This window comes from Limnothrix sp. FACHB-881, from assembly GCF_014698135.1.
GTDB lineage: Bacteria > Cyanobacteriota > Cyanobacteriia > CACIAM-69d > CACIAM-69d > CACIAM-69d.
Map to the genome: position 1 here is coordinate 1 of NZ_JACJSN010000027.1, position 48,014 is coordinate 48,014.

Below are 48,014 nucleotides of genomic sequence, written 5' to 3' on the forward strand. Positions count from 1 at the left end.
GCAGCGCCGACGCAAATCAGGATTGGCATCGGAGTAGGGGCGACTACGAGCCATGGCTCAAGCATCTCTAGGATCGATGGCTACAGCTTAACTTCCTTAAGTTGAAGCCAGTGGTCCCGACCCTGCGCCGACACCCACACCCACACCCACACCCACACCCACACCCACACCCACACCCACACCGACTCCTACACCAACACCGAGTCCCCGCCCAACAATTGATCCCTTTCCCGAGATCATCGTTGAGCCTGATGAGCCAGAGGTGGTCGCGCCGACTCCCACGCCGAGTCCTGATCCCACGCCGATCGTCACCCCAAGTCCCAACCCAACGCCAACAACTACTCCGAGTCCTAGCCCAACGCCGACTTCGACTCCGAGTCCCGATCCAACGCCTGTACGACCGATCGAACCAGATCCAACGATCACACCGCCCAAAACGGAGCCAGCCTCGAAAACACCGACACTTGGTCAAGCGGAACTCAACAAGCTATTAATCGATCTTGGAAAATCGGGCGTTGAAATTGATGACTTGCTGGATCAATATTTGGGTGATGATCGCATCTTGAAAGCGGTGGAATTCTTTGAAGGTGGTAAGCTCAAAGTCGAAGTCGAACTGCCGCCCGATCGCACCCTGGTTGATATTGTTGAAAATATTCGCACCCACGCGAATGACATCATTCAAGATGTCCGCAACGATCTCCAAAGCGTGACCACCAGCGGTTCAGATCTGGTGTCGCTACCTCGGTTTTTTGAGAGTTTGGCGAATGCCCAGGTGGAGGAAAAAATCGGCATTCCCGTGCGCGATATTCAGGTGTTTTATTACGCCATTCGCGAAACCTATAAGGAAACCTATGGCGAAGTGGGTAGCGCTTTCACGGCGAATGAACTGGTGGACTGGCTGGGGTCGGTGCAACAAACTGCGAACGGGGTGGATACGGCGAATTTGGGTGATCCGTCCACGGCGCTGATGTCATTTATTAACAATGTGCGCGATCGCATGGGTGAGTTACCGATCGCGATCGATGTGGTGGTGAAGGTGGGTGAAGTGGTAGCCCTGGCCGCCGTGCCACCAGCAGCGGTATTGGAAGTGGAAACGCCTGCCAATAGATCTCCCTCGCTCGAACCGGAACAGCCCAACACCCCAATCGCCCTGACCCCTCCCTCCACGGAAGCGACTACCACGCGAGTGATTGAACCGGAACCCGCAGCCCCCGCACCGGCCCCTGAGGTGCAAACGGCGGATCCCGAACCAATTCCCACAGCCGCCACGCCACCCAGTCAGGTCACTCCCGCCCTTGAGCCGCCTCGGATGCCACCGGTTGAAATGCCGCCGCTGGACTTTTTCCGGACTGATGCCTTGTTTACCCAGCAATTTGGGGATCTATCGCCCTTGGCAGCCGACTCAGACACAATCACCCTGGAAGCCCTGCAATCGGCCCTAAACCGAGCAGCCGACAAAACCGGGATTCAAACCGGGCTGGTCTATGTGCAGTTTGTGGCAGAGGGGGCGAGCGATCCGCTGAATCCTGATACCCACGTGCTGTCTGTGGTTTTGGCTACCGGGCGATCACAACCCATCCGTCAAATGGTTCCTGGCATCACACGCGCGCAAGTGGTAGCAACAGCCAACGAGCTACGGGCCCGAATTACCAACCCCCTAGAACGGCACACCACCAGCTATCGTCCAGTGGCACAACAGCTCTATCGATGGCTAATCGCACCCATGGAGTCAGCTTTTGAGCAAGAGCAGGTGAAAAACTTGGTATTCGTCATGGATTGGGGGCTGAAATCACTGCCGGTGGGGGCTTTGCATGATGGCAACCAGTTCTTGGTGCAGCGTTACAGTGTGGGGCAAATCCCCAGCATGGCGTTAATTTTTGCCTATGCGGACAGTCCCATTGCAGATCTGCGCAATCATCAAGCTCAGATTTTAGCCATGGGGGCTTCGGAATTTAAGGAACATCCGCCGCTTCCCTTTGTGCCTACGGAGCTAAATACGGTTGCCAGCGATCAGGGCAAAATATTGCTGAATGATGCCTTCACCCTGGAAAATTTGCACCGACAGCGGGCGACCAATCCCGCCAACGTGGTGCATATTGCCACCCATGCGGAATTCCAGGGCACGGGTCGCCGTTCCTATGTGCAACTGTGGGGCAATGAGCAATTACAAACCAGTCAATTACGCGATTTACGGCTCGATTCTCCGCCCGTGGAGTTGTTGGTGTTGAGTGCCTGTCGGACGGCCGTGGGCGATCGGGAGTCGGAGCTAGGATTTGCAGGGCTGTCGGTGAATGCGGGGGTCAAAACGGCAATCGCTAGTTTATGGTACGTCAGCGATGCGGGAACCCTGGCCCTGATGCAGCGCCTTTACGATCACCTCAATCATGCTCCCACCAAAGCCGAAGCCCTACGCCAAGCTCAGTTGGATTTAATTGAGGGCCGCGCGCGGTTGACGAATTCCCAGTTGGTGACCCCGGCGGCCGCTTTGACTCTGCCTAAGCCGCCCACACTTGATCGCCTGCAACCTGATGGCAGCTTGGCACATCCTTACTTTTGGTCAGGTTTCACGGCCATTGGCACGCCCTGGTAACTCCTGCGATCCATAACGTTGCCCATCGCTATTTCTGGCCCCCTGCAATCACTAGAACCTTGCCCTCTCGAAACTTACTGATTCAGCGACGAGCTAATTACAGCCTTTACCTAGAACGATTGGTACTCCAGATCGCAGATGCCACGGAGCAATTATGAGGTGGGCAGTGCCCGCCCTAAGGGCTAAGCGAAGTAAAGACTGTAACAACGGATTCAAATGAGGACTTCGGCATCTTTTGCGGGTCTTGCAAGATCAGGGGAGGATGGATGATTGACCGAACTGCTGAGACTCGCTATGAGATGCTGAGTCCGGTGGCCAGGAATCGGCACAGGAGCGAGAGGAGGAGTGATGATCAACACGGCAAGGGGCGATCGGGTGGACATGGCTCCCGTCACGATCGCCATCATTGGTGCGGGCGTTTGGGGAGCGGCCTTGGCCCGGCTGGCGCGGCAAAATCCCCAGGCGATCGTGCGGCTGTGGTCGCGGCGAAGTCCCGAGAGTCTGGCGGAGGCGATCGGGGGAGCCAACTTTGTCCTGTCGGCGGTGTCGATGAAGGGGGTAAGCGACTCGATCGCCCGGTTAGCAGCCACGGAGATGCCCCCCTCCACGGTGTTGATCACCGCCACCAAGGGGCTGGATGCCCAAAGCCACCAAACACCTTCCCAAATGTGGCATTCGGCTTTTCCCCAGAACCCGATCGTGGTGCTGTCGGGGCCCAATCTTTCCCAGGAAATTGAACATGGGTTGCCGGCCGCGACGGTGGTGGCCAGCTATGACCAAGGGGCGGCCGAAGCAGCCCAGCGGCTTTTTGCCTCTAATGTGTTGCGGGTTTATGCCAACCTCGACCCGATCGGGACGGAATTGGGCGGAACCCTCAAGAACGTAATGGCGATCGCGGCGGGCGTTTGCGACGGTCTGCAATTGGGAACCAACGCCAAGGCGGCCCTCCTGACCCGGGCCCTGCCGGAAATGATTCGGATTGGCACGCATTTGGGGGCCCAAGCGGAAACATTCTTTGGGCTGGCGGGCTTGGGCGACTTGCTGGCCACCTGCAACAGTGCGCTCTCGCGTAATTACCAGGTGGGCTATGGGCTGGCCCAAGGGAAACCCCTCGATCGCGTCCTGGCGGAAATTCACAGCACCGTGGAGGGAATCAACACCGTGGAGGTGTTGGTGGCCATTGCCCGCGAGCAACAAATTCCCGTCCCGATCGCCCGTCAAGTCCATCGCCTGCTGCATGGCCAAATCACGCCACAGCAGGCCGTGCGCGCCTTGATCGATCGCGACCTCAAGCAAGAATTTGAAGACGAGCTACTCTGAGCCAGCGGCCCGTGAATCTCCAACTCAGCCCCAGTTCAGCCTCAGTTCAGCCCCAGCCCAGTCCAAGTCCCACAAGCCAGCCGATCGCCCCGCCAAGCACTCGCCAAATTGCCCGTAAAATAAGGATTGGCTCATGGCTTCCAGGGCCGGCGTTTCCCAACTCAACGCCCCTTGCCCAGGCGATCGCCTTTCCCTCGCCGGTTGAAATCACCGTTGAAATTCCCATGCAAGACTTTTTGAATAACGTTTTACGCTATCCCCGCTTTCTAATTAGCTTCAGCCTGGGCGTGGTGCTCACGCTGCTCTCGCCCTTTACGGGATTAATGAAAGATCGGCGATCGGCCATTGCCGTGGGCTGCTTATTTGCCTCTGCCTTGGGATTTGTGTTCTTCACGCTGCGGGCCATGTTGGGCTTGGCGGAAGTTCAATAAAATTCAGCGGCAAAATTTAACAGCCAGCGTTTTCGCGGCATTTCGACTGCATTTTTGGAGAATTGAGCAATGGCTACAAACCGGCGAGTCGCGCGGGTGGCGGAAATGATTCGGCGCGAAGTCAGCCAGATGCTGATGAATGATATCAAGGACGATCGGGTGGGACTGGGGATGGTCAGCGTCACCGATGTGGATGTGTCCGGCGATTTGCAACATGCCAAGATTTTTGTCAGTGTCTATGGCACGACGGAAGCTCGCGAAGCTGCCATGGCCGGTTTGCGATCGGCTACTGGCTATGTGCGCAGTGAGTTGGGGCAGCGGGTGCGGCTGCGACGAACCCCGGAAGTGATTTTTATCGAAGATAGTTCGATCGAGCGGGGCAGCCGCGTTCTCAGTCTTTTGGAACAGCTTGAACAACACCGCAAAGAACATCCCCTGGACTTGGAGACGGATCACCAAAATGGGGTCGATGCAGCCTTAGTTGATGATGAACTAGATGACGATCTAGATGATGAATTCGATGACGAGCTAGACGACGAATTTGAAGACGAATTCGACGATGATGAGCTGGACGACGAAGACGAACTTGATCATGAATTAAATGCAGGATCGGAGGCTGGCTAATTGCCATGAGTTACCTAGAAACTGCTGCTGATTTTTATCGGGCCGCCGCCGTCACCCCAGAAGCGGGCCTGTGTTGTGTTCAAGGTAGCACGGTGCAATTTCCAGGGCTGCGAATTCCCGCCCGCATGTCCAACATGAATTATGGTTGCGGCACAACCGTGCAGCCCACGGAACTCACTGGACAACCCACCGTGCTCTACGTGGGTGTGGGTGGCGGTTTGGAAGCTTTGCAATTTGCCTATTTTTCACGGCAACCGGGCGCGGTGATTGCGGTGGAGCCGGTGGCAGAAATGCGATCGGCGGCGATCGAGAACTTACAGCAAGCCGCTCAGTTAAACGACTGGTTTGATTTGAGCTTCGTGCAAATCGTGGCCGGTGATGCCTTTGAATTGCCGATCGCCCCTGAGTCGGTGGATGTGATGGCCCAAAACTGCTTGTTCAATATTTTTGAACCGGCAGATCTCGATCGGGCCCTGGCGGAAGCGCACCGCGTTCTGAAGCCCGGCGGCCGGTTGATGATGAGCGACCCGATCGCCCAACGCCCCATCCCCGAACACCTGCGCCAGGATGAACGGCTGCGGGCCATGTGCCTTTCCGGGGCCCTCACCTACGAAGCCTATGTCGATCGAATTGTGGCCGCCGGATTTGGCCAAGTGGAGGTTCGGGCCCGCCGTCCCTATCGCCTTCTCGATCGCGCCACTTATCAAATTGAGAGTGATCTGCTGCTCGAAAGCCTCGATAGCGTTGCCTTTAAAGTCCCCATTCCTGAGGATGGCCCCTGCATTTTCACGGGCAAAACAGCCATTTACACCGGCCCCCAAGATCACTACAACGACGGCCAAGGTCATCAACTCGATCGGGGCGTACCGGCGGGTGTTTGCGACAAAACCGCTGCCCACTTGGGAGCCAAAGAACCCGATCAAATCACCATCACCCCCTCCACTTGGCATTATCGCGGTGATGGTTGCTGTTAGGAATTGGCGCTGGCGCGGGGTCAAGCCGCTTCAGCACTGTTCCGGCTCAAATCCGGCTCAAACGGCCTCGGCACGCAGGGCGATCGGCAACTCAATGCAGAATTCAGCCCCCGCTCCCTGGGCTGACTCAACGGTTAATTGCCCGTGGTGATGATTCACAATAATTTGATAGCTACTGGCCAAATTTAAGCCCACCCCTTGCCCGATCGGCTTTGTGGTGAAGAAGGGGTCAAATAATTGGCGCTGAACTTCTGGGGAAATTCCCACCCCGTTGTCCCGAATTCGCACTTGAATGGTGGTGGGGCTGGTGTGTTCGGTGCAAATCCAAATCGTTGGATCTTCTTGAAGTTGCTGTTTTTGCACCGCAGAACTCAACGCCTCGATCGCATTATTCAGAATATTTAAAAAAACCTGATTCACCTGGCCCGCATGGCACTTGACTGGCGGCAGGTCTCCATAGGTTTTAATCACGCGAATTTTTAAATCGGCTAAGGGTTGGTTCAGCAACAGCAAAGTGCTGTCCAACCCATCGTGCAGGCTCACTGACTTAATTTCAGCTTCTCCTAATCGCGAAAAAATGCGCAAAGCCAAAATAATCGACTGAATGCGATCGACTCCATTTTGCATCGCATCCACTAGTGATTGAAAGTCACGGGCAATGAAATCTAAATCAACCTCCTTCAGAATCCTTTGCACCGACTCCGGCGGATTAGGACAAGCCGCTTGATACTGATTCAGCAACTCAAATAGCGTGGCCAAATACTCCCTTGCAGGCGACAAATTACCCGCAATGAAACTCAGGGGATTATTAATTTCATGGGCCATTCCCGCAGCCAACTGACCAATGCTAGCCATTTTTTCCTGCTGCAACAGTCGCAAATGGGTTTGGCGTAATTCTTCCAAAACCCTTTGTAGGGTTAAGTTTTGGGCAAGGAGGCTCTCTTGGGCCCGCTTCAGAGCAAGCTGATTTTCAATGCGGGCAATGACTTCTTCTAATTGAAAAGGTTTGGTGATGTAGTCAGCGCCGCCCATTTGAAAGGCTTGCACTTTATCCTGGGCACTATCCAGGGCACTCAAGAAAATAATTGGAATCTTTTTAAGCTGCTCATTTTCCTTGAGGACTCGACAAACTTCATAGCCATTCATGCCCGGCATGTTGATATCCAACAGAATCAGGCTAGGCGGATCGGCATGGATTGATTGCAAAGCCATCGGGCCATTTAGGGCCTTGCGAACCAAGTAACCCTGTTCTACTAAGAGGGACGATAGGAACTGAATGTTGGCGATCGTGTCGTCAACAATTAGAATGTCTTCTTTTGTGTCCGATTGGATAGACATCGCGGGTGCAACCGTGGCATTCATCGGCAAAACTCAGGAAATAAATATCAACCCTGACGAGACCAGGATTTAATGGGATAGTTGCTCAAAAAATTCTCCATTTCGGCAACGGTGAGGGGTTTAGCCACCCAATAGCCTTGAATGAAATCACATTTAAATTCTTGTAATTTTTGGAGTTGAGTGATTGTTTCAACGCCTTCCGCCACAATCTGTTTTTGCATGGTTTGGGCAATGTGGATAATGGCGGCCACGAGTTCGCCCCGTTCGTGGGACTCATCCAGGGGCGTGATGAAGGAGCGATCGATCTTGAGAATGTCCACGGGCAGTTTCTGTAAATAACTCAGGGATGAGTAGCCCGTTCCAAAATCATCGACACAAATTTGAATTTGTCGATCGCGCAAATTATTCAAAACGGCAATGTTTTGAGGGGTGTGACCCATAAATACCCCTTCGGTAATTTCGAGCTTGAGACAGGAGAGATCTGCGGCCAAATCTTGAACAATTTGATTGAATTTTTCCAAAAAATCCTGTTGGTTAATTTGGCGAACGGAAAGATTCACGCTCACAAATAAAGGGCGATCGCCCGGGCGATCGCGATTCCACTGTTGGATCTGTTTCAGCGCTTCGGTTAACACAAAGTCCCCGATCGCCACAATTAATCCTGTCTCTTCTGCGACGGGAATAAACATCGAAGGGGGCACATAACCATGAACGGGATGGGGCCAGCGCACCAGGGCTTCGCAACCGACCAACTCCCCCGTGGCCACGCAAACAATGGGTTGATAGGCCACTTGCAGCGCCTGGTTTTGGAGGGCATGGCGCAGCTCGGTTTCCATCTCCAGGGTCTGGAGGGCGTAGCGATGCATGGCCTTGTTGAACTGTTGGTATTGACCCCGGCCCATGGTTTTGGCTTGGTACATGGCCGCATCGGCATCCCGCAGCAAGTGTTCCGGATGGCTGTAGTTGTCGGAGTCTACGGCAATGCCAATGCTGGCGTTGGTGAAAATTTCATAGCCCTGGAGCTTAAACGATCGCTGCAAGGCTTCCATGACCCGATCGGCATAGGTTTGGGCCAAGGCGAGGGGATCGGGCCCCTGTAGCAGCAGGGTGAATTCATCGCCTCCGAATCGCGCCATGAGGTGGGGCGGCTCCAGCAGGGCCTGAAGCCGTTGAGCCAGGCTAATTAGCAGTTGATCGCCCACAAAGTGCCCCAAGGAATCGTTCACCACTTTGAAGCGATCGCAGTCAACAAACAGCACTGCTACCCGGTCAGCTTGGGCTTGGCGAGCGGCTTGAAACCGTTCCGCCAACTCCCGCGTAAAAGCAGTCCGGTTGGGCAACCCCGTGAGGTCATCCCGCAGCACCAGATCCATCAATTGTTCCTGTAGCCGTTGGCGCTCTTGAATTTCCGTATGCAGGGCCGCATTCGCCTGCTCCAGGGCCCAAGTGCGCTCCCGCACACGCCGTTCCAAGTCCAAGTTCAGCTCGGCCATCCGCTGCTGAGCCGATCTCGCCTGCAAGTGGGTGCGCACCCGGGCCAGCACTTCCTGGCCGTGGAAGGGCTTGGTGATGTAGTCTGAGCCGCCCGTTTCAAAGGCCCGCACCTTGTCGAAGGCATCACTGAGTCCACTGAGAAAAATGACGGGAATGTCGGCCGTGCTGGGATCCGCCTTCAAGGCCTGGCAAACGCTGTAGCCGTCCATGTCCGGCATCATGATATCGAGCAGGATCAAATCTGGCGGGTCGGCGGCCACGGCCCGCAAGGCCATAGAACCGTTGATCGCCTTGCGGATTTGATAGTGCTCACTGGCTAAGAGGGCTGCCAAGAGCTTCAGGTTTTCGGGGGTATCATCCACAATCAAGATATCGGCCGGCTGGAGATCCACCTGTTGAAAACTAGCTGGCTCGATATGGGTGTCAGCGTTAATGTCAGCATTAATGTCAGCCATTGCCGAGGTCGCAGCCCGATCGGGAGCGATCACCGCAGCGGCCGCGGGTCGATCGAGCGGTTGGTCGGCGTGGGGCCAGCCGCTCGATCGATCCAGGCCAGGCTCCTGGAATTCACTCACGCCCCTGGGCAAGTGCCCCGCAAGAGGTGTGTGAGTGGCGGCAGGCGAGTCCGGTGGTGGCTGGTCAGATTGGGAAGCGAAGTGCGACATGGCAGGCAACAACTCAGGCGGCATGTTGAGACAAACGGACTGATCTAGGGGGCGGATTGCGCTTCATCCAGTAATTCCAACACCCGATCGAACCGCAAACCGTCAATCCATTGGCTGAAGACTTGCCGCAAAGCGTTGGCACTGTCCGGCAGCGCCTCCAAAAGCTGCAAGGCTTGGCTATCACTGCCTCGGGTGACGGCCGATCGGAATTGTTGTTGCCAAGGATCAGGCAAGCTCGCCAGTTGGGCTAGCAAGGTATGGGGATCCGCATCGATCGGGGCGGTGTTGGGTTCTGGTTCCGCAGGCGCTTGGTAGAGGTATTGCACTCCTAATTTTTGACCCAGCAACTCCAGCAGATCGGTGAAGTTAAAAGGCTTACAAATCAAATCATCACAGCCGGCCGCCAAAATTGCCGCTCGATCTTGATCAAAAGCGCTGGCCGTTAAAGCAATGATCAGAGTTTGGTGGCCGCCGGGCTGGGATTTGATCAGGCGGCTAGCCGCGTAACCATCCAAACCAGGCATTTTCATATCCATAAAGATGGCCTGGGGGTGGTGCTGTTGCCACAGTTCGACAGCCATTTGACCATTGATGGCGGTGATGGTCTGAAAGCCCACTTGATTCAGCAAGTCCGTGAGCAGGGCGCGGCTGTCCGCATGGTCATCGGCCACTAAAATCACATAGGCCGGTTGCCCCGGAGCCAGCCGCAGGATGGGTTGCTGGGAAGCGGAGTCGATCGTGCCGCTGATTTCTGCCCGCTGGGCTTGGATCGTGACCGTGAAGGTGGCTCCCGTTTGCGGTTGACTATAAACCGAGATGTCGCCGCCCAACAAACGGGCAAATTCCCGAGAAATGGACAGGCCCAACCCGGTTCCCTGACCCGATCGCTGGCCAACGGCTGTTTGCTCAAAGGGCCGAAACAGTTGGGCAATTTCTTCGGTAGATAGGCCCGGCCCCGTGTCGCTGATGTTGAACTCCAGGCCAATGGCGGCGGGGTCGGTCTCGCGGGTGGGCGGGGTCTCGGCGATCAGTGACGATTGCTCCCCGATCGGGGTGGTTGACAGTTCCCGCGCCGTCAAAATCACCCGCCCCCGATCGGTAAATTTCAACGCATTGCCCAACAGATTCAGCAAAATTTGCCGCAATCGGTTCTGATCTGTGATCACAAATTGCGGCAGGGTGGCCGATCGCTCAAAAAGCAACACCAACCCCTTGCTTTCCGCCTTCACGGTCAACAGGTCTTGCAAGGTGTCTAGCAACCGGTGCAGATCAAACCGTTCCAGTTGCAGCGTCATTTGGGCCGCTTCGATTTTGGACATATCCAAAATGCTATTGATCAGGCCCAGGAGATGCTCGCCGCTGCGGTTCACAATATTGGTCTGCTGGCGGTGGGTTAGGGAAAGGGACGGATCGCGCGCCATCAGTTGGGTAAAGCCCAAAATCGCATTCAAGGGGGTGCGGAGTTCGTGGCTCATTTGGGCTAAAAAGTGACTTTTGGCCCGGTTGGCTCGATCGGCCTCTTCCTTGGCGGCCAACAGTTCGGTCGTTTGCTGTTGGGTTTTGGCGAGCAGTTCGGCCTGTTGCACGGCCACGCCAAATTGCTCAGCAATCCGCACCACGCTGGCCACTTCCACCTCCGTCCAACTGCGCGGCTGGCCATTTTGGTAGCAAGCCAACAGGCCCCACAACTGTTCCCGACAGAAAATCGGCACGATGATATAGGCCCTGGCTTCCAAGGCCTCTAACAATCGGAGATAGCAATCATCAAAACCGTAGGCATAAATATCACTGACGCAGCGACAACTGCGGGTGGTTTGGTAGCTGCCCCCTTGGGTGTCTTGGAGGTAGGTGTCTTGAATCAACAGGTTTTGGCTATCGATCGTTTTGATAATGCATTCCGGGCGATCGACCGCAATTCGCTCAATGGTGGTGTTGTTATAAACCGGTGTCCAACCGGGAACCACGGCCTCCGAAACCACTCGCCCGCTCCAGTTCGGCTCAAAGCGGTAGACCAACACACGATCGCACTCAATAATTTGCTGAAGTTCGCTGGTGGTGGTGTCCAGGATGGTTTGCAGCTCCAGGGTGCGCCGCATTCGCTGAATCACGCGAGCGATGGTGGTTTCGCGGCGGGCAGTTTTTTGGAGGGCTAACTCGGCCAGCCGGCGATCGGTAATGTCCGTTAGGGAACAAACCACCCGCTCCACCTGCTGATCTTCATTCAGAATTGGATCCGCATTTACTAACAACCAGCGCCGCTGTTCACCTTCGTTCAAGCTCAGGATGGTGTTGGCCAAGCGCCATTGGGGATTGGTGGTGCGATCGGTTGTCCAAGATTGCCCCGTCGATCGATTGGTGGCCCCACCGCTGCCGGTTTCTCCCCCATCCCAACCCAAGCTGGCGCTGAAGCTGGAACTGAAGCCGGTGAAATTGGCTTTCAGCAGGTTGCCCACGCCTCGGTTCACCATCGGGCGATCGGGCACGGTGGCATCCGGCTCCCCCAACGCCAAAATCTGCTGAAGCGGCATCAGATCTTGGCCAAGGGTGAAATCATTTGGATTGAGGGTGGGCAACCCCGCATGGAAAATTTGCCCCTGAAGGGCCTCCACAGAAGTGCCCAACAGCTTGGCCGCCATGGGATTGCAAGACAAAATGCGCCCACCCGCGTCCACCAGCAACACCCCCGTGGGCAGGCGATCAATCAGCAGTCGAAACCGCATCTCACTTTCGCTGAGGGTTTGCTCCCGCACTCGCTGTCGATCGAGCATCCGCTCAAACGTTGAAATGGCCAGAGCAATCACCAAAATGACGATCGCCCCCAAGGCCACATCCACCGCCAACCCCGCTGAAGTGATGCTGGGCAAGTTGGAGGGCTGACTGAGACTTCCGCTCCCGATCGGGAAATCCGGGGTCTGTTCCGAAACCCCAAAAACCGAGTGATTTACCATCCAAAACTGCGTGCTGGTCATGGCGGTGTAGTGCATCCCCCCAATTCCGCAGCCCATAATGATGGCGCTGCTGAGGGACTGCCAGGTAAAGGGAAGGCCACTGCCAGCCGCTTCCACGCCCGATCGCCCCAACCGCAGCGACAGCCAGGCCGCCCCATAGGCAGACACCAGGGCAATCACCACAGAAGCACCAACCCCCAGCCAGGAATAGTGAACCTCGCCAGGCAACTGCATCGCTGCCATGCCGGTATAGTGCATCGCCACGATCGCCAGCCCCATGCACAGCCCCCCCACCAACAGAGAAAAACGCACTGTGCTGCGGCTCATGACATACAGGCCAATCCCCGAGGCGATCAGGGCCCAAAACAAGGACAGCAACGTGGTGTTGAGGTCGTAGTGAACGGCCATGGGCAACTGAAAGGCCAACATGCCCACAAAGTGCATGGACCAGATGCCCACCCCCATGGCCAGGCTGCCACTGACCAACCACAGCGTCTGTTGGCGCACGGTTTGGGCCAGGCGCAACCGGCCCGCCACATCGAGGGCCGTGTAGGACGCGACGATCGCGATCGCCAGCGAAGCACTAACCAACGACCAGTCATACATCCCAAAAACGGGACTCAGCAGAGGCTCCATGGGCAATTGTTTAGCAATTCAGGGCTATGGTGGCGGGCAGCAATTAGCTCGGGCAATTAGCTCGGGCAATTAGAGCTTGTTTTGTATAGTTTTCCCAGCCTCACGGGGAATTTCGGCCCTGAGGAAACAACTGCGTTGCTGATCAGTGGCGATCGGTCATGATGATGAGTCCCAATGATCGATACCGAATGATCAATACCGACAAGCACTATCGATCGATATCGATACCGAACCGAATATCGATCACTGAAACTGAATCCTGTCAACAGCCTGTCAACGTGCCTCTTTCAATGTGCCTCAAGGAGCCAATTTGTGCATCTTGCACCTATGGATTTTCCTGCGGATTTGGTGGAGCTGATTGATCAAGTTATTGATCGAATTATTGATCGAAGCTGACCCAGAGTCGGTAATTGGTGAAGCCGCCCATCGTGCCCACGGAAATGTCATAGCGAGCGTCTTCCAGGGCCCGGAAGCGCGTTTTGCTGACCTGGCGGGCCAGGACGCGGCCGTCATCGTTGGTTAAGTCGAACCTGGCGCGACCATTGTAAGAATCAAGCCGGATTTCAACCGACCCGGCCGGTAAATCCACCTGCCAGATATCTTGCTCGCCACTGGTCACCTCTCCTTGGGCCGTACCGTAGCGGCTGAGGGGGTCGATCGACAGGGCGTAGGTGTTGGAGCGATCGGCCAGGGTGGGGCCCGCCTGGAAAGGACGAGTCACCACCTCGCGCTCCCAAGGGTTGCTCTCGTCGCGGTTGGTAGCTTGGGCCCGCTGCTCGATCGGGGACAGTTCCACCGACAGTTCATAGGTTTCCGGGCCGCGTAAACTGCTGACCACCACTTGGTATTGGCCTTCGCTGGGAATTTCAATGAATGCTTCGCCCGTATTGGTGGCCAACCGAGACCCATCGGGCCCCAACACATCAAAGCGAGCATTGCTATTGCGGGAGGAAATCAACACCTGCATTCGCCCGGGCCGCCCATTCACCAACCACACATCACTGCGATCACTCGTGACCGTGCCGGTGACCAGGCCGGCCGTCCCGGCTGCATTCAAAGACAGCACTTGCGGGCCACTGGCCGTTGGGGGCGAGGGCCGAAAATCAGAGCTGGAAAAGTCCACACAGCCCACGTTCGATCGCGCACCACTGGGAACGATCGCCCCGCAAAGGTTCGCCCCATCGAGGCGTGCTCCGGTTAAATCCGTGCCCCACAGGTAAGCGCCCCGCAGATCTGCGCCGCTCAGGTCAGCTCCCCGCAAGTTGGCCCGAATGATCAGCGTTTCGCGCAGGTTGGCCCCTCGCAGGTTGGCCCCTCGCAGATCCAACCCATTCAAATCATTGCCCTGAAGGTTGCAACTGGGGCATTGGTTGCTTTGCACCAAGTTGCGCCGGTTGAAGGTGGTTTGGTTAAAGTCGCTGGCCTGGGCGGGAGTGGCAAATCCCATGGCCAGGGCGGCGATCGAGCCAGCTAACCCCCAGCGGCCAACGGCGGAAACGGCAGCAATGGCCAGGGAACGATTGCGGAAGTGGGATTCGATCGCGGACATGGCAGGGAAATATGGTTGAAATGCTGGCTGAAATTCGGGTGGAAATTCGTTCTTGGCGAGGTCGTTTGGCGGCAAGCTGCTCTTGCATCCATTCGTTTTTAGCATTCGTTGGCGAAGACGGCGAGCGATCAGGTGGCAGCTAACGGGTTCAGGAGCGCAGAACTTTCCCCAGCCCTTGATCGGTTCTAGATCGGTTTTGGATCAGTTTTTGATCGGCTCCTTGATCGCTCTTTGATGATCGACATGATCAACTGATCAGACCAGTGACCGATCGCCCTGCTCAGTTTGACCGCCGGAAGACTCGGCCGGCAACCAAACCAGCCAACGATCAAGCACCCGCACCACAGCCCCCTGAGGCAGGGAACGGGTTTGGCTGCCCTGGGGGGCATTCACCAAAGCCAACACCGCCGCCACTTGGGCATAGGTGGGCGATCGGGCGGTTTGTTGGGTTAACCAGCGACGCAACACCCGCCGCTGAAGGGCGATCGGCTCCCGTTGCAGTTGAGCGCGATCGAGCCGATCGCCCCCATTGCCCCGACCTGGCCCAGCGCGATCGTGCCCATGGGTCTCCAGCCATTGGGCGGTGAGCTGTTCCAACCATTGGGCCTCATCCGCCAACAGTTCCGCCGTTTGGGCCAAGTGGCGTTCCACCTGGGGATTAAACGCTGCTCGCAACAGGGGCAACACCTGCGATCGCAACCGGTTCCGAAAATAGCGCTGATCCTGATTCGTGCTGTCTTCCCAGCGGGGTAACTGCCAAGTTTGGCAAAATTCCGCCGTTTCTGCCCTGGTCCAATCCAGCAGCGGGCGCACCAATTGCAGCGACCCGAGCGATCGTTGCCAATCCAAAGACCCCAACCCATCGCCCCCACTGCCGCGAATCAGGTGATGCAACAAGGTTTCTGCCCGATCGCTGGCCGTGTGTCCCGTCACGATCGTGCTGCAACGATGCTGTTGGGCCAAGCTGCTCAAGGCATCGTACCGCCAGGCGCGGGCGGCCGCCTCGTTGGCTTGGGGTGCGTCCCAAATGGCCAGGGCGGCGGGCAACCCCCAATCGTTGGCTAATTGAATCACGAAGTCCCCATTGGCGGTCGCATCGGAGCGCCAACCGTGGTTGCAGTGCCCCACCACCAATTCCCAGTGCCAAAGGCGGCGTAAATCCACCAACAACCGCAACAGGCCGATTGAATCTTGGCCGCCAGAAACCGCCACCAGCACCCTGGTTCCGATCGGGAGTAAGCCGCGCGATCGCAGGGTCTGATGAAAGCGGGCATGTTGATCACTCCAGGGTTCCGCCACCCTTACTGTTCCCCCTGCACCTCAAGGAGTGGAATCGCCTAGAACTATCACCGAGCACTCTAGGGCTATTGCCTAGAACTTGGGCAACTCAACGGCGGCCAGCGAATCGCGCCGCTTGCGAGGTTTGGCCAAGGTGGGTGCGGGCCATTGGGGCAACGGTTCTGAGGTCGCCACCGGAGTCGATCGCGCCGGCCAATCCATCAACTCCGCTTCTAAGGACAGCACTTCTGCCAAAGGTGTTGCTAAATCTTCCCCATCAGTGGGTTCAAAATCAATGGGTTCAAGATCAACAAGATCAATAGATTCAATCGGATCCGGTTGCCGAGATCGATCGCTCCGATCCGATCGATCAGGCTCCGACGGCGGATCGAAGTCCGGCGAACGGGAGTCAATGGGGTACAAGTCAATCAAAGGGCGGGTCGGGCGATCGAGCTGGGCCGATTCGGCTTCGATCATCCCTAAATTCGCCAGCGATCGGGGCGAGCCACTGTGGTGCGATTCGGTCAAGGGTAGTTGGATCGATCGCTTCGGCGCGGGGGCTGGCGTGGAGGAAAGAGGGCTGGGCAAATCCGCTTCCTCTGTTTCCGCCAAGGCCATCAACCGGGCCAACACATCGCTTTGCTCCGTAGGACTGAGGGGGCGGGGCCAATCACTCAACCACAGGGCATCGGCTAGATCATCGAGGCCATCGCGATCCAGGCTAGCAAGGTCATCGGTTGTAACCGCGTCCGGCAGGGATTCCCACTCGGAGACCGCCCCATTGGACTCGATCGGGGGCAAAACCTTGGGCGTAATGTCTTGTGCCTGATTGGTTAGTGCGCGATCGGCTGTTGCTTGATCGATCGCTGCCAATTGCGATCGCTGCCGAATTTGATAGGACAAATTGGGAGCGGTTTGCTCTAAGTCCCAATTCAGCAAGGCCAAAATTTCTTCAGTCCGAATAGCATCGATCGGGTCGGCCGGCTGTTCCGCAGGTGGCTCCGGTGTTTGGGGCGGGGTTGCCACTGCTGCCCAATCTTGATCAGTCCAATCTTGATCAGGACTGGACTGATCAACCCATTGATCCTCTTGATTATCAGTCAAGTCACCTTGATCATCAGTCAAAGCATCACTGCCCAAGGAAGACGGCTCAGATTTCGCCAGGGCCAACGGATGCGCCAGTGATCGGGGTTCCGTTTCGTTCAGGGGCGGCAACACCGATCGCCCATATTCCTGCTCCAGGCATTGTTCCAAGGCGGTTCGCAGTTGCAGGGTTTGCCGTTGTTGGCGCTTGAGTCGTTCCTGCAAGTCCTGTTGCCGCCCTTGCAGTTGCATCAGCTCATCGGCTTGCTTCAAGCACTGCTCTTGCAGCAATGCACAGGCCCGTTCCAGTTGGGCAATGCGTCCCCGATCGCAGGCTTCCTGCTGCACCCATTCCGCCCGCTCCTGATCCTGTTGGGCCAACTGGGTTTGGGCCGCTGCCAAGGCTTCGGCCAAGCGCGTTGCTTCCTGTTTGGTGCTCTCAAAATCTCGCGATCGCGCGTCGTAGAGGGCCTGTTGGGTTTGGGCCCGCATTTGTTGCAAATCCAGCGTGGCCCGGCATTCCGCCACCGCCGTTTCCAGCCGGGTCACCTGTTGCCGCAATTGTTCGTTTTCTTGGTTCAGAGTCTCCGCCACCGCCACCAACTGGGCCACATCCGTGGGCCCGGCGGGCAAACCGCCTGAGGATCGATCGCCCCGGAGTCGAGAGTCACCCAATCGGGAACCATTCAAGGCGGCATCATTGGGCCGAGACCCCCTCAACCGAGAGCCGCCGTGGTTGGGTTCCTCGCGCTGGAATGGTAACTCCGCAGGCGATCGGGCTGGCCGATTGCCTGACCAATAGGGCTGCAAAACGTCCGTGCCCGATCGCGCCGGCCCCGTTGCTGCTGGGTTGGTGCTGGTCGGATGGGTGATTGGGGAGTTGCTCACCTCCGAACCCGGGTTCACCCCCGCTTCCATGCGATCGCCCCGATCGGCCAGGTGATCCAGGGCCGCATCCGCTCCGCCATCCGCTCCATCCTCAACCAATGCTTCCAAAGACAGTGCTCCCGGAAAATTAACCGTCGTCCAGTCTTGGTCAGAATCAGGGCAAGGGGGCGTTAAATCCATAGTCGCTGCTCGGGCCGTTTCGCAAGCGTCCCAAAAAAGGGTGGCTTTCTCAGTAACGCATACAATTTTCTGGAGTGCAATTTTTTCTGGAGTGCAATCCACAAAACGCTAATCTGACGTTTTGATAACGGGATTTAATAATGGGCCGCTCCCTAATTTGCCCCCTGATTTTAAGGTTGCCACCCCCACCAGAGCCGCGCCCCAACAATCAACAACAGCACCCCGATCGCCACCCCATCACGGGCCCGCAACCGAGGCACAGACAGGGGCAAAGAATGGCGATCGGGACTGGTGAACCCGCGTACTTGCATGGCAGTGGCCATCTGTTCCGCCCGCATCAGCAGATTTTCCAGCAAGCGTTCTGCCAAAATCAGCCAAATCTTGATCGTGCCGCGCCAACCCAGCCGCCGCCAGTTAATGGCGCGGGTGCGAATCGATCGCACCAGATTTTGCACCTCTTCCAACACCAGCGGAATGAACCGCAGGGAAAGGGTCAACGTCAGGGTCACTTCTGCCACGGGCAGGCCCAAACGTCCCAAAGGAGCCATCAAGCTCTCTAAACCCGCTGCAATTTCCTCGGGAGCCGTGGTCAACAAAAACAGCGTGGTGCTGTAAATCAAAATGAAGACCAAGCTGCCAACCCGCACGCCCAAACCCAGCGATCGCCGGGACACTTTCAACCAGCCCTGTTGTACCAACCAGTATCGATATGCGGTGGGCTGGGGCAAGGCTTCAGGGGCGATCGCCTGGCCCACTGGGGCTGAACCGCTGGCCGGGTCTTGATTATTTGACGAATTCAAACTTGACCAATTCAAGTCCGCAGGTGATCGGGGTTGATATTTCAGGCCATAGCCATCGGGAGACAGGGCCGTGAGCAAGGTGGCAAAAAAGCCCACCAGCAACAACCAAACCAACTGCTGTCGCCAAACTCGCCAGGGAATTCCGGCCCCCACGGTCAACAGCACCAACAGGGCCACCAACCCCAACCGGGCCACCCCGCTGGCCAAAACGGGCATCAGCAGGAAAGCCAGCAGCCAACCCAGCTTCACCCGAGAATCCAGGCGATGGAGCCAAGTGACCGGTTGTTCAAGATACAGCCCCAAGGGGAGCGATCGCATTAAGTCCATGAACGGCAGCGCCTAAGGGCAGCGCTAGTTGGCGAGCGTATCAAACCGCACGAGAGATTGGCGCTGCTCGATCGGCTGGTACGATGCCCCATGCTCACCCGTGTAGATTTGGGTGGGCCGGAAGATGCGATTGGTGGACAGTTGTTCGCGCCAGTGGGCTAACCACCCGGCCACGCGGGCGATCGCAAAAACCGGCGTGAACAGATCCGTCGGGATGCCCAGGCGACGATAAACCAAGCCCGAGTAGAAGTCCACGTTGGGGTAAATGCCCTTGTGGCCCAGGCGATCGGACACGACGCGCTCCACTTCCAAGGCCAAGTCGTAATATTGGTCGCGGCCCAAGTTGTCAAACAGTTCTTCCGCAAGGCTTTGCAGCACCGTGGCCCTTGGGTCTTTGACCTTATAAACCCGGTGGCCAAAGCCCATGATTTTTTGCTTTTCCGCGATACAGCGATCGATGTAGGGAACCACATTCTCGATCGAGCCGATCGCCTCCAGCATATCGATCACTTCCTCATTGGCCCCGCCGTGGAGCGGCCCCGCCAACGTACCCACCGCCGAAGCCACCACCGCGTAAGGGTCGGTCATGGTGGAAGCGGTCACCATGGCCGAGAAGGTGGATGCGTTGATCGTGTGCTCCGCATGGAGGATCAAGCAGGTGTCAAACACCCGGGCCGCCAGGGGAGCCGGCTCGCGCTCATTGAGCATGTACAGGAAGTTGGCCGCATAGCCCAAATCATCCCGGGGTTGAATCGGGTCATTGCCCTTGCGGATCGATTGGAAGGCCGCCACCATCGTTGGAATCTTCGCCAGCAACCGAATGGCCGCTTGGCGGATGTAGGCCGGGTTGGGCAGGGCCCGCCGCGAGTAAAACAGCCCCAGGGCCGCCGCCGAAGCTTGCAGCGCATCCATCGGGTGGCCGCTTTCCGGGAAGCATTTCATCATGTCCCGAATCCGGAACTTCACCCGCCGGTGATAGCGAATGTCATGCTCAAATTCTTCCAGCTCTTCCCGGGTGGGCAAACAGCCCCAAATCAACAGAAAGGTGGTTTCCAGGAAGGTGCTATGTTGCGCCAACTCCTCGATCGCCATCCCTCGATATTCCAAGATGCCGTTTTTGCCATCCACATAACTGATGGCCGATTGGGTTGCGGGAACACCTTCGAGACCCGGCCGGAATTCACAGGCAGGGGCAGCCGTTTTGGCTGAATCGCCAGTGCTTTCGTTGACGCGATCGGAAGTCGCTGGTGTAGCCATAGGGCAAGGGCAGAAAACTATAGGAATAATCGGGGAGGGGTCAGCCAAAAGAGCTGGCTGCAACCAAGAGGAGAACCCATGGGGGGCAAAATCAAACCAATAATACCTGCTTTTTTCAGCACGATTGTGTCCCGTGCATCATTGATCGGGTTTCCATCGCCCCAGATTAGTTGGTTGGCCCACTGGCTGAGGGTGGGTTCGTGGCCCACCAGGGCCAGCCGCAGCCGGGAAGAGGGCTTGGCGGGAAAGGCGGCTTGGGCCAGGTGCTGGGTTCGCCACTGATCGTAGCGCTCTAACCAAGGGTCGATCGCCCGATCGGGTGTCAGTTCGGGCCAAGTCTCCACTTGGGCGGCCAAACCCACCCCTTGCAGAATGGCGGCGGTTTCCCGGGCCCGCACGAGGGGGCTGGTGACCAGGGTGTCAAAGCACAGCTTCTGTTCCCGCAGCCGATCGGCCATGGCGCGGGTTTTGGTTTGGCCCACGGGGGTGAGGGGGCGATCGTCATCGTTAACATAAGTGCCGCGTTCGGCGGCGATGCCATGGCGAATTAAATACAGCTCAATGGCAGAAATTACGGAGGACATGGAGGTTTTAGCCAAACCGGTAGCCAAACCAGGTTAGCCAACTCCGGGGTGCTCATCAAATTTCCAAAAGTTTCCAAAAATTTCTAGTGAGTTTCTAATTAGTTTCTAATTTCCACCGTGGCTAGACCGCCGCTTGCCCGATCGAGGGGTGATTGGCTCGCACACAATAGCGATCGCGCCCGGCCTGTTTTGCACAGTAGAGCGCTGAATCGGCCATGGCAATCAGGGTCGCCGGTTTGCAGTCACTGCTAGGCACGAGGCAAGACACGCCAATGCTGACCGTCACAAAGGGGGCCACGATCGATCGCTCATGGGGCAATTGACGACCACGGATCCGGGTGCGGACTTGGTGGGCAATGGCGATCGCCCCTTCCAAGGGGGTTTCCGGCAAAATAATGGCAAACTCCTCTCCCCCATAGCGAGCCACCAGATCCGCCGGCCGGCAAATCATATCTGCCAACACCCGCGCCACTTGAATCAGACAGTCATCGCCGGAGGGATGGCCATAGCAATCGTTGTAGGCCTTGAAGCAGTCCACATCCAACAGCAACAGGCTCAGGGGACGGCCCGATCGCGCCAAGCGGGCCCACTCCCGCGCCAGGTGCTCATCAAAACCACGTCGATTGGCCACTTGGGTTAGCCCATCCAGTTGCGCCAAGCGGGTCAGTTCTTGGTTGGCCCGCTGGAGTGCCTGTTCAGCCCGTTGCCGCTCCAAAATTTGAATTTCGAGCTGACGATTCGACTCAATCAGGGCTGCGGTGCGATTGGCCACTTCCGCTTCCAGCGATCGGGAATAGTTGGCCAGAATGGTGGCGGTTTTTTGGCGCTCGGTAATGTCTTGAAAGGTGACCACCGCATAGGTCACCTGCCCCGCTTCATCGGTGATGGGCACAGCCCGCATTTCAAAGGGAATGCGCCTGCTGCCCCGATCGAGTTCAATGGTTTCCGTCACGGCGGCTTGGCCCGTTGCGCCCAACTGCACCGGGATCTGGGCCAGCTCAATCGGTTGATCGGTTCCGGCCCGATACAGGCGATCGGCCAGCGACACCGACAAGGGCGCAGCCGAATTTAAACTTGGGTCCAAACTCGGGTCTAAGTTCGGATCTAAATTCAGCAGTTGTCGCCCCAAGCTGTTCAGGTAGAGCAGGTCACCCCCCGCTTGATAGACCGCCACCCCCACGGGCAACGCATCCAGAAACAGGGCAATTTTGCGCTCATGCTCGGCGGCCGCTCGCTGTTGTTGCAGTTGCAGTTGGCGCACTTGCAAATGGGCCCGGGTGCGGGCAATCAGTTCGCTGGCCGTCACCGGCTTGGTGAGGTGATCGTTGGCTCCCGCCGCCAAGCCGGCCACAATTTCCTGGGGACAGGCTCGCTCGCTTAACAGGACGATCGGCAAGGCCTGAGGTGACCAGGTTTGGCGCAACTGGGCAATCACCTCGTAGCCCGTGAGGTCGGGCATTCGCAAATCCAGCAACAGCAAGTCAGGTACCGGGCCTTGCTGAATTTGAGCCAGGGCCGATCGCCCGCTGAGGGCCACAGACACCCGAAACCCCGGTTCCAGCGCCAACCAATTGGCCAGCCCTTGCAAAATCAGTGGGTCATCGTCCACCACCAGGATGTGAGACGGCAGCAAATCGGGATCGGCGGTGGTTGGGGGCTGGGGCTGGGGCGCTGTCCAATGGTTACTGGGAGCGATCTGGAGCGTGGGGGGTTCTCTTGTCCAGGCGATCGGGATTGTGAAACTGATGCGCTCGCGGATTGTGGGAGCAGCAGTCGTTGCCTGATTTCCCGGGGCATTCTCCGGCTGATTCCCCAAGGGATTCCCCCAGCCATGGCCGCAGACATCGCCCAAAGCCAACGTTCCCCCATGTAATTCCACCAGGCGCTTGGTAATGGTTACACTCAGGCCACCAATGGAATCTAACTGAGCTGGCTCTAGGACTAGGGACGAGGGAGAATCAGCGATCAGGGGCAGAACCGAACCCTCCTGAGCAAGGGCCGACTCTTGCCCCCAAGACCCGATCGCCGGTTCCGGGCCCCGATCGAGCGTTGAGACCCGCACCATATCTTGTTCAGACAAAAACTCAGCCGCAATCAGAATCTGTTGGCCCGCAGCTTGTTGAATGACATAGTCCAATAGATTCAGCAAAATCTGCTGGAGCCGATCGGGGTCAGCCATCACTGGCGGCAACTGGTCAGGAATTTGCATCACCAGGGTCAGGTGTCGGCGATCGGCCAGGGGCTGCAACATCGTGATCGCCACCTGCACCGCCGATCGCAAATCGATCGCCTGCGGATCCAAACGCACATCCCCGTAGCGCAACCGCGCCACATCCAGCAAATCATTCACCAAGTTTTGCAGGCGCTGATTGCTGGTCAACAACAGTTCCAAATTTGTTTTTTGCAGGGAAGTCAGCGGGCCGCCCGTCCCCCGCAACAGAGACTCCACAATGGCAATCATCCCCGCCAAGGGCGATCGTAGGGCATGGGAAGTACTGGCCAAGAACTCATCCTTGAGCCGATCGATCCGCCGTAGCTCCTGATTTTGGGCCGTCAGTTGAATAAAAGCCCCCTCCACGCAATTGGCCATGAAGTTAAAGGCCCGAGCTAATTCCCCCAAGCGATCGGGGCGATCGTCCCCCGTCACCCGTCGCTGCCACTGGCCACTGGCCAACGCCTGGGCTGCCTCATGCACCTCCATCAATGGCCGCGTCACCCAATGGGCCAACCCCCAACCCGTTAACCCCGCCAGCACCATTGCACCGCCACACAACCCCAAGATCAGCCATCGATTTTGCTCCAGGGGGCTGCTATAGACCTGATGGGGAGTCACCACCACCAACCACCAGTCCAAACCGCTGGCATCGTTGAACGGCCGCAAAAAAACGGCGTACTGTTCCTCGTTCACCGTGATCGTGGCTTGGCGATCCTGAAGCGGTTGCTGGCCCTGAATTAACCGCATTGTGGTTCGGGCAGCCTCCGCCGTCACGGGGTTCTCGCTGCTGGTGGCCGTCAGGCGCTGGCGACCTCCCCCAGACAAGGGCAGCACCGCCGGTTTTTCCCCCGTGGAGGCAGCGATGAGATGGCCACTCCGTTCCAAGATCAGGAGTTGCCCTGGTTTTCCCGCTTGCATTGTGGCCAACCGTTGCCCCAGATGCGAAAGCCGCAGCCCCGCCATCAACACGCCCGATGGGCGGCCCCGATCGCCCCACAACGGTTGAGTCACACTTAAATAAGTCGTGATTTTCTGAAAAGGGGGATCAATAATGCTCCAAGTGGGTTCCCCTGTCCCAACCGCCATTCGATACCAAGGCTGCTGTCGAAAATCTGGATTGGGAACGTTGGGCAAACAATCAACCTGGGCCTGGCGATCGCCCTGATGGTTCACGAGATAGCGACAAAGTTCCCCGTTATCAGTGGTGCTGCGGATCAGCAGCTTGCCCCGACTGTTACGCTCAACCCCCGTGAACTCCCCGGTGGCCGTTGCGAACCCCACCAAGTCCACATCATCACTGGTAATCACCTGATTCCACAGGTGGCGATCGAGTTGACCCCCTTGGGGCATGGTGTTGGTTTGTTGAATCTGCTGGCCCACGATCGGGCGCAAATTATTCGCATTTCGTTGGTTCGCGTCTTGCAGCCCGCGCAAAACCTCCTGCAACAGGTCATCGGCGCGATCGGCCGTATCCCGCTGCATTTGCGTCAACACACCCAAAATGGACGATTTGCCGCCAGCATAGGACAAATATCCCACCAAGCTCACGATGACCAAGATTTGCGCCATGAATGGCACAACCAACACGATCGGGAGTGGCAAACGTCGCAACTGCTGAATCATGAAAACTGTTTTCTGATCAAGGTTTTCTGCTCAATTTCTGCTCAGTTGAGGTTGCGGCATCATCTAGGCTTGCCAAGCAGCGACCAAACTCAACCTCGATCCCATCCCAACCCCAGCAACGGTTCACGACAAATAAAACAGCCCCTAGCGATAGCTATCTATTCCCACCTGGCGATTGACCGAATTTTGCTGCACAACGAAACCAACCGCGAGTGATCGATTATCTGAACCCTGTCATTTTAGTGATTTGTGATTAATCTAAACTGACTCAGCAATCAGAGTTTCAGACCCCGATCACTCGATCGCGGGGTTCCCGTGGGCTAATTTCTTTGAGAATAATCCACCCTGATCAAGGTTTTTCATTCATTGTTTGTCTAAATATTTTCAAAAGTGTGAATTATGCCCAGAAATCGCAATTTTTTTGAAATTATTGTGAATTTCGGTTTGTTTTTGGCGATTTCTGCAAAGTAAGTCTTGAGAAAATCAATTTTTCTCAGACAAGAATTCCGCAAGAGTCTTTAGAGTTCCTCAAGATTACGATAGACCAAATTTGAAAAATCGGGGGCCGCCGCCACTCCCTGCGCCGGGAGCAATTGGTTGACGGCTCACTCTACAAAGTTGAATTGATACAAAAAAATTTACAAAAACAGTCGAAATTGCCCAAATTAGTTCACTCAACTCAAGTTCGGTCAATTCAAGTTCGATCAATTCAAGTTTGATCACCATCCCCCAGACCAGTTCCTTGGGGTCAACGGTTGCTCAAGGCTTCTTCCAGGGCAACGGTGCGCTGATCGGATAAGCGAATCACACAGCGATCGCCCGTTGATTGCAGACTTTGTTCAAAGGCACAGGCGCGATCGCGAAATTGAATCCAGGCCGCTTCAGCCGCAATCAGGCGCGATCGCTGGCTGCCTGACTGGGCTTGCAACAGGGCTTGGTAGGCGCGATTTAAAGCCGCATCCGCAGCGGGTTGGCTGAGGCGACCGGCGGGAGGAGTTGTGCCTCGGCGATAGGCCTGCAAATCGTTCAGCCGCTCCTGGGTCACGATCTCCTTGCAACTCCATTCGATTAACGGTTGCATGGAGCCGCCTTCAAACTCACCAGACGCAAAAGCACAGTGCCGATCGCGGAAAGTGATCCAAGCTTGCTGGGCACTCACCAGTTGTTGCTGTTGGGGGGCACTGAGCCGGACGATCGCCTGTTGGTAGGTTTGATTTAAGGTGCGATCGACCCGTTCCCAGCTTTCATAGGCGCAGCGGTTCATGGTGGTTTGATCTTGCGGATTCCGGCAATCCTGAGCCTGGGCCGCAGCGGGCAAAACCCCCGCCCCAACAACCATTCCCGCCCCAGCGATCGCCCCCAAGAGCCATAGCCCCAACCATCCGGGGGCCGATCGTTGGATTCGCTGCTGGATCCAAGTTGGGGAATGATTGTGCGAATTCATCTCTGAATTCATCTCTGAGTCCATCTGCGAACTCATTTGCGAACCAGTTTTTACCGATGATTGCGCCAGTGGGTGGTGCACCATGATTCAATCCCCATATTTGCTGACTTGTTCAATGCTGATGAGATTCGTTGCCCAGTTGATGCCTATTCAATCACTTGGGATTCACTTGGGATTTGAGGGGATTGAATTTTGAGGGAATGGGATATCGAATCTTCAAATCGAATCCTTCAGTTAAATCCATTAATCGAATCTGTGGCTCAGATCCAGGATCATGGTCTAGCGATCAATACTTAGTAATAAATACTTAGCAATGTCAGATTGCTGATCAACTATTTTGATCAGTTTTGATCAGTTCTGATCAGTCACGATCGCCCGTTGCCGTCCGTCTCATAGTCCTTTACAGCCCCACAGCGAGATCGTCCTCCGGATCATTGACCCAAAACTCTTGATTGGCCCTGGCGATCGGCCCTCACAGGAATCCTAAATGTCAGGGATTAGCAATAAGCCACACTTAGACCCTTCATCGGAGTTTCCAAGCATTTGCTTATAGATTTTCCCTTTTGAACCCAGTAATCTTAAAAACAACTAAAGCATTCTTAAACTTGCATAACAGGACTGCGTTGCTGCATTGTCTGTTTCAGACTCTGCGGCCCAAAATTCTGCGCCCGAAACCTGCTATTCGTACCCTGATTCCCATGGAAAACGCCTATGGATCGCTGGATTATCGATAACCTTTGGCTGGTGCCGACCTACGCCCTCTTTGGCGGGCTGTTGGCCCTGCTTTGGTCGCCGGCCTTCATTCGGCGCACCGGCCCGCGACCGGCGGGCTATTTCAACATTCTGTCTACGGGCCTAGCGTTTTTACATAGCGCGATCGCCCTGCCCCTGATTTGGAACCAGCCGGAAGCCACCATTTCTTTTAACTGGCTGGATGCGGCGGGGCTGAATGTGGATCTTGACCTCAAGGCTTCCGTGGTGAACGTGGGCACGATGGCCCTGATTTCCGGGATTACCTTCCTGGCGCAACTGTTCGCCGTGGGTTACATGGAAATGGACTGGGGTTGGGCCCGGTTCTATTCCTTGCTGGGCTTGTTTGAAGGCGGCATGTGCCTGCTGGTGCTGTGCGACTCGGCATTCTTCAGCTATATCGTTCTAGAAATCCTGACCCTGGGCACTTACCTGCTGGTGGGCCTGTGGTTCAGCCAGCCGCTGGTGGTGACGGGAGCGCGTGATGCGTTCTTGACCAAGCGGGTGGGGGACTTGGTGCTGCTGATGGGCGTGGTGGCCCTGCTGCCGATCGCCGGGACTTGGAACTTTACGGACTTGACCGAGTGGGCCAAGACGGCGGAACTTGACCCGACCGTGGCGACTCTGCTGGGCTTGGCCCTGGTGGCTGGCCCGATCGGGAAATGTGCCCAAATTCCGCTGCACCTGTGGCTGGATGAAGCCATGGAAGGGCCGCTGCCCGCATCGATTTTGCGAAATGCGGTGGTTGTCCCGATCGGGGCTTGGGTGTTGGTGAAATTCCAGCCGGTGATTGCCCTGTCGCCCGTGGCGGTGACGGTGGAATGGTCGGTGGGCTTGGTGACGGCCCTGCTGTGCAGCGCGATCGCGATCGCCCAAATCGACATTAAGCGCGTGCTGTCCTACGCCACCAGCGCCTACATGGGCTTGGTATTCGTGGCGATCGGCTTTGGTCAGTTGAATTTGGCGCTGCTGCTCTGCTTGACCTATTCCGTGGCCATGGTGCTGTTGACCATGAGCGCCGGTTGCGTGATTGCCAACTGCGTCACCCAAGACATCACTCAGTTGGGTGGCTTGTGGCCCAAGCGCCCGGCAGCGGGTCCCGGCTTCCTGGTGGGGATGCTGGGCTTGGTGGCCGTGCCGCCCCTGGGCTGCTTCTGGTCGCTGTCGGCCTTGGGCGGTGCTTTGCTGGATGCCCATCAACCGTTGATCTTTGCGGCCCTGCTGCTGATCAACGGCATGACGGGCTTTAGCCTGATGCGTACCTTTGGATTGGTGTTCTTTGGCTCCGAGTCACCCATGACCGAGCGGGCCCCGGAAGTGCTCTGGCCCATGAGTTTCTCAACGCTGGTGATGGTGGGTGTGGTGTTGCACCTGCCGTTGCTGTTGATTCAATGGCAGGTATTACCGAGCCTGGGTACTACGGAGGCGATCGCCCTGGCCACTTCGTCCCTGATTGGTTTGGGGTCGGCGGCGGCCCTGTACCTGAATCCGCAGGTGGTCAAGCCGGTACATTCGATTCCGGCTCCGATTCGCGATTTCTTTGCCTATGACCTCTATACGGCGAAGCTCTATCGCAACACGATCGTGCTGGTGGTAGGCGCTGTGTCCGGCGTGCTGTTCTGGATCGATCGGTTCATTGTCGATGGCTTTGTGAATGCGGTAGGGGCGCTGACGGTGGTGGGTGGCCAAGGCTTGCGCTACAACACCACGGGTCAAGTGCAGTTCTATGCCCTGTCGATTCTGTTGGGGGTGGTGCTGTTTGGGGCGCTGGTCGCTTGGCCGATTCTGGCCCCGGCGGTTCCCTAGGTTCCGATCATTTTCGATCGCCGTGGGGTCAACCTGTAGGGGCGCACGGCGGTGCGCCCCTACCCGGAACCCAGACCAGACAAGGGGCTTAAGCCCCTTGCTCCCCCAGTGATTCAGCGTTAGCGCGTCGTTTGACTACAGCCGTAAATCACAGCAATGTCACAGTAAAAGCCTATGTTGAGCGCATTGATTTTAATTCCGGCGATCGGGGCGGCCCTGGTGGGTCTGTGGCCCGGTCAGCCCAACTCCGCCCTACTGAAAAAGGTGAGCCTGGCCATTGCCAGCGTGATCGCCCTGTGGACGTTGTATTTATTTGCCCAGGTCGATGTGAATGCGATCGGGGCCCAGATGACCGAATATTTGCCCTGGGTGCCGCAACTGGGCTTGAGCTACAGCCTGGGTGTGGATGGGTTGTCGCTGCCGTTGGTGGGCTTGACTGCCCTGCTGGCTTGGATCGCCATTTGCAGCAGCGATCGGGACTTGCAGCGCCCCCGGCTCTACTACTCAATGATTTTGCTGGCGATCGCCGGGATTAACGGCGCATTCCTGGCCCAAAACCTGCTGCTGTTTATCCTGTTCTACGAACTGGAGCTGATTCCCTTCTATCTGCTGATCGCGATTTGGGGTAGCGAACAGAAACGCGGCTATGCGGCCACGAAATTTCTGATCTACACCGCCATCTCCGGGATTCTCGTCCTGGCGGGCTTCCTGGCCCTGACCTGGCTCAGCGGCTCCACCAGCTTTGACATTGGGCAAATCGACATCAAAAAACTGTCCGACAGCGCTCAACTGATCTGCTTGCTGCTGTTGGTCGTTGGCTTCGGCATCAAGATTCCCCTGGTGCCGCTGCACACCTGGCTGCCCGATGCCTATGTGGAATCGTCACCCGCTACCACGGTGTTGCTGGGCGGTGTACTCGCTAAGTTGGGTACTTACGGGCTGCTGCGCTACGGCTTGGGTCTGCTGCCCGACGCTTGGGGGACGATCGCCCCGGGTCTGGCGCTGGTGGGTGTGGTCAGCGTGATGTATGGCGCATTGACCGCGATCGCCCAAAAGGACATCAAACGGATGGTGGCCTACAGCTCGATCGGGCACATGGGCTACATCATCGTGGCCGCCGCCGCCCTCAATCCCCTGTCTCTGCTGGGTTCCGTAGCCCAAATGGTCAGCCACGGCTTGATCCTGGCGATTCTGTTCTACCTGGTGGGTGTGATTGAAAAGAAAGTCGGCACCCGCGACCTGGACAAGCTGAACGGGTTGATGAGTCCGATTCGCGGCTTGCCCCTGACCAGCGGCCTGTTGGTGCTGGCGGGCATGGCCAGCGCGGGCATCCCCGGCATGGTCGGCTTCGTGGCGGAATACATGGTGTTCCAAGGCAGCTTCACCACCTATCCCGTGATTTCGCTGCTCTGCATCCTGGCTTCCGGGCTGACGGCGGTGTACTTCGTGATTTTGCTGAATCGCACCTGCTTTGGCCGCCTGGACAACGCCACCGCCTACTATCCGGCGGTACGGTTTGATGAGCACCTGCCGGGTCTGATTTTGACCGCGCTGATCGTCTGGCTGGGCATTCAACCCACCTGGCTGGTGAAGTGGATCGAGCCGACCACGGACGCGATGATCGCCGCGATTCCCATCGTGAACCAACCGGTGGCGATCGCCCCAACCAAACCAGCCCTAAAGGCCCCCGCGATCGATTAAGGACAGCTCCGGGTAGGGGCGCACAGCCGTGCGCCCCCCATAGGTTGACCCACCGTTAAGCGATCGATCAGGTGTAATTGCCCCCACTAAGACTTTTCTGAAACCTTGGAATTTTCCCCACAACATCATGGTTCAGACCCCAATCAAACCGGACACCGCCCCAAAAATTCCCCCGTCGCAGCATGAATTTGCGGAAGTAATCCATCGCCTGGAAGCGGGCGGCGCAATGTTGCCCGACACGCCGGAAAACCTGATGCAAATCATCGGGATCTACAAGGCCTATGCGGTGCCGATGGACTTCTATTGGCGGGACTTGCTCTACATCGCCGAAGAAGTTTTCCTGAATCCGTTTCCCTTCTTTAAATATTTCCTACCCCAGAAATATTTAGACCTGCCGAACCACTACGCGGGCGACACGGCCGACTTGCGAATTTGGCGCGGCATTGCCACGGCACACCCGGAATTGCTCGACTTTATGAGCAAGGGTGAAACGATCAAAATGCCGAAGCTGTTCCATCACCTGTGGCACGATCGGGTGAACATGGAATTCGCGGAAGCCTGTATGCAGGCCATGCTCTGGCATCGCAAAATGTATGCGGGCGTGAATCGGTTTGATGACTTCCTGAACACCGACGAATATCGCCAAAACTGCGATCGCGCCATCAAAGCCTACTTCAAAGGCAATCCGATCATGTTGGGGATGTATAAACTCTTCCCTGAAGCCTTCATTGAACAATGCCGAATGATGTCCTACTACAGCAACTTGGGGCTGTTTTGGGAAATCATGGCTCCAGTGTTCTTTGAAATGTCGGACATCTACGATGAAGGTGGCTTCAAGGGCGTGCCCGATGCCATGAATTTCCTGATTAATGGCATCTTTGCGATTTCCGGTCGCCCCATCTATCACCGGGTGAATATTCGCGGCGAATGGTTTGATTTGGTTCCTAAAGATAAGGGCTTCATGTGGCTCTACGATGCCGCATTGCCCTACGTGGAAGCAGTGTTTTATCGCACGGCTCCGTTCCGAGGTACCAAGTCCTACAATGCCCAGGCGGGTCAAGTGCCCAGTGAGCAAGCGGACTTCCACTACGGCATTCTGTACGCTGACGTATTCCCCGTCGGAACCGCCGGAATTCCGCCCACACAGTTGATGCAGGATATGTTGCATTTCCTGCCGCAATACCTGTTGGATTACTATCACCAACATTGCCGGGGTGAGGACGATATGTTGATCCAGCTCGGAATCACCTTCCAGCGATCGATGTATTGCGTCACCTCCGCCGTCATCCAAGCGCTGCGGGCAGCCCTGCTCTATCCGCTGGATGACGAAAACCCGGAACACCTGATGGCCAACCGCAAATTCTTCGAGGCCCAAATGGATCGCTTCAAGCGCCCCGAAGCTCGCCTGCGCGATATCCAAAATCGCGACTACCGCTAAGTTTCCTTCCTAAGAGTTGCTTGCTCTACTTGAGCGGCAGGGCGATCGGGTTAGTGTGTCCCACTAGCCCGATTTTTTTGGGTGGTGCTCTATTCCCGAGCAATCAGTACAATCTGAATTTGCTATACTGTAATTGATAACAGTAATCAATAAAATTGATTGCGAGTTTGGAGTAAACATATGTATAAAGCTTCCGATATTGCAAGCTATTTTATTCATCTTGCCAACCTTGAAGAGGATGGCAACATTACCAATATGAAACTCCAAAAATTACTCTACTACGCACAGGGGTTTCACCTAGCCTTGTTAGATCGCCCACTTTTCACAGACGAAATCAGGGCTTGGCAATATGGGCCAGTGATTCCAGAAATTTACGTCCAGTACAAAGATTTTGGGCGCAATTCACTACCTGAAAATAAGGACTTTAATCCTGAAAAGATTGACAGTGATACTCGTGATTTGATTGATGAAGTTTATAGCGTTTTTGGTAAGTACACAGGAACAGTGCTGGCCAATTTAACGCACCAGGAAAAACCCTGGACAAGCACAGAAAAAGATTGCGCGATCGCCCACGATCTCATGCGCGACTATTTTAAAAGTCAGCTTGTAGCAGGGTAATGGGTAAGAGAAAACGCATCCAGTCACCCACCATCCCATCATCACCAGGACGGGGGAGAATTGCTGAACCCTCTGTTGAAAAGATTCTGAATTATGATCAGGCTCACCCCATCTTCTGCCTGCGCCACTTACAAGCCGGGTTTGATTTGGATGCTTGCGATCGGCGTGAACAAGCGGACTTTGCCAAAGCCTTATGGAAACGCAGTCAAATGACTTGGCGAGACATTTGGGCAGCCGATCGTCATGGTTTAGGGGCCGAAAAAATTGCCCGAGAGAGCATCAGAGCTCCTATTCCCAACCACATCACTGAAGATGTGGATTTCTTCATTGCCCTGCGTTTCTCTGGCAAAGCGCCGATGGTGGGATACCGTATTCGGGACGTGTTTCATGTAATTTGGCTAGATCCCAAATTCGACCTATATGAGCATGGTTAATAGGATCAGAGTTAGCCTAATGTTAGAGCCTGCGTTTGGGGCAATCCTATCGCTTCCAGAAATACACTAGAAATAATTTTGAAGTCAGTCATTTATGCTGGGATTATTCATCCTTCGTCAATCGGCGATCGCTCTAGTTGGATTAGCCTTGGTTTCAACTCCCACGTCAGCGCAGACAGTTAATTGGGAACAATTGCGGCGAGCTTGTCCCCAAAATCCCCAAGCTTATGTGGGTTCAGCGGCTCAAGCGGCATCTATGAAAGAAGCGGTTCGACGCTATCTTGGCGCAACTGCTGATAGCTTGGAGCACATGTCTGACCCAACAATTTATCGGGGTTGGGGTGATATATCTTTTTTGTCTGGCGAGATGTCTAGCGCTCGTGAATTTTTGATTAATCCTAGTGGTCGTGTTATTGAGTTGTCATTTTCGCTGGACTTTGCTTCCGGCCAACATGACAATTACCGTTCATTGGAGCGAATGCGTAATTTAGGCGTTCCGCCCCAGGTAACAGCTTGTTTGCATGAAGGAGCAAGACTTTTTCATTTTTAGTGCTGTGGTTGGAGATGAATTGCGATGACTAGACCAAGCATTCTGCGTCCGGGGCAATCCTATAGCTTTCGGCAATATTTTGAGATGGCCTATGAGCCAGACGATATTTTGGCGGAGTTTGGCTATACGTTGCAGCGATCGCGCCTGGTCTTGCCCCACAGCACTGCACCGCTCGATCGCCTGGAAGATCTAAAAACACGCATTCAAGAGAGCTTGCCTTACATTAGCCTCAGCAGTGAAGCGGCTCGGCGGGAATTGTTAATTGCACCATTGTTGTTGGATGTGGTGCATTACACGCGGGCGCAACTGCGAATTGAATATCCCTTAATGGTTAATGAGCAACTGAAAGGCTCTCTTGATTATTATCTTTATGCGGCGCAAAAGCTGCTGGTGATTGAGGCGAAGAATGCTGATTTAGCGCGTGGGTTTACACAGTTAGCGGTGGAGTTGATTGCGCTGGATCAATGGACGGATAGTGATCAAGATTATTTGTTGGGAGCGGTGTCTACGGGTGATGTTTGGCAATTTGGCCGCTTAGATCGATCGCGCAAGCAAGTGGAGCAAAGCCTAATTCTTTATCGTGTGCCTGATGATTTGGAGAGCTTGCTCCGAATTTTGGTCAAGATTTTGGAGCCTTGATATCCTAAGCCTCAGATATAAATTGCATCGCGATCGATCCGGCGTTTCAGATAGGGATTCATGCGCAGGCGATAACGAATTAGGTTGATCGAACGTTGGAAAATTTGCTCTAAATCTGATTTGATATCCACCATTGTGAATAGGTCAGGCACGGTCAATTCCAAGACGATATCGATATCGCTATCAGGCTTGGCTTCGTTGCGGGCCACTGAACCAAAAATGCCAAGCCGGGTTACACCATATCTTTGGTGAAGATCGGGAGCGAGTTGCCGCAGGGTAGCAAGGATACGATCGCGATCGGGAGGGCCGTTGGATAAGGTCGATATTGGTTCGGTCATTATTGACTGATTAACCTTTTATTCAACTCAAGTTTCCGGCTCTGGAGATTGAGAATATCGATATTCTACTCATTCAATAATTGCTGTTGACGATGCCAGGCCACGGAGAGGGCGCGGATCGCGGCCATTTCTTCGGCGGGGATTTTTTCCAGATGTTTCAAAATTAGGCTCATGCGCCCCTGCGATCGCAATTTGGTCTCGTGCCGTGCCAGGAAATCCCAATAGAAAAAGTTAAACGGACAAGCTTTCGGGCCCGTGCGATCGCGCGGATTATAGCGACAACCTTTGCAATAGTCGCTCATCCGGTTGATGTAGTTCGCTGAGGCTGCGTAGGGCTTGGAAGCCAGCACCCCACCATCGGCAAATAACCCCATCCCCAACACATTGGTTTGCATCACCCAATCGTAGGCATCAATAAAAACCGCGTGGAACCAGTTTTCAACTTCCTGGGGATTCAGACCGGCGATCAGGGCAAAATTCGACAGCACCATGAGCCGCTGAATGTGGTGAGCATAACCGGTGCGATCGACCTGTTGCAGCACCTGGCGCAGACAGTTCAAATCGGTGTTGCCGTCCCAAAACCACTGGGGCAGGGCGTGTTGGTGGTTAAACCAGTTGCGATCGGGGTAGGGCGGTTCCTCGTTGGCCTTCAGCACTTGCAGGTAAATGCCGCGCATATATTCCCGCCAGCCCAGCACTTGGCGAATGAAGCCTTCGACGCTGGCGATCGGCAGGCCCCGATCGCGCCAGGCTTTTTCGGCGGCAAAGATCACCTCACGCGGGTGCAGCAACCCGATGTTGAGGTAGGGCGAGAGCAGGGCGTGCCACAGGGTGTCCTGGCCCGTCACCATCGCATCTTGGTAGGGGCCAAAGGTGCGGAGCCGGTGGGCGATGAAGTGGTCGAGTACGTCGAGGGCCCGCGATCGGGTGGTGGCCCAGCGGAAATTGTCCAGCGATCCGTAGGTGGGCAAATCGAGCGATCGCACCTTTTCGATCACCGTCAGCACAATTTCATTGGGCGCAAACTCCAGCGGCGCGGGTGGATGTAGCGGCCCCTTGGGGGGTTGGCGGTTGTCTTTGTCGAAATTCCACTGGCTGCCGACGGGCTTGGAACCCTCCATCAAAATTTGGAATCGTTTGCGCCCTTCCCGATAGAAATCTTCCATCAGGAAGCGTTTGCGACTGCCAAACCAGTCCGCTAGCTCTTCTTCGCTCCAGAGGAATTGGTTATTGGGGATTTGCTCCAGTTTGCAGGGCAAATCGAGCTGATTCAGGGTTTGCTGAAAGGGCCGATCGACCGGAGCCATCACCAGCAGCCGATCGATTTGGTGTTTGACGACCCAGGCGCGGAGGGGCGTGGCGAAATCTTCTGCTTCGGCCCAGGTGGCGGGCCAGCCCATATCCTGCAACTCCCGCACAAAGTGGCGCATGGCCGACCAAACCAGCACCAACTTTTGGGCATGGTAGGGCCGTTGGCGCACGTGGGCCAGGGACTCGATCGCGATTACCGGAACCCGTGCCCGATCGCCCGCACAGGCCACCAACGCCGCCTGCTCGTGCCACAGTTGATCGCCCAAAATCCACACCCCCGTTTTCATGGGGATGCTCAATTGCTGGAGTTCCGCACCCATTACGCCCTACCGATTTCTGACGGATTCTCGACCGATTTCTATTGCTTGACTGATTTCTACTGCTTGTGCGCCTAAGCAGGTGCTCCTAAGCATCGGTGGGCCGATCGCCCCGGTTCCCCTGCACCCAAAGCTGCACCATCAGCGCCAACAACCCCAGGGCCACAAAGCTAAAGACACAGGTTCCCAGGGTTCCCACCCCGACCACCAAGGTACGCACCGCACCGCCAATGCTGAGGGTGAGGCGGTTGGTGCTGGTGATGGGGTGGGCGGCAAAGGTTTGGGCAATTTTATAGGTCAGTGCGCCGGCTCCCACCGCGATCGCCGCCGAAATTCCGGAACCCCCCAGGCAATCCAGGGGTGAGGGCATTTTCTTGGCGGGAGGTTTGGGGGTGGTTTTGCTGGTTGTGGGGTTGGGTTTGGAGGTCATGGCAAGGCGGCGCTAAACGCTGACTCCCCTTAATTTACAGCCGATCGGGTCGTTCCCACCGCGCAAAGGCAAATCCCGGGGTGATCGGGGGGATTTCCCTTTCAGTCGCGTCAGTGCAGAGTGAATCGGGGTGAATCGGGGTGAATTAGAGGCCATTGGGGGGCAGTCGGAAACCCATCATCCCCCTGATTGCGGAATCACTTCCCATAGCTCGTTACAAATCAGTTGCAGAACTTCATGAAGAAATTCAAAAACTTCATCAAGTTTTCTGTGAGATTAAAAAGAGGTTCCATCTCAATTTTGAGCTTTTCAAAATCAAGTTCCAGCACAATCAAACACCTTGGGCATTTGATCCCTATTTTTGCCTAGTGATTCCCTAAAGATGTTCTTAAGAATTGCTGGAATAAAGTCACCGCAAAATCCTTTCCTCTAATGAAGTGGTTTTGACGATGATTGTTTTTCTTCAAAGAAAGGGAAAAGCTTATCTCTCAAGGCGATGAGCGTTCTTGAGAAAGCCCACGAAATTGCAACAAATTCCTTTAGGCAAGTTGTTATAAATGTCATCACTCGATCGCGCGATCGATAAGACAAGTTGAAAATTCCGATCGCAACCGGGGGATCGGCCTAGGATGCAAGCAGTTGCGCGGAAGCGAACGCGTATGAAAGTTGCGGTTGTGAAAGAAGTGGCGCTGGATGAACGGCGCGTGGCCCTGGTTCCCGACGTGGTAGCTCGTTGGGTCAAAAAAGGGCTAGCGATTGCCGTGGAAACCGGCGCGGGAGAACGCGCAGGATTTACGGATTCGGCCTATGAAGCGGCGGGCGCAACAGTGACGAGCGATCGCGCTCAACTGTGGCAAACGTCGGATTTGGTGACAAAGGTTTTGCCCCCCACCGATGAGGAACTGGGTTGGCTGAAATCGGGATCGATGCTGATGGGCTTTTTGGAGCCGCTCGATCGCCCTCAGTCCATCAAAACCCTGGCAGAACGGGGCATCACAGCGATTTCCCTAGAATTCGTGCCCCGCAGCACCCGTGCGCAGGTGGCGGATGCCCTTTCGTCTCAGGCCAACGCAGCCGGCTACAAGGCTGTGCTGTTGGCGGCGGCGGCCCTGCCCAAATATTTCCCCATGTTGACCACAGCGGCGGGAACCATTCCGCCGGCCAAGGTGCTGGTGTTGGGTGTGGGTGTGGCCGGGTTGCAGGCGATCGCCACCGCCCGCCGATTGGGGGCCGTGGTGGAAGCCTTTGACATCCGCCCGGAAACCCGCGACGAGGTGCAAAGCCTCGGGGCCCGGTTTGTGGAAATGATGATCGAGGAAGAAACCAGCGGGCAAAACGGTTATGCCAAAGCGGTTTCCGATAATTTGCAAGCTCGGATTCAAGCCACCGTGGCTGAACGGGCGATCGGGGCTGACGTGGTGATCACCACCGCCAAAATTCCCGGCCGCCGTGCCCCGATCATGGTCACCGCCGACACCGTGGCCCAAATGAAGCCCGGTTCCGTGATTGTGGACTTGGCCGCAGAACAGGGCGGTAACTGTGAATGCAGTCAACCGGGCCATGACCATGTGGTGAATGGGGTGCAAATTTTGGCCCCGATGCACTTGGCCAGCACGGTCACCACCCACACCAGTATGCAATACGCCAAAAACTGTTCGGCCCTGTTGGACTGGTTAATCAAAGACGGGCAACCGGTGTTCAACTTTGCCGATGACATTTTGGATGCGGTTTGCATCACCCACGGCGGTGAAATTCGCAACGATCGAGTGCGAAATTTGGTCGCCACGCTCTCAGAAACCCCTTCGGCTGAATCAATGGTGTTGGCCTCATGAGTGAAACCTTGGTAACGGGTTTGGTGGTGTTTGTTTTGGCCTCCTTTGTGGGGTTTGAAATCATCAACAAAGTGCCTCCCACGCTCCATACCCCTCTGATGTCCGGTGCGAATGCCATTTCTGGAATTGCCGTGGTGGGGGCAATTTTGGCCGGCGGCGCAGCACAACTCAGCGGCCCCACCATTCTGGGCTTGGTGGCCATTGTGCTGGCCATGGTGAATGTGGTTGGTGGCTTTTGGGTGACCGATCGAATGCTGCAAATGTTTAAGAAATAGCCTGACAGCCACTTGAAGCAGCCACTTGAAAAGGCCTGAAAAAGGCTTGAACTTGAAAAGGCTTGAAGACAACCTGAGAAGCAACCTCTAAATTCCCCAGCAATGATCCTTTCCTAAACCGATCGCCTGACTCGATTGTCCAACTGTTCCATCGCCCAATGGCTATTTTTCATCTTCAAAATGGACAAGCGATCGGGAGCAAAGGCCAATCGAAGTCAGCCGGTACAAATTCAGGATGTAATTGAGGGTTTGATGCAGGGGATCACCAAAGGTTGAATTCCGGGGTTGAATTCTGGGGTTGAATTTCGGGGTTCGATTCCGGATTTGAATTCCAGAGTTCAATTCCAGGGTTCAATTCAAGACTTAACTCAATATTCGTTCAATGCTTCATTCAACGCTTGGCTCAATGAAAGGCTGGAATTTTGAAGCATCCTGAGACCAAAGGGCGAGGACATAAGGAATGATCGATGGACTTGTATCGGGTGTTTTGCCCGCTGAATGGTGGACAACGATCGCCCGGCTAAGCAACTTGGCCGCTGCGGCCCTGTTCATTGTGGGGATCAAAATGTTGGGATCGCCCGCCACCGCTCGCCGGGGCAACTGGCTGGCGGCCGTGGGCATGGCCATGGCGATCGGGGTGACCCTGCTCGATCGCTCCGCCGTAAACTACGGCGCACTGTTGGCCACCCTGGTGGCAGGATCGGTGATTGGTCTGATTGCCGCCAAGCGCGTTGCCATGACCGACATGCCCCAGATGGTGGGCCTGTTGAACGGGTTGGGCGGCGCGGCCTCGGCCCTGGTGGCAGCGGCGGAATATTGGCGGATTGTGAACACGGGCGCACCGGTTCCCACCGACACGGCCGTGACCGTCATTGCCGGGCTGCTGATTGGGGGCGTGACCCTCACGGGCAGTTTCATGGCCTTTGCCAAGCTGCAAGGACTGGTAACCGGCGCACCCATCACTTTCCCCCTGCAACAACCGGTGAATTTCGGCTTGCTGCTGGGCTTTGTGGCCAGCGGTGCTTATTTGCTGATTCACCCGGGCGATTTGACGGTTTTGTGGCTGCTGACGGGCATTTCCCTGGTGCAGGGGGTGTTGGTGGTGTTGCCGATCGGGGGTGCTGATACGCCGGTCGTGATTTCGCTGCTGAACTCCCTGTCCGGGCTGGCGGCCAGTGCGGCGGGTTTTGTGTTGGGTAATGAAATGCTGGTAATTGCCGGGGCGCTGGTGGGCGCTTCGGGGCTGATCTTGACCCAAATCATGTGCAAGGCCATGAACCGATCGCTGACCAATGTGCTCTTTGGGGCCTTTGGCAGCGTCAGCACGGCCACGGGCGACGGCGGCAGCAGCGATGCGGGTTCCCACACGGTGCGCTCGATCGACCCGGAAGAATGCGCCATGATGTTGGGCTATGCCCGATCGGTGGCGATTGTGCCCGGTTATGGCATGGCGGTGGCCCAAGCCCAGCACGCCGTGCGGGAATTGGCCGATCAGCTCGAACGGTTAGGTGTTGATGTGCGCTATGCCATTCACCCGGTGGCAGGTCGGATGCCGGGCCACATGAACGTGTTGCTGGCGGAAGCCAACGTGCCCTATTCCCAACTGTGCGACCTGGACGACATTAACCCGGACTTTGAACGGGTGGATGTGGCGCTGGTGATTGGGGCCAATGATGTGGTGAACCCGGATGCCCGGGACAATCCCCAAAGCCCGATCTACGGAATGCCGATTCTGGAAGTCGATCGCGCCAAACACACGATCGTGATTAAACGCAGCATGAACCCCGGATTTGCCGGTTTGGATAATGCGCTCTTCTATGAAGACAAAACGATGATGCTGTTTGGCAGTGCAAAAGAAAAAGTGTCTGAGCTGGTGGCCAGCGTTAAGGAACTGAGCTAGGAATTAAACAGACCACCATCCCCGATCGGGATTGAAAAGCAGGTTCGGAGTGCGGGTTGGTTGTGCGGGCCGGTTATGCGGGTTTGTGATGTCAATGGCAACCTGCATTCCAGATCGGCCTTCGCAATCATCCAGAACTTGAATCATTCAAAGCTTGCAACCCATGGGTGCGGGGATGAGTCTTTTAATTCAATCAGTTAACTCAACCCGTGCATGGGCCAATCAACACATGGGGGCGATCGCCGCTCTCATTATGAGCCGAACTGATTTGGAGAGCTTGAGCGATCAATCACGATCCCGCAACTTTCCCGATCGTTCGGCTTGACCTATGCAAAGGTTGAAATCGACTGAGGGTAGCTTTGCTCAGGCCCGTTAGTGCCGTCTTGCAAGATGGGCTGGCGGTGTGGGCTGTGGGCTGCTGATTTCAAACAACCACGACACTATGAAACGTAACTTTCCGACCCAGGCGCTGCAATCGTTGACCATCGTAGGGAGCTTTGTGGCCCTGGGCCTTGCGTCCGGTTTGAGCGCCCAAGCCGCAGAGCCGATCGAGACCGATCGCCCATCGATCGGGAGCCTGACCCAGCGCAATGCTTACCCGCCAGAATTTTCGCGCGCCTTTTTGCAAAGCTGCACCCGATCGGCTCAACAATCGGGTCAGTTTAACCAACAGCAGGCTACGCAATATTGCCAATGCTCCTTGGCGGAATTCCAGTCGCGCTATACCTTGCAGCAAACCATGAATCTCTACCAACGGATGCAGCAATCGAACAGCAATGAGCTGCCGCCAGAAATGATGCAAATTGCGCGTACCTGCGTGCAACGGGTGTTTGGTACTCGCTAACCAAACTGAGCCAGTCAAACTGAGCCAGTCAAACTGAGCTAACCGGACTGAGTTAATCCGGTTGAGCGAATCAGGTTGAATTCACCAAATTGCGTTGATCAGACTGAGCGAATCAAGTTGATCCCGTGAGCAGCAACTCGCTCCTCAACGGTCTCCCTCGTTGGCCGGGGCCCCAATCGTGAACCGATCGAACGGTTGAGCGGGTTGCTCCGGCTTTCTGGGGTCAAAAACATAGCTAGTGACCGTTCCGGCAGCCGTGTCCAAAATGCTGAAGGCGGTGATTTCGTTGCTGGCCAAGTAGGGCTGAGGGGTTTGATCCAAGGGATCAATCAAAGGAGAGATCGAGGGCACAATTGGGGGCAATCCATTGGGATCCCCGATCGCCACATAGTCCGATCGCTCAAACCCGCTACCCTCCGGCGGAATGCCCGATCGCCCCCGATCGCCCCAGGCCGCCCCATAGCTATTGCCCACGTTCGACGTTTCCAGGTAGTGGGTGCGGCCAAGGCGGAACCGATTCCACAGGTGCGAGTGGCCATACAACACCAAATCCACCTCCGCCGATTCCAGCAGGGGGGACAAATATTGGGCAATCACATCTTGATCGCGCGGATAGGCATATTTCACCGCCATCACCTGGCCCAGGTCATCCCGCTCGATCGTCTGGATGGGATCCGTGAAGGGCGGCACGCTGTTATCCCCCAAGGTATGGGGCGGGTGGTGAAACATAACCACGCGATACTTGGCTTGGCGAAATGGCTCGCCGGCCAATTCCGCCTGGAGCCATTGAAATTGCGGACTCCCCGGGGCGATCGACTCAAAAATATGCTGACCCCAACCCCAATCGATCGGACTTTGGGGCTGGCCTTCGTGGAAGCGGCCGCCAAACTTCGCCGTCAAAATGGGCGATCGCCAAGCTTGTGTCACGTTCAACACCACCAACCGCAGATCTCCAAAGCTGACGGCGTAGTAATTGCCCTCGCCCCGATCGTTAGTCGGCAACGTCCAAATTTCCTCATAGGTGCGCGTGTTGAACGATTGATCCGCCAAGGCGGCCAGGCTGATTGCAGCCCCTGGTGTTTCCCCCGACGTTGCCCCTGAAACTTCGCCGGAAGCCGGATCTAAGACCCGATCGCCCGCCCCCCGTTGCGCAGCCTCCTGTTGCGCGGCCCACTGCTTCGCGACCCAGCGAGGCACAGTGTCATAAAATTCCCGGTTGAGATCTTGGGCCCGCCCCACCCGACCCATCACCTCGTGGTTGCCTAGGGCCGCGAACAGGGGAGCCTCCTGCAAAATAGCCCCGCCTTGGTAGGTGTGACCTTGGAGCGATCGATTGGCTCGTCCTTGCAAACAGGGAAAAAACGCCCCACCGCCCGCATCGTCAAACCACTCCGAAGCGCGATCGGGCACATTCACCAAGTCCCCCGCAAACAACACCCCATCCACCCGGCCCACCGTGGCCACCACCTGTTGCAAGTTGGCCGCCACCATTGGCTTCAGTTGATGATCCGAAGTCAACAGCAGTTGCAGCGGTTGGCCCGGCAGCGGTTGGGGCGACAGGCGAAACACTCCGCTACTGACGGCGCGATCGCCCCCTTGACTCGTCACCCGATAGGGAACCGACTGGCCCGGCAGCAACCCCGAAACGATCGCCTCATGTCGCCAAATGGGCCGCTCCCAAACCTTCACCCCCTCGGGCCGCTGGGCCGCCACCCGCTCCGGCAGTCGCGATTGGCCATCTTCACGGGTACGAGTCAAGCGGCGGGTTTGGGCCAAGGCCTGCCGATCGAGCCGATCGCCCCAATCCACCCAATGGCGATCGCCCGGCCACTCCGTGAACCAAACCACATGCACCGAGTCCGGCCCCGGCAACTGCAAAAATGGATCCGCCAAAAGCTCCATAGCATCCCCCTCGGATAACTGGGCCGACCACTGGGAAAGCGGGTGCAGGGCTGCGGATCCCAAAACGGGCGGCATTTTCAGCGCCAACATTCCCCCGATCACCAGCAACACCAACAGCAGCCCCCAAACGCCACCGCCCCGCACCATTTTCGGGAGTTGCCGGATCCGTTGCCACCGGCCAAGCCCCCGGGCGCGATCGCTCAACCACCGTCCCCTTGGTCGCCCCATCGCCCTAGGCAAACAAATCTAAGGGTAGATGGCCATACATCGCATTCAATTCCTCATCCACATGGGACTGACAGGACACCAAAACCCCTCGATTTTCACCCTGGTAGGGTTCCGCATAGAACAACAGAGAGTTGGTGTTGCACTTGATATAAATCGGCTGTTCCGGATTGGCCACCCCCCGCTGTTCCGGCTCCGGCGGCACTTCACGATCTAAACCAGCCCCATAGGCCCGCACGGCCGCCAACCCTTGGGCGATCGAATCCGCACAAACTCCAAAAATCACGCAGTCCGCCTCCTGAGCCACCGTCCGCAGAGCCGATCGAATAATCGCCTGCTGACTCTCCGAGAGACTGGGCGCTTCTTCCAAACAGTTAAACACCGCCAAAACCTTTTGGGCTTCCAGCAACGACAGGGGAGCCGTTCCCGCCCCATTGGTTCCTAACGCATCCGATCGACGAGTTGAGTTGTCCATAGCAATCCAGAGTTTCCCTTGTCCACAAACTTCACCGCAAGCAATCAAGACTGCAAGCAATCCGGGATTCGATCCGCTTAAAGTTGCCCAAAAATGACCCAACCTGCAAACGAAGCCACCCGATCGCTCCCCGATGGTTGCTCCCCCCATCTGTCGCAATCCATTTCGGGATCCCAAATCGTAGCGTAGGGCCGGAAACCAGCTAGAGCCAATCTTGATCAAAATTCTGGCCAATTCTCATCCCCATCTCCATCTTGCCCCACCCAGCTAGCAACAACCCCATGGAGAATTGCGCTGAAACCTCCACTGAGAAATAGGGCCTTAGCGTGATTTTTCAATTCTGATTCCGGAAATGTGACGGTTAAAAATCCGGCAACAATCAATGTGTTTTTCTGGCACAAGTAACAAGAGATACATATCGCTTGAAGCAGCAAAGAATCTCTAAAATACGGAAAATTCAAGCTAAAACAACATTTTCCCGCATCAGCAATCAAAAGCGCCTGATTACTCAATGAAGCAAATCATACCAATCACAATCGTTCTCAGTGGCTATCAAGGGTGATGCACAGCGCGATCAGGCAGAGCAATTCGACAGGGCAATTCGACAGGGCAAAAAAATTTTTTAGAAAAGCTGGAACTTTTTCCCCTTTCAAGGCAACAATATAAGCAAGAGTAGTGGAGAGATGTGTCACCGCTGCGGAGACCTGGCAGATTCGTCTGCCGGATCTCTGCATTTTTTTTGGGAATTTTTTGAGCCGCCACCCGCTCCCACTGTCGTTACGAAGTGACCACATAAGGGTTCCAGCCATGGAAAGTCGTCCGCCCCTGCCGCCGTTTACCCGCGAAACCGCGATCGCCAAGGTGCAAGCCGCCGAAGATGCTTGGAACACCCGCGACCCGGAGCGCGTATCGCTGGCTTACACGGAAGATTCAGTTTGGCGCAATCGATCGGAATTCTTTGCGGGGCGGGACAAAATCCGCGAGTTCCTGACCCGCAAGTGGAGTCATGAGCTGGACTATCGCCTCAAGAAGGAACTTTGGAGCTTCACCGATAACCGAATCTCCGTGAAGTTCGAGTATGAATACCACACGGACTCGGGGCAGTGGTATCGCGCCTATGGCAACGAGCAATGGGAATTTGCGCCCAACGGCTTGATGCAGCGCCGGGAAGCCAGCATTAATGATGTGCCGATCGCCGAGGCCGATCGCAAGTTCCGTTGGGAACGATCGGGCTGATGTTGCCCTGTCCAAAAATCTTGTAAAACCCACCCATCCCCCAACCTTTTGGCCTGACGGTCGATCGGCTCTAGCGTGCATCTGTTTCCTCGCAGGGCGATCGCGCATAATTGATGCAGCCAATCATCCTTTGTGAGACTCCGATGGTGGACTGGTTAGTAATCTGGGGCGTGACGCAGGCGGTGGGGTTTGCCTTTGGCGCGGTGATGGAAGAGCTGGCCAAGGACACGCTCAAAGATTACGTCAAGGATTTTTTTAAGGGGCGGTTGCAAGGACTGGTCAATCGCTTTGGGTCTGACCCGCTGGAGACGGCGACGGGCAAAGCGATTAAGGGCTTTTTGGACTTGGTGCAGCGAGAGCTTGAAGATTGCTTGGATGATGAATTGGAGCGGGTTCAGGCTTATACCGAATCGTTAAAACGGTTGATTGCTGATCCGGCGGTGGCGGGGGTGTTGGGGAGCGTGTTCACGGATGGGGGGCAAGTCGATCCGGTGGTTTGGGCCGATCGCTGGTTAGCCCTGAGGCTCAAGCCCTTGCCCCAGGAATTTAATTGGCAAAAAATCGCCAAACGCTATCAGAAATACGCCCATGATTTGATTGGGGCGGATGCGGAGTTGCGGGCGATCGCCCAGTTCGAGCTGGCGGCGGAAACCCGTGATTTAGTTCGCGACCTAGCAGGGCCGATCGTGGATTTTGACCTGTTGGCCTATGCGCGATCGCTCCAAACCGACCATGAGGTTTTGCCGCTCGACCAGTTGGCCACCGATGGGGGAGCCTATTCGGTGAAGCTGTGGCAAGTGTTTTTGCCGCAACGGGCGCGGGAATGTGGGGAATATTTGCCGCAACTGGACAAAGCGCCCAAGGAATTGCTGCGGCAATATGGCTTGCTGAAGGAAGAACTCGACGAAAACCAGCAAGAGCAATTGCGGGATCTTTATCGCAATCAAGCGCCGCAATCCGTGGTGGAATTGGTCAAAAATCCGAACATGAACTTGTTCGTGATTTTGGGCGATCCGGGTTCAGGAAAATCCACGTTGCTCAAATATTTAGCGCTGGATTGGGCGACCTATGAAAACGAGCTATTTAAAACCAATCACACCCAGCCTTCGGATCAGTTGCTGTTGCGGCCGTTGCCCTTGTTTGTGGAGTTACGGAAATTATCGCGCCAAGTGTCCTTGGATGTTTTGGACTATTTCCATGCAGGGAATGTCTTGGATCGGTTGAATAAATCCCAGTTGCATGACTGGTTGAGCGCTGGGCGGGTGCTGCTGCTCTTTGATGGATTGGATGAGGTGTTTGAACCAGCCAAGCGGGAGGAAGTGATTCGGGAAATTTGCCGATTGGCGCATGACTATCCTGCGGCCAAAATTATTGTGACATCGCGGGTTTATGGCTACCAAAACTATGCGCGATCGCTCACGAATCACGGGTTTCGGCATTGGTTGCTCGAAGAATTCGATGATCAGCAAATCAAGGATTTTTGCGATCGCTGGCATCAGGAAACCTTTGGAGACGGCCAACAAGCCGATCGCGATCACTACCAAGTCCGAATTAGCGACGCAATCGCCCGAGGTCGAACAATTCGGGAGTTGGCAGGCAATCCGTTGATGTTAACCATGATGTGTATTTTGAATCGTAAATCGCGGCTACCGGATGAGCGATTGGAGTTCTATCGCCAAGCCACTGATCTGCTGCTACAGGACTGGGATGTGGAGCACAAAAGGCTGCCCGATCAATTTGAGCGTATAAAGTTACTCCTGAAGCAAAAGCGAGAAATTGTACGACAGGTAGCATTCTTCTTGCAGAATACCGATGGCGGTTTGTCTGGCAACTTGATTCGCGAAGCCGACTTGCAAATGATCATTGCAGATTATTTGCGCAGTCATCAGATATGCCTGAATCCTGAAGGATGGGCTAAAGATTTGATTGATGCCTTGCAGGAGCGAAATTTCACGCTCTGTTCAGCGGGGACGGGCTATTATGCTTTTGTGCATCGCACCTTTTTGGAATATTTCTGCGCGACGGAGATTTGGGAGCGGTTTAATCAACGGGATTCAGGCAGCCAAAATGCAATTTCAACGGATGATTTGATTCACACCATCTTTGGGCAGCACTGGAATGATGATGCCTGGCGAGAAGTGTTGATTTTGTTGGCGAGTCAGTTGCCCATTGGGTTTGCGAAACAGGCGATCGCCTTGTTGGTGCAACTGGATCGTGCAACCAGTGAAAAAGCTGACTTTGCCAATCTCTTTTTGGCGGCAGATTGTTTGGCGGAGTTACCGGAGCGATCGTCAATTGCTGAGTTGGATCGGGATCTGTTGCAACGGTTGCGATCGTTGACAGCTTGGGGGCAACTTCGTGCGTGGGATTCCCAGGAAAATGTGAACTTCAATCTGCGCATTGGGAAGGTGCGAGATCGAGCCTTGCGCTGTGTTGCTCAACATTGGAAAGACCACCCCGACACCTGGCCCTGGCTCAAAGACCGCGCGCAATCTGATCAGAGCGAGGCTGTGCGGTATGCAGCGGTGCAGGAGTTAGCTCGGGGCTGGAAAGACGACCCCAACACCTTGCCCTGGCTCAAAGACCGCGCGCGCTCCGATCAGAGCGAGGCTGTGCGGGAAGCAGCGGTGCAGGAGTTGGCTCGGGGCTGGAAAGACGACCCCGACACCTTGCCCTGGCTCAAAGACCGCGCGCGCTCCGATCAGAACTGGCTTGTGCGGCAAGCAGCGGTGCAGGAGTTAGCTC

35 protein-coding genes and 1 pseudogene are annotated in these 48,014 nt (G+C 55.9%); 18 read left to right on the forward strand and 18 right to left on the reverse strand.

What is annotated here, in order from left to right; genetic code table 11:
- Positions 1 to 262: 262 nt before the first annotated feature.
- The 5 genes and pseudogenes from H6G52_RS19205 to arsM all read left to right on the forward strand — a co-directional run bounded on the left by H6G52_RS19205 (position 263) and on the right by arsM (position 5,939).
- A complete protein-coding gene (locus H6G52_RS19205; RefSeq protein ID WP_190530002.1) occupies positions 263 to 2,590 on the forward strand; it encodes a CHAT domain-containing protein in 2,328 nt (775 codons plus the stop codon).
- 348 nt (positions 2,591 to 2,938) lie between these two features.
- Positions 2,939 to 3,910 carry an NAD(P)H-dependent glycerol-3-phosphate dehydrogenase gene (locus H6G52_RS17460; protein WP_234406415.1) on the forward strand — a complete coding sequence of 324 codons (972 nt, stop codon included), beginning with the start codon at positions 2,939 to 2,941 and terminating at the stop codon, positions 3,908 to 3,910.
- A gap of 11 nt (positions 3,911 to 3,921) precedes the next feature.
- A complete protein-coding gene (locus H6G52_RS19210; RefSeq protein WP_370567738.1) occupies positions 3,922 to 4,341 on the forward strand; it encodes a DUF751 family protein in 420 nt (139 codons plus the stop codon).
- Positions 4,342 to 4,410: 69 nt separating this feature from the next.
- Positions 4,411 to 4,800 (forward strand): annotated as a pseudogene (gene rbfA / locus H6G52_RS18665) (30S ribosome-binding factor RbfA); the annotation flags it as partial.
- Between the two features lie 170 nt (positions 4,801 to 4,970).
- Positions 4,971 to 5,939, forward strand: a complete 969-nt coding sequence (gene arsM / locus H6G52_RS17475) for an arsenosugar biosynthesis arsenite methyltransferase ArsM (protein WP_190530006.1) — start codon at positions 4,971 to 4,973, stop codon at positions 5,937 to 5,939.
- Between the two features lie 57 nt (positions 5,940 to 5,996).
- Here the strand turns inward: arsM and H6G52_RS17480 are convergent, their stop codons facing one another.
- The 11 genes from H6G52_RS17480 to H6G52_RS17530 all read right to left on the reverse strand — a co-directional run bounded on the left by H6G52_RS17480 (position 5,997) and on the right by H6G52_RS17530 (position 26,248).
- Positions 5,997 to 7,301 (reverse strand): response regulator, encoded by a 1,305-nt coding sequence (locus tag H6G52_RS17480; protein ID WP_199312486.1) that lies wholly within the window; start codon positions 7,299 to 7,301, stop codon positions 5,997 to 5,999.
- 23 nt (positions 7,302 to 7,324) lie between these two features.
- Positions 7,325 to 9,436, reverse strand: coding sequence for a bifunctional diguanylate cyclase/phosphodiesterase (locus H6G52_RS17485; protein ID WP_199312487.1), 2,112 nt, complete (start codon positions 9,434 to 9,436; stop codon positions 7,325 to 7,327).
- 44 nt (positions 9,437 to 9,480) lie between these two features.
- Complete coding sequence (locus H6G52_RS17490; RefSeq protein WP_190530008.1) at positions 9,481 to 13,020, reverse strand: MHYT domain-containing protein; 3,540 nt, start codon at positions 13,018 to 13,020, stop codon at positions 9,481 to 9,483.
- 379 nt (positions 13,021 to 13,399) lie between these two features.
- Positions 13,400 to 14,569 carry a pentapeptide repeat-containing protein gene (locus H6G52_RS17495; RefSeq protein ID WP_242026477.1) on the reverse strand — a complete coding sequence of 390 codons (1,170 nt, stop codon included), beginning with the start codon at positions 14,567 to 14,569 and terminating at the stop codon, positions 13,400 to 13,402.
- A gap of 255 nt (positions 14,570 to 14,824) precedes the next feature.
- Positions 14,825 to 15,868 carry a tRNA lysidine(34) synthetase TilS gene (tilS, locus tag H6G52_RS17500; protein ID WP_190530013.1) on the reverse strand — a complete coding sequence of 348 codons (1,044 nt, stop codon included), beginning with the start codon at positions 15,866 to 15,868 and terminating at the stop codon, positions 14,825 to 14,827.
- Positions 15,869 to 15,940: 72 nt separating this feature from the next.
- The gene (locus tag H6G52_RS17505; protein ID WP_190530015.1) at positions 15,941 to 17,998 is read right to left on the reverse strand and encodes a hypothetical protein; all 2,058 of its coding nucleotides are present in this window, start codon (positions 17,996 to 17,998) and stop codon (positions 15,941 to 15,943) included.
- 170 nt (positions 17,999 to 18,168) lie between these two features.
- Positions 18,169 to 19,125: an energy-coupling factor transporter transmembrane protein EcfT gene (locus H6G52_RS17510; RefSeq protein WP_190530017.1), complete on the reverse strand. Its 957-nt coding sequence runs from the start codon at positions 19,123 to 19,125 to the stop codon at positions 18,169 to 18,171.
- A gap of 24 nt (positions 19,126 to 19,149) precedes the next feature.
- Entirely contained in the window at positions 19,150 to 20,382 is a 1,233-nt protein-coding gene (locus H6G52_RS17515) for a citrate synthase (RefSeq protein WP_190530020.1), read from the reverse strand.
- Between the two features lie 17 nt (positions 20,383 to 20,399).
- Positions 20,400 to 20,966 carry a phosphohistidine phosphatase SixA gene (sixA, locus tag H6G52_RS17520; RefSeq protein WP_190530022.1) on the reverse strand — a complete coding sequence of 189 codons (567 nt, stop codon included), beginning with the start codon at positions 20,964 to 20,966 and terminating at the stop codon, positions 20,400 to 20,402.
- Positions 20,967 to 21,087: 121 nt separating this feature from the next.
- The gene (locus H6G52_RS17525) at positions 21,088 to 24,804 is read right to left on the reverse strand and encodes a diguanylate cyclase domain-containing protein (protein WP_190530024.1); all 3,717 of its coding nucleotides are present in this window, start codon (positions 24,802 to 24,804) and stop codon (positions 21,088 to 21,090) included.
- A gap of 748 nt (positions 24,805 to 25,552) precedes the next feature.
- A complete protein-coding gene (locus tag H6G52_RS17530; RefSeq protein ID WP_190530025.1) occupies positions 25,553 to 26,248 on the reverse strand; it encodes a lysozyme inhibitor LprI family protein in 696 nt (231 codons plus the stop codon).
- Between the two features lie 711 nt (positions 26,249 to 26,959).
- Between H6G52_RS17530 and H6G52_RS17535 the strand changes: the two genes are divergently transcribed.
- The 7 genes from H6G52_RS17535 to H6G52_RS17565 all read left to right on the forward strand — a co-directional run bounded on the left by H6G52_RS17535 (position 26,960) and on the right by H6G52_RS17565 (position 34,184).
- Positions 26,960 to 28,804 (forward strand): NAD(P)H-quinone oxidoreductase subunit F, encoded by a 1,845-nt coding sequence (locus H6G52_RS17535; protein ID WP_190530027.1) that lies wholly within the window; start codon positions 26,960 to 26,962, stop codon positions 28,802 to 28,804.
- A gap of 174 nt (positions 28,805 to 28,978) precedes the next feature.
- Entirely contained in the window at positions 28,979 to 30,505 is a 1,527-nt protein-coding gene (locus H6G52_RS17540) for an NADH-quinone oxidoreductase subunit M (RefSeq protein WP_190530029.1), read from the forward strand.
- A 127-nt stretch (positions 30,506 to 30,632) separates the two neighbouring features.
- Positions 30,633 to 31,943: a CO2 hydration protein gene (locus tag H6G52_RS17545; protein ID WP_190530031.1), complete on the forward strand. Its 1,311-nt coding sequence runs from the start codon at positions 30,633 to 30,635 to the stop codon at positions 31,941 to 31,943.
- Between the two features lie 180 nt (positions 31,944 to 32,123).
- Positions 32,124 to 32,561 (forward strand): Panacea domain-containing protein, encoded by a 438-nt coding sequence (locus H6G52_RS17550; RefSeq protein ID WP_190530032.1) that lies wholly within the window; start codon positions 32,124 to 32,126, stop codon positions 32,559 to 32,561.
- Positions 32,561 to 32,995 (forward strand): hypothetical protein, encoded by a 435-nt coding sequence (locus H6G52_RS17555; RefSeq protein ID WP_190530034.1) that lies wholly within the window; start codon positions 32,561 to 32,563, stop codon positions 32,993 to 32,995. The genes H6G52_RS17550 and H6G52_RS17555 overlap by 1 nt, the downstream gene beginning before the upstream one ends.
- A 94-nt stretch (positions 32,996 to 33,089) precedes the next feature.
- On the forward strand, positions 33,090 to 33,545 hold the full coding sequence (locus tag H6G52_RS17560) for a hypothetical protein (protein ID WP_190530036.1): 456 nt from the start codon (positions 33,090 to 33,092) through the stop codon (positions 33,543 to 33,545).
- A gap of 24 nt (positions 33,546 to 33,569) precedes the next feature.
- A complete protein-coding gene (locus H6G52_RS17565) occupies positions 33,570 to 34,184 on the forward strand; it encodes a hypothetical protein (RefSeq protein ID WP_190530038.1) in 615 nt (204 codons plus the stop codon).
- An 11-nt stretch (positions 34,185 to 34,195) separates the two neighbouring features.
- Here H6G52_RS17565 and H6G52_RS17570 read toward each other — a convergent pair whose 3' ends face one another.
- The 3 genes from H6G52_RS17570 to H6G52_RS17580 all read right to left on the reverse strand — a co-directional run bounded on the left by H6G52_RS17570 (position 34,196) and on the right by H6G52_RS17580 (position 36,580).
- Positions 34,196 to 34,522 carry a nucleotidyltransferase family protein gene (locus H6G52_RS17570; RefSeq protein WP_190530040.1) on the reverse strand — a complete coding sequence of 109 codons (327 nt, stop codon included), beginning with the start codon at positions 34,520 to 34,522 and terminating at the stop codon, positions 34,196 to 34,198.
- Between the two features lie 65 nt (positions 34,523 to 34,587).
- On the reverse strand, positions 34,588 to 36,120 hold the full coding sequence (locus tag H6G52_RS17575) for a cryptochrome/photolyase family protein (RefSeq protein ID WP_190530057.1): 1,533 nt from the start codon (positions 36,118 to 36,120) through the stop codon (positions 34,588 to 34,590).
- A 118-nt stretch (positions 36,121 to 36,238) separates the two neighbouring features.
- Positions 36,239 to 36,580 (reverse strand): DUF3082 domain-containing protein, encoded by a 342-nt coding sequence (locus tag H6G52_RS17580; RefSeq protein WP_190530042.1) that lies wholly within the window; start codon positions 36,578 to 36,580, stop codon positions 36,239 to 36,241.
- 659 nt (positions 36,581 to 37,239) lie between these two features.
- Here H6G52_RS17580 and H6G52_RS17585 point away from each other — a divergent pair.
- From H6G52_RS17585 to H6G52_RS17600, 4 genes are all read left to right on the forward strand, one after another.
- Positions 37,240 to 38,412 carry a Re/Si-specific NAD(P)(+) transhydrogenase subunit alpha gene (locus tag H6G52_RS17585; RefSeq protein ID WP_099535094.1) on the forward strand — a complete coding sequence of 391 codons (1,173 nt, stop codon included), beginning with the start codon at positions 37,240 to 37,242 and terminating at the stop codon, positions 38,410 to 38,412.
- Entirely contained in the window at positions 38,409 to 38,687 is a 279-nt protein-coding gene (locus H6G52_RS17590) for an NAD(P) transhydrogenase subunit alpha (RefSeq protein ID WP_099535096.1), read from the forward strand. The genes H6G52_RS17585 and H6G52_RS17590 overlap by 4 nt, the downstream gene beginning before the upstream one ends.
- 460 nt (positions 38,688 to 39,147) lie before the next feature.
- On the forward strand, positions 39,148 to 40,587 hold the full coding sequence (locus H6G52_RS17595) for an NAD(P)(+) transhydrogenase (Re/Si-specific) subunit beta (RefSeq protein WP_099535098.1): 1,440 nt from the start codon (positions 39,148 to 39,150) through the stop codon (positions 40,585 to 40,587).
- A 442-nt stretch (positions 40,588 to 41,029) separates the two neighbouring features.
- Positions 41,030 to 41,431: a hypothetical protein gene (locus H6G52_RS17600; RefSeq protein ID WP_190530044.1), complete on the forward strand. Its 402-nt coding sequence runs from the start codon at positions 41,030 to 41,032 to the stop codon at positions 41,429 to 41,431.
- Positions 41,432 to 41,575: 144 nt separating this feature from the next.
- Here the strand turns inward: H6G52_RS17600 and H6G52_RS17605 are convergent, their stop codons facing one another.
- The 4 genes from H6G52_RS17605 to H6G52_RS17620 form a co-directional block, all read right to left on the reverse strand.
- Positions 41,576 to 43,561 (reverse strand): metallophosphoesterase, encoded by a 1,986-nt coding sequence (locus tag H6G52_RS17605; protein ID WP_242026479.1) that lies wholly within the window; start codon positions 43,559 to 43,561, stop codon positions 41,576 to 41,578.
- Between the two features lie 4 nt (positions 43,562 to 43,565).
- Complete coding sequence (locus tag H6G52_RS17610) at positions 43,566 to 44,033, reverse strand: DUF1824 family protein (protein ID WP_190530046.1); 468 nt, start codon at positions 44,031 to 44,033, stop codon at positions 43,566 to 43,568.
- Positions 44,034 to 44,251: 218 nt separating this feature from the next.
- Positions 44,252 to 44,545, reverse strand: a complete 294-nt coding sequence (locus H6G52_RS17615; protein ID WP_190530048.1) for a hypothetical protein — start codon at positions 44,543 to 44,545, stop codon at positions 44,252 to 44,254.
- 30 nt (positions 44,546 to 44,575) lie between these two features.
- Positions 44,576 to 44,842: a hypothetical protein gene (locus H6G52_RS17620; protein WP_190530049.1), complete on the reverse strand. Its 267-nt coding sequence runs from the start codon at positions 44,840 to 44,842 to the stop codon at positions 44,576 to 44,578.
- On the opposite strand from H6G52_RS17620, the gene H6G52_RS17625 reads away from it, so the two are divergent.
- Both H6G52_RS17625 and H6G52_RS17630 read left to right on the forward strand, forming a co-directional pair.
- Entirely contained in the window at positions 44,841 to 45,269 is a 429-nt protein-coding gene (locus tag H6G52_RS17625; protein ID WP_099535104.1) for a nuclear transport factor 2 family protein, read from the forward strand. The two genes, H6G52_RS17620 and H6G52_RS17625, sit on opposite strands and share 2 nt — an antisense overlap.
- Before the next feature lie 143 nt (positions 45,270 to 45,412).
- The coding region (locus H6G52_RS17630; RefSeq protein WP_190530051.1) for an NACHT domain-containing NTPase at positions 45,413 to 48,014 on the forward strand (2,602 nt) is incomplete at its 3' end.

Bases quoted from the DNA above. Each gene is read 5' to 3' on its own strand.
- H6G52_RS17555 (WP_190530034.1), top strand. From the start codon at position 32,561: ATGGGTAAGAGAAAACGCATCCAGTCACCCACCATCCCATCATCACCA.
- H6G52_RS17515 (WP_190530020.1), bottom strand. From the start codon at position 20,382: ATGGCTACACCAGCGACTTCCGATCGCGTCAACGAAAGCACTGGCGAT.
- arsM (WP_190530006.1), top strand. From the start codon at position 4,971: ATGAGTTACCTAGAAACTGCTGCTGATTTTTATCGGGCCGCCGCCGTC.
- H6G52_RS17505 (WP_190530015.1), bottom strand. From the start codon at position 17,998: ATGGATTTAACGCCCCCTTGCCCTGATTCTGACCAAGACTGGACGACG.
- H6G52_RS17565 (WP_190530038.1), top strand. From the start codon at position 33,570: ATGACTAGACCAAGCATTCTGCGTCCGGGGCAATCCTATAGCTTTCGG.
- H6G52_RS17580 (WP_190530042.1), bottom strand. From the start codon at position 36,580: ATGACCTCCAAACCCAACCCCACAACCAGCAAAACCACCCCCAAACCT.
- H6G52_RS17460 (WP_234406415.1), top strand. From the start codon at position 2,939: ATGATCAACACGGCAAGGGGCGATCGGGTGGACATGGCTCCCGTCACG.
- H6G52_RS17545 (WP_190530031.1), top strand. From the start codon at position 30,633: ATGGTTCAGACCCCAATCAAACCGGACACCGCCCCAAAAATTCCCCCG.
- H6G52_RS17610 (WP_190530046.1), bottom strand. From the start codon at position 44,033: ATGGACAACTCAACTCGTCGATCGGATGCGTTAGGAACCAATGGGGCG.
- H6G52_RS17540 (WP_190530029.1), top strand. From the start codon at position 28,979: ATGTTGAGCGCATTGATTTTAATTCCGGCGATCGGGGCGGCCCTGGTG.
- H6G52_RS17600 (WP_190530044.1), top strand. From the start codon at position 41,030: ATGAAACGTAACTTTCCGACCCAGGCGCTGCAATCGTTGACCATCGTA.
- H6G52_RS17535 (WP_190530027.1), top strand. From the start codon at position 26,960: ATGGATCGCTGGATTATCGATAACCTTTGGCTGGTGCCGACCTACGCC.
- H6G52_RS17495 (WP_242026477.1), bottom strand. From the start codon at position 14,569: ATGTCCGCGATCGAATCCCACTTCCGCAATCGTTCCCTGGCCATTGCT.
- H6G52_RS17560 (WP_190530036.1), top strand. From the start codon at position 33,090: ATGCTGGGATTATTCATCCTTCGTCAATCGGCGATCGCTCTAGTTGGA.
- H6G52_RS17510 (WP_190530017.1), bottom strand. From the start codon at position 19,125: ATGGACTTAATGCGATCGCTCCCCTTGGGGCTGTATCTTGAACAACCG.
- H6G52_RS17595 (WP_099535098.1), top strand. From the start codon at position 39,148: ATGATCGATGGACTTGTATCGGGTGTTTTGCCCGCTGAATGGTGGACA.
- H6G52_RS17585 (WP_099535094.1), top strand. From the start codon at position 37,240: ATGAAAGTTGCGGTTGTGAAAGAAGTGGCGCTGGATGAACGGCGCGTG.
- H6G52_RS17490 (WP_190530008.1), bottom strand. From the start codon at position 13,020: ATGGAGCCTCTGCTGAGTCCCGTTTTTGGGATGTATGACTGGTCGTTG.
- H6G52_RS17550 (WP_190530032.1), top strand. From the start codon at position 32,124: ATGTATAAAGCTTCCGATATTGCAAGCTATTTTATTCATCTTGCCAAC.
- H6G52_RS17480 (WP_199312486.1), bottom strand. From the start codon at position 7,301: ATGAATGCCACGGTTGCACCCGCGATGTCTATCCAATCGGACACAAAA.
- H6G52_RS17620 (WP_190530049.1), bottom strand. From the start codon at position 44,842: ATGGCTGGAACCCTTATGTGGTCACTTCGTAACGACAGTGGGAGCGGG.
- H6G52_RS17590 (WP_099535096.1), top strand. From the start codon at position 38,409: ATGAGTGAAACCTTGGTAACGGGTTTGGTGGTGTTTGTTTTGGCCTCC.
- H6G52_RS17605 (WP_242026479.1), bottom strand. From the start codon at position 43,561: ATGGGGCGACCAAGGGGACGGTGGTTGAGCGATCGCGCCCGGGGGCTT.
- H6G52_RS17485 (WP_199312487.1), bottom strand. From the start codon at position 9,436: ATGTCGCACTTCGCTTCCCAATCTGACCAGCCACCACCGGACTCGCCT.
- H6G52_RS17575 (WP_190530057.1), bottom strand. From the start codon at position 36,120: ATGAAAACGGGGGTGTGGATTTTGGGCGATCAACTGTGGCACGAGCAG.
- H6G52_RS17525 (WP_190530024.1), bottom strand. From the start codon at position 24,804: ATGATTCAGCAGTTGCGACGTTTGCCACTCCCGATCGTGTTGGTTGTG.
- H6G52_RS17570 (WP_190530040.1), bottom strand. From the start codon at position 34,522: ATGACCGAACCAATATCGACCTTATCCAACGGCCCTCCCGATCGCGAT.
- H6G52_RS17530 (WP_190530025.1), bottom strand. From the start codon at position 26,248: ATGAATTCGCACAATCATTCCCCAACTTGGATCCAGCAGCGAATCCAA.
- sixA (WP_190530022.1), bottom strand. From the start codon at position 20,966: ATGTCCTCCGTAATTTCTGCCATTGAGCTGTATTTAATTCGCCATGGC.
- H6G52_RS17625 (WP_099535104.1), top strand. From the start codon at position 44,841: ATGGAAAGTCGTCCGCCCCTGCCGCCGTTTACCCGCGAAACCGCGATC.